Origin of the sequence: Bradyrhizobium sp. HKCCYLRH2015 (assembly GCF_051168215.1) — a bacterium.
GTDB lineage: Bacteria > Pseudomonadota > Alphaproteobacteria > Rhizobiales > Xanthobacteraceae > Bradyrhizobium.
The window spans coordinates 287,820-344,813 of sequence record NZ_JBNPUO010000001.1; the positions used below are offsets into that span (position 1 = coordinate 287,820).

General features: G+C 66.0%; 50 protein-coding genes (2 of these 50 running past the window's edge). 29 read left to right on the forward strand and 21 right to left on the reverse strand.

Annotated features, from left to right (window positions below; genetic code table 11):
• Window positions 1-467 carry the 3' portion of an ABC transporter ATP-binding protein gene (locus ACQR1H_RS01235; RefSeq protein WP_316239519.1) on the forward strand. 238 nt of this gene lie to the left of the window's left edge, so only the last 467 of its 705 coding nucleotides appear in the window; the start codon falls outside the window, past its left edge; it ends in the stop codon at window positions 465-467.
• 429 nt (window positions 468-896) lie between these two features.
• Here the strand turns inward: ACQR1H_RS01235 and ACQR1H_RS01240 are convergent, their stop codons facing one another.
• From ACQR1H_RS01240 to otnC, 6 genes are all read right to left on the reverse strand, one after another.
• On the reverse strand, window positions 897-1,799 hold the full coding sequence (locus tag ACQR1H_RS01240) for an ABC transporter permease (protein WP_316183452.1): 903 nt from the start codon (window positions 1,797-1,799) through the stop codon (window positions 897-899).
• A gap of 1 nt (window position 1,800) precedes the next feature.
• Window positions 1,801-2,736 carry an ABC transporter permease gene (locus ACQR1H_RS01245; protein WP_434907002.1) on the reverse strand — a complete coding sequence of 312 codons (936 nt, stop codon included), beginning with the start codon at window positions 2,734-2,736 and terminating at the stop codon, window positions 1,801-1,803.
• An 88-nt stretch (window positions 2,737-2,824) separates the two neighbouring features.
• On the reverse strand, window positions 2,825-4,114 hold the full coding sequence (locus tag ACQR1H_RS01250; protein ID WP_315801328.1) for an ABC transporter substrate-binding protein: 1,290 nt from the start codon (window positions 4,112-4,114) through the stop codon (window positions 2,825-2,827).
• A gap of 33 nt (window positions 4,115-4,147) precedes the next feature.
• Window positions 4,148-5,185 (reverse strand): ABC transporter ATP-binding protein, encoded by a 1,038-nt coding sequence (locus ACQR1H_RS01255; RefSeq protein ID WP_315801387.1) that lies wholly within the window; start codon window positions 5,183-5,185, stop codon window positions 4,148-4,150.
• Between the two features lie 510 nt (window positions 5,186-5,695).
• On the reverse strand, window positions 5,696-5,908 hold the full coding sequence (locus ACQR1H_RS01260) for a hypothetical protein (RefSeq protein WP_316239520.1): 213 nt from the start codon (window positions 5,906-5,908) through the stop codon (window positions 5,696-5,698).
• Between the two features lie 20 nt (window positions 5,909-5,928).
• Window positions 5,929-6,588 carry a 3-oxo-tetronate 4-phosphate decarboxylase gene (gene otnC, locus ACQR1H_RS01265; protein ID WP_434847515.1) on the reverse strand — a complete coding sequence of 220 codons (660 nt, stop codon included), beginning with the start codon at window positions 6,586-6,588 and terminating at the stop codon, window positions 5,929-5,931.
• Between the two features lie 129 nt (window positions 6,589-6,717).
• On the opposite strand from otnC, the gene ltnD reads away from it, so the two are divergent.
• From ltnD to ACQR1H_RS01320, 11 genes are all read left to right on the forward strand, one after another.
• Window positions 6,718-7,632 carry an L-threonate dehydrogenase gene (gene ltnD / locus ACQR1H_RS01270; RefSeq protein WP_434907003.1) on the forward strand — a complete coding sequence of 305 codons (915 nt, stop codon included), beginning with the start codon at window positions 6,718-6,720 and terminating at the stop codon, window positions 7,630-7,632.
• A gap of 22 nt (window positions 7,633-7,654) precedes the next feature.
• The gene (otnI, locus tag ACQR1H_RS01275) at window positions 7,655-8,437 is read left to right on the forward strand and encodes a 2-oxo-tetronate isomerase (RefSeq protein ID WP_315801324.1); all 783 of its coding nucleotides are present in this window, start codon (window positions 7,655-7,657) and stop codon (window positions 8,435-8,437) included.
• Complete coding sequence (gene otnK, locus ACQR1H_RS01280) at window positions 8,434-9,711, forward strand: 3-oxo-tetronate kinase (protein WP_434848882.1); 1,278 nt, start codon at window positions 8,434-8,436, stop codon at window positions 9,709-9,711. Before otnI ends, otnK begins: the two co-directional genes overlap by 4 nt.
• A gap of 267 nt (window positions 9,712-9,978) precedes the next feature.
• Window positions 9,979-12,006 (forward strand): methyl-accepting chemotaxis protein, encoded by a 2,028-nt coding sequence (locus ACQR1H_RS01285; protein WP_434907004.1) that lies wholly within the window; start codon window positions 9,979-9,981, stop codon window positions 12,004-12,006.
• Window positions 12,007-12,547: 541 nt separating this feature from the next.
• Window positions 12,548-14,251 carry a methyl-accepting chemotaxis protein gene (locus ACQR1H_RS01290; protein WP_434907005.1) on the forward strand — a complete coding sequence of 568 codons (1,704 nt, stop codon included), beginning with the start codon at window positions 12,548-12,550 and terminating at the stop codon, window positions 14,249-14,251.
• Between the two features lie 159 nt (window positions 14,252-14,410).
• On the forward strand, window positions 14,411-15,919 hold the full coding sequence (locus tag ACQR1H_RS01295) for an ABC transporter substrate-binding protein (RefSeq protein ID WP_434907178.1): 1,509 nt from the start codon (window positions 14,411-14,413) through the stop codon (window positions 15,917-15,919).
• Between the two features lie 317 nt (window positions 15,920-16,236).
• Window positions 16,237-17,943 carry a methyl-accepting chemotaxis protein gene (locus ACQR1H_RS01300; protein ID WP_434907006.1) on the forward strand — a complete coding sequence of 569 codons (1,707 nt, stop codon included), beginning with the start codon at window positions 16,237-16,239 and terminating at the stop codon, window positions 17,941-17,943.
• A gap of 493 nt (window positions 17,944-18,436) precedes the next feature.
• On the forward strand, window positions 18,437-20,128 hold the full coding sequence (locus tag ACQR1H_RS01305; protein WP_434907007.1) for a methyl-accepting chemotaxis protein: 1,692 nt from the start codon (window positions 18,437-18,439) through the stop codon (window positions 20,126-20,128).
• A 350-nt stretch (window positions 20,129-20,478) separates the two neighbouring features.
• Window positions 20,479-21,444: an MBL fold metallo-hydrolase gene (locus ACQR1H_RS01310; protein WP_315801317.1), complete on the forward strand. Its 966-nt coding sequence runs from the start codon at window positions 20,479-20,481 to the stop codon at window positions 21,442-21,444.
• Window positions 21,445-21,483: 39 nt separating this feature from the next.
• Window positions 21,484-22,572, forward strand: coding sequence for a tetratricopeptide repeat protein (locus ACQR1H_RS01315; RefSeq protein WP_434907008.1), 1,089 nt, complete (start codon window positions 21,484-21,486; stop codon window positions 22,570-22,572).
• 112 nt (window positions 22,573-22,684) lie between these two features.
• A complete protein-coding gene (locus ACQR1H_RS01320; RefSeq protein ID WP_315801315.1) occupies window positions 22,685-23,023 on the forward strand; it encodes an antibiotic biosynthesis monooxygenase family protein in 339 nt (112 codons plus the stop codon).
• A 15-nt stretch (window positions 23,024-23,038) separates the two neighbouring features.
• Here ACQR1H_RS01320 and ACQR1H_RS01325 read toward each other — a convergent pair whose 3' ends face one another.
• Window positions 23,039-24,550, reverse strand: coding sequence for an acetyl-CoA acetyltransferase (locus ACQR1H_RS01325; RefSeq protein ID WP_434907009.1), 1,512 nt, complete (start codon window positions 24,548-24,550; stop codon window positions 23,039-23,041).
• A gap of 179 nt (window positions 24,551-24,729) precedes the next feature.
• Here ACQR1H_RS01325 and yghU point away from each other — a divergent pair, with 179 nt between their 5' ends.
• The 3 genes from yghU to ACQR1H_RS01340 all read left to right on the forward strand — a co-directional run bounded on the left by yghU (window position 24,730) and on the right by ACQR1H_RS01340 (window position 27,668).
• Window positions 24,730-25,605, forward strand: coding sequence for a glutathione-dependent disulfide-bond oxidoreductase (yghU, locus tag ACQR1H_RS01330; RefSeq protein ID WP_315801313.1), 876 nt, complete (start codon window positions 24,730-24,732; stop codon window positions 25,603-25,605).
• 528 nt (window positions 25,606-26,133) lie between these two features.
• On the forward strand, window positions 26,134-27,333 hold the full coding sequence (locus ACQR1H_RS01335; protein ID WP_434907010.1) for a molybdopterin-dependent oxidoreductase: 1,200 nt from the start codon (window positions 26,134-26,136) through the stop codon (window positions 27,331-27,333).
• 5 nt (window positions 27,334-27,338) lie between these two features.
• Entirely contained in the window at window positions 27,339-27,668 is a 330-nt protein-coding gene (locus tag ACQR1H_RS01340) for a cytochrome c (protein WP_434882602.1), read from the forward strand.
• 20 nt (window positions 27,669-27,688) lie between these two features.
• Here the strand turns inward: ACQR1H_RS01340 and ACQR1H_RS01345 are convergent, their stop codons facing one another.
• Entirely contained in the window at window positions 27,689-28,300 is a 612-nt protein-coding gene (locus ACQR1H_RS01345; protein ID WP_315801310.1) for a flavin reductase family protein, read from the reverse strand.
• Between the two features lie 181 nt (window positions 28,301-28,481).
• Between ACQR1H_RS01345 and ACQR1H_RS01350 the strand changes: the two genes are divergently transcribed.
• Window positions 28,482-28,772, forward strand: a complete 291-nt coding sequence (locus ACQR1H_RS01350) for a hypothetical protein (protein WP_315801309.1) — start codon at window positions 28,482-28,484, stop codon at window positions 28,770-28,772.
• Window positions 28,773-28,841: 69 nt separating this feature from the next.
• On the opposite strand, the gene ACQR1H_RS01355 is transcribed toward ACQR1H_RS01350, so the two are convergent.
• Window positions 28,842-29,675: an alpha/beta hydrolase gene (locus ACQR1H_RS01355; RefSeq protein ID WP_315801308.1), complete on the reverse strand. Its 834-nt coding sequence runs from the start codon at window positions 29,673-29,675 to the stop codon at window positions 28,842-28,844.
• Window positions 29,676-29,843: 168 nt separating this feature from the next.
• Window positions 29,844-30,623: an SDR family NAD(P)-dependent oxidoreductase gene (locus tag ACQR1H_RS01360; protein ID WP_315801307.1), complete on the reverse strand. Its 780-nt coding sequence runs from the start codon at window positions 30,621-30,623 to the stop codon at window positions 29,844-29,846.
• Window positions 30,624-30,801: 178 nt separating this feature from the next.
• On the opposite strand from ACQR1H_RS01360, the gene ACQR1H_RS01365 reads away from it, so the two are divergent.
• Genes ACQR1H_RS01365 through ACQR1H_RS01375 form a run of 3 tightly spaced genes read left to right on the forward strand, consistent with a single transcriptional unit; the run spans window position 30,802 to window position 32,959 of the window.
• Window positions 30,802-31,596: an enoyl-CoA hydratase/isomerase gene (locus ACQR1H_RS01365; protein WP_315801306.1), complete on the forward strand. Its 795-nt coding sequence runs from the start codon at window positions 30,802-30,804 to the stop codon at window positions 31,594-31,596.
• Window positions 31,593-32,582, forward strand: coding sequence for a phosphotransferase family protein (locus tag ACQR1H_RS01370; RefSeq protein ID WP_315801305.1), 990 nt, complete (start codon window positions 31,593-31,595; stop codon window positions 32,580-32,582). Before ACQR1H_RS01365 ends, ACQR1H_RS01370 begins: the two co-directional genes overlap by 4 nt.
• Window positions 32,582-32,959 carry a DUF6285 domain-containing protein gene (locus tag ACQR1H_RS01375; RefSeq protein ID WP_315801304.1) on the forward strand — a complete coding sequence of 126 codons (378 nt, stop codon included), beginning with the start codon at window positions 32,582-32,584 and terminating at the stop codon, window positions 32,957-32,959. Before ACQR1H_RS01370 ends, ACQR1H_RS01375 begins: the two co-directional genes overlap by 1 nt.
• Before the next feature lie 233 nt (window positions 32,960-33,192).
• Here the strand turns inward: ACQR1H_RS01375 and ACQR1H_RS01380 are convergent, their stop codons facing one another.
• The gene (locus tag ACQR1H_RS01380) at window positions 33,193-33,972 is read right to left on the reverse strand and encodes an enoyl-CoA hydratase-related protein (protein ID WP_315801303.1); all 780 of its coding nucleotides are present in this window, start codon (window positions 33,970-33,972) and stop codon (window positions 33,193-33,195) included.
• Between the two features lie 166 nt (window positions 33,973-34,138).
• On the opposite strand from ACQR1H_RS01380, the gene ACQR1H_RS01385 reads away from it, so the two are divergent.
• On the forward strand, window positions 34,139-35,413 hold the full coding sequence (locus tag ACQR1H_RS01385; RefSeq protein ID WP_315801302.1) for an acyl-CoA dehydrogenase family protein: 1,275 nt from the start codon (window positions 34,139-34,141) through the stop codon (window positions 35,411-35,413).
• A gap of 189 nt (window positions 35,414-35,602) precedes the next feature.
• Here ACQR1H_RS01385 and ACQR1H_RS01390 read toward each other — a convergent pair whose 3' ends face one another.
• Both ACQR1H_RS01390 and ACQR1H_RS01395 read right to left on the reverse strand, forming a co-directional pair.
• On the reverse strand, window positions 35,603-37,183 hold the full coding sequence (locus ACQR1H_RS01390; protein WP_434907011.1) for a fatty acid--CoA ligase: 1,581 nt from the start codon (window positions 37,181-37,183) through the stop codon (window positions 35,603-35,605).
• Between the two features lie 125 nt (window positions 37,184-37,308).
• Window positions 37,309-38,184 (reverse strand): SDR family oxidoreductase, encoded by an 876-nt coding sequence (locus ACQR1H_RS01395; RefSeq protein ID WP_315801300.1) that lies wholly within the window; start codon window positions 38,182-38,184, stop codon window positions 37,309-37,311.
• A gap of 104 nt (window positions 38,185-38,288) precedes the next feature.
• Between ACQR1H_RS01395 and ACQR1H_RS01400 the strand changes: the two genes are divergently transcribed.
• From ACQR1H_RS01400 to ppc, 3 genes are all read left to right on the forward strand, one after another.
• Window positions 38,289-39,098 (forward strand): crotonase/enoyl-CoA hydratase family protein, encoded by an 810-nt coding sequence (locus tag ACQR1H_RS01400; RefSeq protein WP_315801299.1) that lies wholly within the window; start codon window positions 38,289-38,291, stop codon window positions 39,096-39,098.
• Window positions 39,099-39,227: 129 nt separating this feature from the next.
• The gene (locus ACQR1H_RS01405) at window positions 39,228-40,772 is read left to right on the forward strand and encodes an acyl-CoA synthetase (protein ID WP_316218531.1); all 1,545 of its coding nucleotides are present in this window, start codon (window positions 39,228-39,230) and stop codon (window positions 40,770-40,772) included.
• A gap of 117 nt (window positions 40,773-40,889) precedes the next feature.
• A complete protein-coding gene (ppc, locus tag ACQR1H_RS01410; RefSeq protein WP_434864259.1) occupies window positions 40,890-43,673 on the forward strand; it encodes a phosphoenolpyruvate carboxylase in 2,784 nt (927 codons plus the stop codon).
• 67 nt (window positions 43,674-43,740) lie between these two features.
• Here the strand turns inward: ppc and ACQR1H_RS01415 are convergent, their stop codons facing one another.
• From ACQR1H_RS01415 to ACQR1H_RS01430, 4 genes are all read right to left on the reverse strand, one after another.
• Window positions 43,741-44,619, reverse strand: coding sequence for an SMP-30/gluconolactonase/LRE family protein (locus ACQR1H_RS01415; protein WP_315801386.1), 879 nt, complete (start codon window positions 44,617-44,619; stop codon window positions 43,741-43,743).
• Window positions 44,620-45,035: 416 nt separating this feature from the next.
• On the reverse strand, window positions 45,036-45,950 hold the full coding sequence (locus ACQR1H_RS01420) for an SDR family oxidoreductase (RefSeq protein WP_434864260.1): 915 nt from the start codon (window positions 45,948-45,950) through the stop codon (window positions 45,036-45,038).
• Window positions 45,951-46,060: 110 nt separating this feature from the next.
• Window positions 46,061-47,200 carry a thiolase C-terminal domain-containing protein gene (locus tag ACQR1H_RS01425; RefSeq protein WP_434840183.1) on the reverse strand — a complete coding sequence of 380 codons (1,140 nt, stop codon included), beginning with the start codon at window positions 47,198-47,200 and terminating at the stop codon, window positions 46,061-46,063.
• Between the two features lie 4 nt (window positions 47,201-47,204).
• Window positions 47,205-47,618, reverse strand: a complete 414-nt coding sequence (locus tag ACQR1H_RS01430; RefSeq protein WP_315801294.1) for a Zn-ribbon domain-containing OB-fold protein — start codon at window positions 47,616-47,618, stop codon at window positions 47,205-47,207.
• Window positions 47,619-47,810: 192 nt separating this feature from the next.
• On the opposite strand from ACQR1H_RS01430, the gene ACQR1H_RS01435 reads away from it, so the two are divergent.
• Genes ACQR1H_RS01435 through ACQR1H_RS01445 form a run of 3 tightly spaced genes read left to right on the forward strand, consistent with a single transcriptional unit; the run spans window position 47,811 to window position 49,755 of the window.
• Window positions 47,811-48,134: an AtuA-related protein gene (locus ACQR1H_RS01435; protein WP_434873736.1), complete on the forward strand. Its 324-nt coding sequence runs from the start codon at window positions 47,811-47,813 to the stop codon at window positions 48,132-48,134.
• 6 nt (window positions 48,135-48,140) lie between these two features.
• Complete coding sequence (locus ACQR1H_RS01440) at window positions 48,141-49,493, forward strand: amidase (RefSeq protein WP_434907012.1); 1,353 nt, start codon at window positions 48,141-48,143, stop codon at window positions 49,491-49,493.
• Between the two features lie 10 nt (window positions 49,494-49,503).
• A complete protein-coding gene (locus tag ACQR1H_RS01445) occupies window positions 49,504-49,755 on the forward strand; it encodes a hypothetical protein (protein ID WP_434907013.1) in 252 nt (83 codons plus the stop codon).
• Here ACQR1H_RS01445 and ACQR1H_RS01450 read toward each other — a convergent pair whose 3' ends face one another.
• The gene (locus ACQR1H_RS01450; protein ID WP_315801291.1) at window positions 49,756-50,523 is read right to left on the reverse strand and encodes a transglycosylase domain-containing protein; all 768 of its coding nucleotides are present in this window, start codon (window positions 50,521-50,523) and stop codon (window positions 49,756-49,758) included.
• A gap of 230 nt (window positions 50,524-50,753) precedes the next feature.
• On the opposite strand from ACQR1H_RS01450, the gene ACQR1H_RS01455 reads away from it, so the two are divergent.
• From ACQR1H_RS01455 to ACQR1H_RS01465, 3 genes are all read left to right on the forward strand, one after another.
• Entirely contained in the window at window positions 50,754-51,497 is a 744-nt protein-coding gene (locus ACQR1H_RS01455) for a 2OG-Fe(II) oxygenase (protein ID WP_434907014.1), read from the forward strand.
• A 5-nt stretch (window positions 51,498-51,502) separates the two neighbouring features.
• Window positions 51,503-52,156: a DNA oxidative demethylase AlkB gene (gene alkB / locus ACQR1H_RS01460; RefSeq protein ID WP_434907015.1), complete on the forward strand. Its 654-nt coding sequence runs from the start codon at window positions 51,503-51,505 to the stop codon at window positions 52,154-52,156.
• Window positions 52,157-52,230: 74 nt separating this feature from the next.
• The gene (locus ACQR1H_RS01465; RefSeq protein ID WP_434907016.1) at window positions 52,231-53,454 is read left to right on the forward strand and encodes an MFS transporter; all 1,224 of its coding nucleotides are present in this window, start codon (window positions 52,231-52,233) and stop codon (window positions 53,452-53,454) included.
• Window positions 53,455-53,488: 34 nt separating this feature from the next.
• On the opposite strand, the gene ACQR1H_RS01470 is transcribed toward ACQR1H_RS01465, so the two are convergent.
• The 3 genes in view from ACQR1H_RS01470 to hpaE are tightly spaced (at most 21 nt apart) and all read right to left on the reverse strand, a layout consistent with a single transcriptional unit that may run on beyond the window.
• Entirely contained in the window at window positions 53,489-55,114 is a 1,626-nt protein-coding gene (locus ACQR1H_RS01470) for a thiamine pyrophosphate-dependent enzyme (RefSeq protein WP_434907017.1), read from the reverse strand.
• 21 nt (window positions 55,115-55,135) lie between these two features.
• Entirely contained in the window at window positions 55,136-56,008 is an 873-nt protein-coding gene (locus ACQR1H_RS01475) for a fumarylacetoacetate hydrolase family protein (RefSeq protein ID WP_434907018.1), read from the reverse strand.
• A 12-nt stretch (window positions 56,009-56,020) separates the two neighbouring features.
• A protein-coding gene (hpaE, locus tag ACQR1H_RS01480) for a 5-carboxymethyl-2-hydroxymuconate semialdehyde dehydrogenase (protein WP_434907019.1) crosses the window boundary here: on the reverse strand, window positions 56,021-56,994 show its 3' portion. The gene runs 565 nt beyond the window's last position; 974 of the gene's 1,539 nt are visible here — the last part of the coding sequence; the start codon falls outside the window, past its right edge; its stop codon occupies window positions 56,021-56,023.

A 56,994-nucleotide genomic window follows, 5' to 3' on the forward strand; every position in this document is an offset into this window, starting at 1 on the left:
ATGTGCCGGAGAACCGCCGGCTGTTCCCGCGGCTCTCGGTGCGCGACAATCTTCGGCTGGGCAGCTATCTCTATCGCAGCGAAGCCAACCGCGAGGAGCCGCTCGACTTCGTGTTCACACTGTTTCCGCGGCTCTCCGAGCGGCTCGAGCAGCGCGCCGAGACCCTGTCCGGCGGCGAGCAGCAGATGCTGGCGATCGGCCGCGCGCTGATGACCCGGCCGCGGCTCCTGATGCTCGACGAGCCGTCGCAGGGCATCATGCCGAAGCTGGTCGACGAGATCTTCCAGGCCGTCAAGCGCATCCGCGACGCCGGCATGACGGTGCTCATCGTCGAGCAGCGCATGGCGGAATGCCTGGAGATCGCAGATCGGGCCTACATCCTGCAGACGGGTCGCGTGCTGATGCAGGGGACATCAGCGGAGATCAGCGGCAACAAGGATGTGCGGAAGGCGTATCTGGGGTTGTGAGGCAATGACCTCGTAGGGTGGGCAAAGCGCCGCCGTCAGGCGGCGCGTGCCCACCAGCGGTGCCGATGAGGAAAGACGGTGGGCACGGCGCGGGAGATGGCGTCGTAAATCATCGGAGACTTTGGCGCGCCTTTGCCCACCCTACGCACCGAGCAAAGTCGCGAGACGACGGCGCTGCGAGATACAGCGCCCTCGCCCCTTGTGGGAGAGGGCATGTACGGCCCATCCACGTACGCGGTTGGGTGAGGGGTATCTCTCCGCGAGTGTCGCTCATAGAGAAAAACCCCTCACCCAACCGAGCTTGCTGCGCTGTCCTATATGCCCTCTCCTACAAGGGGCGAGGGCGCATTCACAGGCACCGCGCTCGCTGCTTGTTGTCAAGCTTTGCCACGATGAGTTCGATCGTGACTGCTTTTCGGCGCTGAACTCCTACACCATCCCCTTGCCGGCATCCGAGCCCTGCCGGCGCTGCCGCGCCTGCAGCACCAGAATCACCGACAATGCCGCGAAGATCACGACGAACGACACCGCCGACGTCAGCGTGCCCAGCGCGTAGATGTCGGGCTTGGTGACGGTCGTCGTCAGGCCCTGCAGCTCCAGCGGCAGCGTGTTCACCGAGCCGATCGCCTGGCTCGACCGTGCCAGTTCGTCCCAGGACAGCGTGAAGCCGAACAGGCCGATGCCGACGACGCTCGGCAGGATGATCGGCAGCACGACGTGGCGGAAGGTCTGCCAGGGCGTGGCGCCGAGGTCGCGGGCGGCTTCCTCCAGACGGCCGTCGAAGCGGTTGAAGATCGCGAACATGATCAGCAGGCCGAACGGCAGGGTCCAGGTGAGATGCGCACCTAAGCCCGAGGTGAACAGGCCCATGGCGGTGGTGTAGCCATCGGCGAGCCAGCCCAGGCCAAAGTCGGCGCCGTGCTTGTTGACGAAGTCGTCGATCAGCCGGAACTCCAGCGCGATGCCGAGCGAGGTGATGATCGACGGCATGATCAGGCTGGCGATCGCGGTGTAAAACAGCACCGATGCGCCGCGGAACGGCTTGCGGAACGCCATGCCGGCGGCGACCGACAGCACCACGGTGATGACCATCACGACGAGGCCGAGCGCCAGCGAGCGCTTGAACGCGGCGCCGATGTCGACGATGCCGCCGCCGGAAAACACCTTGCCGAACCAGGTCAGCGACACGCCGTTCATCGGAAACGTCAGGCCGCCGTCCGGTCCCTGGAACGACAGGATGTAGATCGCGATCATCGGCCCGTACAGGAACAGCACGTAGGCCGAAAAAAACGCGGCGAGGATGTAGAAGGAGCGGGGGCGCTTGTCTCCCATCTCAGAGTTCCTTGCGCACGTCGACGATCCGCGTCAGTGCGGAGATGATGATGATGGTGATGCCGAGCAGGATCACGGCATTGGCCGCGGCGGCCGGGAATTGCAGCGCCGACAGCCGGGACTCGATGATCTTGCCGGCCGAGGCGATCTGCTGCCCGCCCATGACGCCGATGGTGACGAAGTCGCCCATCACGATGGTGATGACGAAGATCGAGCCGATCACGATTCCGGGCTTCGACAGGGGAATGACGATGTTGACCAGCGTCTGCCAGCCGGAGGCGCCGGCATCATAGGCGGCCTCGATCAGGCGCTTGTCGATGCGGATCATCGAATTGAAGATCGGCACCACCATGAAGAAGGTGAACAGGTGGACCAGCGCCAGCACCACCGAGAATTCCGAGAACAGCAGCCATTCGACCGGCTTGTTGACCACGCCGGCGCCGATCAGCCCCTGGTTGACGAGGCCGTTGCGGCCAAGCAGGGGAATCCAGGCGATCATCCGGATCACGTTGGAAGTCCAGAACGGGATCGTGCACAACAGCGACAGCACGATCTGCCAGGTCTTGCTGCGGACGTGGAAGGCAAGGAAATAGGCGACCCAGAAGCCGATCATCAAGGTCAGGCCCCAGGTCAGCAGGCACAGCTTCAGCGTCTTCAGATATGTCTTCAGGATCGTGCACAGCTCGGGCAGGTTTGCGACGCAGCCCTCGAAGGTGTCGGTGTAGCCGCGGAAGCTGAACGCCGGGATCATCTCATATTCGTTGTAGTCCCACGCACTGACGACGACGACGAGCACGAGCGGCAGCAGGAAGAACAGCGCGAACACCAGCATCATCGGACCGGCCTGCAGCCAGGCGATCGAGCGCATGGTGATCTTGCGGAAGGTGCTCTCCGCGGGCGCTACGGTGTCGGGCGAGTTGTCGATCGTCACGGCCACGGGGATACCTGTCGTCCGGTCGCGAATGAGCGCTTAGAAAGCCTGCCGCGCCCGCGATATCATGGGCGCGGCAGTATTCGACGTCACATCAGGCGGCGATGAACTCGTTCCACTTGCGGACCATGTAGTCGTTCTCATCCATGACGGCGTTCCAGCAGACGACGGCGCCCATGCGATCGTCGTAGGAGCCGCCGTCGCGCACCGCGCCGGCCTTCTCCATCAAGGTGCCATCCGGCGCCTTGATGTCGGCCTTGGCCGGCTTGCCTTCCATCCAGTAGCCCCACTCGTCCTCGGTCATGTTGGCCTTGGCGGTGGAGAGCACGGCCGAGTAGTAGCCCTGGCGGTTGAGATAGGCGCCGGCCCAGCCGGACAGGTACCAGTTGACGAACTCATAGGCCCAGTCGAGCTTCGGTCCGCCGGCCACCGCCTTCGAGACGCAGAAGCCCGAGGCCCAGGAGCGATAGCCTTCCTTCAGCGGCTGGAAGGTGCAGGCGATGCCCATCGAGCGCACCTTGGTGACGGCGGGCGACCACATCGACTGGATCACGGTCTCACCCGAGGCCATCAGGTTGACGGACTCGTTGAAGTCCTTCCAGAACGCGCGGAACTGGCCGGCCTTCTTGGCCTCGGTCAGCACCTTCATGGTCAGGTCGATCTCGGCCTTGGTCATGTTGCCCTTGTCGGCATATTTGTACTGGCCGGTCGCCTCGACGACGAGGGCGGCGTCCATGATGCCGATCGAGGGAATGTTGAGGATCGAGGCCTTGCCCTTGAATTCGGGGTTGAGCAGCTCGGCCCAGGAGTTGATCGGGCGCTTGATCAGGTCGGGGCGGATGCCGAGCGTGTCGGCGTTGTACACGGTCGGGATCAGCGTGACCCATTCGGTCGGGGTGGCCGAGAAGGTCTTGGAGTTCGGCCCGTCGAGATAGAGCACCTTCCACGGCGCGGTGCCCTGACCGCCGATCTTCTTGCCGTTGGGCAGCTCGCCCTTGGTGAACACCGGCGTGATGTTGTCGAATTCCTTGATCTTGCGTGCATCGAGCGGGAAGATGTTGCCCGATGGCACCAGCTTCTTGAGCGAGAAATATTCGGTGTCGAGCACGTCGAACGAGTTCGGCTGGGTGATGACGCGCTTGGTGACGTCGTCCGTGGTCGCCGTGATGTATTCGATCTTGATGCCGGTGTCGGCGAGGCACTTCTTGGAGATCTCGTCGCCCTCGTTCACCGCGGTGCCGAGATAGCGTAGCACCTTGGCATCGGCGGCGTGGACGTAGGGCGCGCTGAGCAGCGTGCCCGAGCCGGCGAGACCGGCGACGCCCGCCGCGCCCTTGAGCAGCGAACGGCGGCTGATGGATGTTGTCTTCGATCGATCGGTCATGATCATCTCCTTGGGAAAAGCAGGCAAACGAAATCAGGCGACCAGCTCGGCAGCCGGCGTGGCTGTTGCGGCGGGGCGGGAAGTCAGGGCATCGGCGAGCGCCGGATTCCAGGTCACGACGACGCGCTCGCCGATCACGTGGGTCTGTGCATCGAACTGATCGTCGCTGAGCTGCGCCGAGATCTCGGGGCCACCGTCGGTGGCGACCGCGACCAGCACATAGGTGCCCTGATATTCGATCTTGCTGATCGTGCCCGACACGGCCGGACCGTCGACCGCGGCATTCGGCGCCTTGAGCTGGATGCGGTCGACACGCACGGCGAAGGTCTCGCCGTTCAGCGGAATCACGTTGTGGCCGCCGATGAAGCGGGCGGCGAACTCGGTGCGCGGGTGATTGAAGATCTCGCGCGGGCTGCCCTGCTGCTCGATGCGGCCGCCATTCATCAGCACCACGAGATCGGACAGCGCCATCGCCTCGTCCTGGCCGTGGGTGACGTGGACGAAGGTGAGGCCGAGCTCGCGTTGCAGCCGCTTCAGCTCGGCGCGCATGCGCAGGCGCAGGAAGGGGTCGAGCGCCGACAGCGGCTCGTCGAGCAGGAGAATTTGCGGCGAGGTGATCAGCGCGCGGGCCAGCGCCACGCGCTGCTGCTGGCCGCCGGAGAGCTGCGCCGGCAGGCGGCCGGCATAGCCCTGCATGTCGACGAGCTCGAGCAGCTCGCGTGCCTTGGCGTGGCGCTCGGGCTTGGAGACGCCTTTCATCTTCAGCGCAAACGCGACGTTGTCGATCACCGACAGATGCGGAAACAGCGCGTAGGACTGGAACATCATCGCCGTGCCGCGCCCGGCGGGCGGCAGCTCGGTGACGTTCCTGGCGCCGACGATGATGTCGCCCGATGTCGCCGATTCATGGCCGGCGATCATGCGCAGGGTGGAGGTTTTGCCGCAGCCGGACGGGCCGAGCAGGCAGCAATAGGAGCCGGCGGGAATCCGCAGGTCGATTGCGTCCACGGCGGTGACGTGACCGTACATCTTCGTCACCTTCACCAGTTCCAAGCTCGCGCCCGCCGCCATCCGCCCTCCGTCGCCCTGTCCCTTATCGGTCATGATCGCAGCTCGCTCCGTCGCGCGGCCGCGATCCGACCCGTCTGACGTCTGCAACGGATATGCCAAGGGCCGCCGCGGGGGCGGCGCAGCCCGGGACGATTGCGCGTTGGGGGAGATGTGTATGCAACGCTCGAAAGGGTAATCCGCGGTCCCGGCGTCAGCCCGCTCAGATCCGCCGCCGATCCGGTCAAACAGCCGCGCCCACGCCGATGTGGAAGCATTTTGCCCTGTCCTTTCGTGGCTCGGGGCGTGCCATACGACGGGGCTGCAATCGATGGTGGACGAGCGGGGCGCATCCTCGCGCCACGGCAGTGATGGGCTGCCGGTGCCGTCCTTGTTCGACCGATCCATCCCTGATGGCTGCCGCAGCCGCACTTTGCCCGAATATTAGGCATCGTTGTCCTCCTGAGGCAAGGCAGCTTGATGAGCGACAAGGCGGCGCAGGCTCCGCCGTATGCAAGCCGGGTTGACGGGACGCTAGACCCGCCGTGCCCGCGATCTGGCCTGCGCGGCGGCCACCAGCATGCGCTCGGCGATGCCGCGCAGCTCGCTGGCCGCGATCGGATCAGAGGCGGCGAACGCGTCATAGGAGTCGGCTGCGATCGGAAACCAGCGATAGAAGCGGGCCTCCTCGTAGAGCACCCGGACGGCGGCATCGATCTCGGCCGGCGTTGTTGCGAAATAGTGCATGCCCATCATCCGCCGGTGGGTCAGTGATGATCGCTGTGAGGCAGGGTGAGGCCGAACACTTTGACCAGATCGTCGACCTGCTGCGGCGACAAATGACGCGGGTTGAGCCCGCGCAGCAACAGATAGAGCTTTGCGGTCTCCTCGAGCTCCTCCATCGCGAACACGGCGGCTTCCAGCGTGTCACCGGACACGACGGGCCCGTGATTGGCGAGCAGCACGGAGGCGTATTTGCCGGCGAGACCCTTGATGGCATCGGCGACCGCGGGATCGCCGGGACGATGATAGGGCACCAGCGCGGTCTGGCCGCAGCGCATCAAGTAATAAGGTGTCAGCGGCGGCAGCGCGGCGCGCGGATCGATCTCCGGCAGCATCGAGATCGCGACCGAATGCGTCGAGTGCAGGTGCACGACGGCGCGCGCCGCGTCGCGCGTCTGGTACAGCGCCGTGTGCAGCGGCACCTCCTTGGTCGGCGCATCGCCCGAGACCAGATCGCCGCGCGCATCGAGCCGCGACAGGCGGGCCGGATCGAGGAAGCCGAGCGAGGCATTGGTCGGCGTCACCAGCCAGCCGCCGTCATCGAGCCGCACGCTGATGTTGCCGGACGATCCCGGCGTCAGCCCGCGCTCGAACAGCGAGCGACCGAACCGGCAGATGGCCTCGCGAATCGCAGTTTCCGCCACTGGTCTTTCCTCGCATGTCGCTGTTTTGCCGCTTTGTCTCACGCTTTGGCAACGCGGCCAAGCCGTGATACCCAGAGTGCAGTCCGGGGCAACCGGACGTCTCCGGGAAACGCTTCAGGGATCTGCCACATGCCGTCGCCATCGCAATTGAAAGTCGCCGTGATCGGGCTCGGCTCGATGGGGTATGGCATGGCGACCTCGCTCAAGCGCGCAGGCTTCGAGGTGACCGGATGCGATGTCTCGGCCGATAGCGTGGCGCGCTTCGTTGCCGAGGGCGGCAAGGGTGCGAAAACTCCCGTCGAGGCGGCGCGAGGTGCCGACATCGTGGTCAGCGTCGTCGTCAACGCGGCGCAGACCGAGGCCATTCTTTTTGGTCCTGGCGGCGCGGCCGAAACCATGCCGAAGGAGGCCGTGTTCGTCTCCTCCGCGACCATGGATCCCGACGTCGCGCGGCGGCTGGCGAAGCAGCTGGAAGCCACAGGTCGGCACTACCTCGATGCGCCGATCTCCGGCGGCGCGCAGCGCGCCGCGCAAGGCGAGCTGACGATCCTGGCCTCGGGCAGTGCGGCTGCGTTTGCGAAGGCGCGGCCGGCGCTCGATGCGATGGCGGCCAAGCTCTACGAGCTCGGCGATGCCCCGGGGCAGGGCGCCGCGTTCAAGATGATCAACCAGCTGCTCGCCGGCGTGCACATCGCCGCTGCCAGCGAGGCCATCGCCTTCGCCGCCAAGCAGGGGCTCGACATCCGCAAGGTCTATGAGGTCATCACCGCCTCGGCCGGCAATTCCTGGATGTTCGAGAACCGCATGCCGCATGTGCTCGACGGCGACTACACGCCGCGCAGCGCGGTCGAGATCTTCGTCAAGGATCTCGGCATCATCCAGGACATGGCGCGCAACCACCGCTTCCCGGTCCCGGTCTCGGCGGCTGCGCTGCAGATGTTCCTGATGACGGCGGCCGCCGGCATGGGCCGCGACGACGACGCCTCTGTGGCGCGGATGTATGCGCAGGTTACCGGCACGAAATTGCCGGGCTCCTCCAAGTAACAGCACGACGAGTTCTCGCACCATGCCCCGCTTCGCCGCCAATCTCTCGATGATGTTCACCGAGCATCCGTTCCTCGATCGCTTTGCGGCGGCCGCCAAGGCCGGCTTCACCGCGGTGGAATTCCTGTTTCCCTATGATCATCCGGCCGAGGAGGTCGGCAAGCGGCTTGATGACAACGGCCTGACTCAGGCGCTGTTCAACCTGCCGCCCGGCAATTGGGATGCCGGCGAGAAGGGCTTTGCCGCACTGCCGCACCGTTTCGATGATCTCAAGGCGAGCCTCGAGACGGCGCTGCCTTACGCCAAGGCCACCGGCGTGAAGCGGCTGCATCTGATGGCCGGCATCGCCGATCGTCATGATGCGAAAGCCGTGGAGGCGTACACCAAGTCGGTCGCCTGGGCGGCGGAGTTCTTCGCGCCCCACGGGCTCGATGTCGTGATCGAGCCGATCAATTCGCGCAACGTGCCCGGCTACTTCCTCAACGATTTCGGCTTCGCCCGCGATCTCATCCGCGAGCTGAAGATTCCCAATCTCAAGCTGCAGTTCGACATCTATCACTGCCAGATCATCCACGGCGACGTCACGATGCGGCTGCGCGAGATGATGGACATCATCGGCCACATCCAGATCGCCAGCATTCCCTCGCGCAACGAGCCTGACAGCGAGGAGCTCAACTATCCGTTCCTGTTCGCCGAGCTCGACCGGCTCGGCTATGCCGGCTTCGTCGGCTGCGAGTACAATCCGCGCGGTCGCACCGAGGACGGGCTCGGCTGGTTCGCGCCCTACAAGGGAGTGAAGCCGTGACCTTGAAGCTCGGCTGCATCGCCGACGACTACACCGGCGCCTCCGACCTCGCCAATACCCTGACCCGCGCCGGCCTGCGCACGGTGCAGACCATCGGCGTGCCGGCTGATGACCTCACGCTGCCGGAGGTCGATGCCGTCGTCGTCTCGCTGAAGAGCCGCTCGATCGAGGCGTCGCTCGCCGTGGCCCGCTCACGCGAGGCCGATACATGGCTGCGCGCTCGGGGCGCTGACCACGTGCTGTTCAAGATCTGCTCGACGTTCGACTCCACCGACGCCGGCAACATCGGCCCTGTCATGGATGCGCTCGCCGGCGATGCCGGTGACGCGATCGTGCTGGTGACGCCGGCTTTCCCGGAGACGAAGCGGACCGTCTATCAGGGCAACCTGTTCGTCGGCTCCGTGCCGCTCAACGAGAGCCCGCTCAAGGACCATCCGCTCAACCCGATGCATGACGCCAACCTGGTACGCGTGCTGGCGCGCCAGAGCCGGCGGAAAATCGGCCTGGTCGATCTCGCCGCCGTCGTGCACGGGCCCGAGGCGATCGGCCGCCGGCTGCAGGAGCTGGCCGGGCAGGGCATGGGCGCGGCGATCGTCGACGCCGTCTTCGATGCCGACCTGACCGCGATCGGTGCGGCCGCCTTGAAGAGCCGGGTCTCCGTCGGCGCGTCCGGCATCGGGCTCGGGCTGGCACGCGCGCTGGTCGAGACCGGGCAGGTTCATTCCCACGGCTTGGCGCATCACGCCGATGCCCCCGTCGGCGGCCTGGCCGCCTGCCTCGCCGGCAGTTGCTCGCAGGCGACCTTGCAGCAGATCGCGCAGGCCGAGACCATCATGCCGGTGCTGCATCTCGATGCGGCGGGCCTGGTCGCAGGCCCGGACGAGGCGCGGCGAGCGCTCGCCTGGGCGCGTGAGCGCGTCGCCAAGGGACCCGTGCTGATCGCCTCCAGTGCGACGCCGGATCAGGTCAGCGCGCTGCAATCCAGGCACGGCCGCGAGGCGGCGGGGCACGCGATCGAGCAGGCAATGGCCGATCTGGCCGCGGGGCTGATCCAGGCCGGCGTGCGGCGGTTGATCGTCGCCGGTGGCGAGACCTCCGGCGCCGTCGTCGACAGGCTCAGGATTCCCGGCTTCCTGGTCGGTCCGGAGATCGCGGCCGGCGTGCCGGTGCTTCGCGCGATCGGCGCCGAGGCGGGCGACATGCTGCTGGCGCTGAAGTCCGGCAATTTCGGCGGTCCGCAGTTTTTCGCCGATGCGCTCGGGCTGATGCGCTAGCTGCGCATCGGCTGCGTGAGCGTGTGCCGGATTCTGGAACGACGCGCAGGGCCTCGGTGCCGATTACATCATCTGCTTAGTTTGTGAGCCGTCGCTCGGCGCGGCAGCGCCGTCGTGCCGCCGTAAGCATCGGGGCGCACACAGAAAAAGCAGATGTTTTTTGCGTGTAATGCCCGATAACTCCCGTAAATTAACGGTCTCTAGGGACCTCACCGCTATACCTCCAGTACGGACCGTCGCGTGACGCGTCCATCTGTGGGTAGGGCAATGAAACTGAATCGGATCGGCTACAAACTCGGGCTTGCTGGCGCCATCGGCGCGTCTCTCGCGGTCGGCATGATCGCTAACCAGTTGATGGCGGAAAGAGCGGTCAACCATGCCAATCAGCAGGCCGAGCGCGCGCGGCGCGTGGTCGAGAGCGTGCTGTCGGCCAGCATCAACATGCAGCAGACCCAGCTCGGCGGCCGTTCGGCGCGGCTGGCGCGTGCGCCGGCCGAGGCAGAGAAGGCAGCCGCCGACATTCAGCAGTTCTCGACCGCGATGGTGACCGACATCGACGCCGCGCTCGGCAACGTATCGACCGCCGACAATCGCGCCCGGTTGACCCGGATCAAGGAGCTGATGACGAGCTATGCCGCGGGAGCGGTCGATCTCGCCGAGGCGCAGAAGAAGTTGTTGACGCAGATCGAGAAGCGCAGTGCGGTCTCCAACGAGTGGAACACCAGCCTGAAGGCGCTGCTCGCCTCGCCGTCGCTGCCGAACCTCGCCTTCCGCGAGCGGGTCGAGCGCCAGCTTCACGCCGCCGATGCCAAGTTGAACTACATGCGGTCGCAGGCGTGGCGGTTCGGCATGACTGGCGACGCCGCAACCATCCTGACCGTGAAGCAGACGGTGCCGGGGCTGAAGAGCTCGCTGACCGACGCTCGCATGCTCGCCGACAACCGCGAGATCCAGGCCACGATCACCAAGCTCAATGGCCTCGCCTCCGACTTCGTCGCCGCGAACGACGAGGTGGTGAAGACCGAGGGAATCAAGGAGGCCGTGCTGCGCGACCGCACGCTCATCTATCTCGGCGAGGCCGGCGAGCTGATGTCCTCTGCGATCCAGGACGCGCGCGCGCGCAACGCGAGCGCCCGGTTCGAGGCAGACCAGGTCGCCGCGCAGGCGAGCTATATCACGCTGTTTGTCGGATTGGCGGTTCTGTTGTCGGTGATCGGTTCGGTCGTGTTCTCGTTCCTCGGGATCGCGCGGCCGCTGACGCGGCTCAACGCGGCGCTTGGCGAGATGGCGCGCGGCCGCCTCGACATCGCCATTCCCGGTGCATCGCGGGGTGACGAGATCGGCGATCTCGCCAAGACCGTCACGGTGATCCGTGGCAATGCCGAGGAAAAGGCGCGCGCCGAGGCCGAGGAAAAGAGCGCGCAGGACGCGATCGCGGCGCGCCAGCGCAAGGCCGACATGCAGCGGCTGGCCGAGCAGTTCGAAGCCGCGGTCGGCGAGATCGTGAACACCGTCTCGTCGGCCTCGAGCCAGCTCGAGCAGTCCGCCACCACGCTGACCCAGGCCGCGACGCGCTCGCAAGGCTTGACGACGGCGGTTGCGTCTGCCTCGGAGGAAGCCACGACCAACGTCCAGTCGGTGGCGTCTGCGACCGAGCAGATGGCCTCGTCGGTCACCGAGATCAGCCGCCAGGTGCAGGAATCGGCGCGCATCGCCAACGACGCCGTCGGCCAGGCTCGCACCACGACCGGGCGCGTCAGCGAGCTGTCCAAGGCCGCCACCCGCATCGGCGACGTCGTCGAGCTGATCAACACCATTGCCGGCCAGACCAACCTGCTGGCGCTCAACGCCACCATCGAGGCGGCGCGCGCGGGCGATGCCGGCCGCGGCTTTGCGGTCGTCGCCTCCGAGGTCAAGGCGCTGGCGGAACAGACCGCGAAGGCCACCGGCGAGATCGGCCAGCAGATCTCCAGCATCCAGGTCGCGACGCAGGAGTCGGTCAGCGCCATCAAGGAGATCTCCTCTACGATCGAGAAGCTGTCGGAAATCTCCTCGACCATCGCAGCCGCCGTCGAAGAACAGGGCGCGGCGACGCAGGAGATTTCGCGCAACGTCCAGCAGGCGGCGCATGGCACGCAGCAGGTCTCGTCCAACATCGCCGATGTCGAGCGCGGCGCGGCCGAGACCGGGTCGGCCTCGGCCCAGGTGCTCTCAGCGGCACAGGCGCTGTCCGGCGACAGCAATCGTCTCAAGCAGGAGGTCGCGAGCTTCCTCGGCTCGGTGCGGGCGGCATAACGCTGGGCCGCGGAAGCGGCCAACTCCTGGTCGCGCAGGGGATTGGAAGGCCGGAGCATCGAACGCTCCGGCCTTTTGCGTTTTCTGACCCAACGTTTTCTGACCCAACAGAGACACTCCGCGGCCCCGTTGCCTGAGGCTTTTCTGTTCGCGTTGCATTGACGTCGGCAAAACTAACCTGCGTAGTCAATCTGCGTTTTTAACTTGTGTTAAGAGTCGGCATGTAGGGTCTGGTCATTCGCGGCCAACGCGCAGTCGGGCTCCACGGGCAAACGGCGCTCCCTCGTTCGGTCGCACCACATGAGACGACGCGTCGCACCCCCAAGCGGGAGCGCGTTACCGATCTGGATGGGCAACGATCGCTTTTCGATCGTTGCTCCGTAGTCGTACGGACATCGTCTTAACCAGACTTAATTTCTGGTTCCGTAGCCTCCACGCTTGGGCTGCGGGCCCGTTTGCGTGCATGCGAGGGCGAGCCCACGCCCATCGACGTGATCTGTCCCCGAGCGCCCCAGCATGAGTCGCGCCCGTGGAGACTGACATGTCCTTTGCAATGCCTCATCGCCTCAAGCTCACCATCGGTGTCAAGATCTACGCCCTGATCGGTCTGAGCTTCCTCGGTCTGATCGGCCTGACTGCCTTCAATTCCCGTGAGCTCGCCGCAGGCCTCAAGCAGCAGAAGCAGCTCGAGCTGCAGCATCTGACCGAGCTCGCGCTCGGCATCTTCGCCGAGGAGCATGCGGCCGCGCAAAAGGGGACGATCTCGGTCGCCGACGCGCAGAAGCGCGCGCTCGAGCGCACCTCCCAGCTGCGCTATGGCGGCAACGAGTATTTCTTCGTCACCGACCTGACCGCGAAGATGCTGATGCATCCGATCTCGACCAAGCTGGTCGGGCAGGACGTGGCGGACATGAAGGATCCGAACGGCAAGAAGCTGTTCATCGAGATGATCGACGTGGTCCGCCAGCATGGCCGCGGCTTCGTCGACTATGATTGGCCGAAGCCCGGCTCCGAGACGCCGCAGCCCAAGCTCACCCATGTCGCAGGCTTCGCCCCCTGGAATTGGCTGGTCGGGACCGGCGTCTATATCGATGACCTCTCGGCGCAGGCCTGGGCCTCGACGCGGCAGTCGCTGATGGCGGCCGGGATCGTGCTGCTCGTCCTGCTCGTCGTGTCGACGATCGTCGGGCGCGGCATCACCAGCCCGCTGCATCGCATGACCAGCGCGATGAAGAGCCTCGCCGGCGGGCGTCTCGACGTCGAGGTGCCCGGCGTGGGACGCGGCGACGAGATCGGCGAGATGGCCGGCGCCGTCGAGGTGTTCAAGAGCAATGCGGTCGCACGTCACGCGCTGGAAGCGGAGCAGAAGGAAGCCGAGCAGCGGGCGCTGGCCCGCCGCAAGGCCGACATGCACAAGATGGCCGACGATTTCGAAAGCGCCGTTGGCGAGATCGTCGAGACGGTCTCGTCGGCTTCGTCCAGACTGGAGGTCTCGGCGGATACCTTGAGCAAGACGGCGGTCCGCGCCGGCGAGCTCGCAACCACGGTGGCGGCTGCGTCGGAGGAAGCCTCGACCAACGTGCAATCCGTCGCCTCGGCCACGGAGGAGATGACCTCCTCGGTCACCGAGATCGGCCGCCAGGTGCATGAATCGGCGCGCATGGCCAACGAAGCGGTCGAGCAGGCGAAGAAGACCAATGAGCGGGTGAGCGAGCTGTCGCGGGCGGCGAGCCGCATCGGCGACGTGGTCGAGCTGATCAACAGCATTGCCGGGCAGACAAATCTGCTGGCGTTGAACGCCACCATCGAGGCGGCGCGGGCCGGCGAGGCTGGGCGGGGCTTTGCCGTCGTCGCCGCCGAGGTCAAGGCGCTGGCGGAGCAGACCGCCAAGGCGACCGACGAGATCGGCCAGCAGGTGGCCGGCATCCAGACGGCGACGCAGGAATCGGTCGCGGCGATCAGGCTGATCTCCGGCAGCATCGAACGGCTGTCGGAGGTGTCCTCGACGATCGCAGCCGCCGTCGAAGAGCAGAACGCCGCGACCAAGGAAATCTCGCGCAACGTGCAGCAGGCGGCTCACGGCACGCAGCAGGTCTCCGTCAACATCACCGACGTGCAGCGCGGCGCCACCGAGACCGGCTCGGCCTCGACCCAGGTGCTGGAGGCGGCCCAGGGGCTGTCGACAGACAGCAACCGCCTCAAGCGCGAGGTCAGCCGCTTCCTGGAGACGGTCCGCGCGGCCTGACAGGCCCGCGGCGATCTCATCAGCTCACAACGATCCGACCAACGTGTCTCAACGAGTTCGAATCCTGACATGATGACGTTCCTTGACCTTCGGGCCCGCCACGAGATGGTGAGCCGGACGCGATCGTTCGCGACTTCCTCGGCGATCATCTTCACCCTCATGCTCACGACCTCTGTCGGGGCCGCGCCTGGCGACAACCTTGCCGTCGTGCGCGACCTCGGCGGCAGGATCGGTCCCACCATCGGGGCGGCCCTTGCCTGCAGCGATATCCCTCGGCCGCGGATCCAGGCCATCATCGGCAAGTTCCAGGCCGTCATCCGCGAGGCGTCCAACAACGACGGCGATCGCAACGAGCTGACGCGCCAGTTCGACCGCTCCATCGCCGACGGTCGCGCGGCCATGGCGAGCGGCCGCCAGGACTGCCGGCGGGCCGAGCTTCAGCTCGCTGACATCGAGCGATCGATCGGCGCACCGGCGGCCGGCGCGTTGCGGGACCCGGCGCTCTCCGTCGCTGCGACGGGGCCAACGAGTGCCGCGGCTGTTTCGGCGGTTCGCGGCATCACGGAGCGCGACATCACGTTCGGCAGCGTCTTGCCACTGTCGGGCGCGAACAAGGAGTCGGGCCGCCTGCTCAAGGTGGGCATCGAAGCCGCGTTCAACCGCGCCAACGAAGCCGGCGGGGTCAATGGCCGAATGCTCAGGCTGGCCGTGGTCGATGACGGCTATGACCCGAACCGCACGCTCGATGCCATGAAGCAGCTCTACGAGAAGGAGCGCGTATTCGGCTTCGTCGGCAGTTTCGGGACCGCGACGGCGGCCGTCGCAATTCCATATTCGCTGGAGCGTAGGATGCTGTTCTTCAGCCCCTACACCGGCGCGAACGTCTCGCGTCATGATCCGCCGGACCGCTACGTCTTCAACTATCGTCCGAGCTATTCGGAAGAGGCCGATGCGCTGGTGCATTACCTGGTCAAGCTGCGCCGCGTGCCCCCACGACAGATTGCGCTGTTCGCGCAGGACGATTCGTTCGGCGATGCAGGCTTTGCCGGCGTTGCAAAGGCGTTTCGCGTCCTCGGCCTCAACGACGCGGCGATCCTGCGCGTCAACTACACCCGCAACACCGTGGATGTGGAGCCCGCGATCAATCAGCTCAAGACCCAGAAGGTGCCGGTCCGTGCGGTCATCATGGTCGCGACCTCGCGCGCGGCCGCCAAGTTCATCGAGAAGGCGCGCGACGCGCTGCCCGGCGTCCTCTTCGTCAACGTGTCGGCGGTCGGTGCATCGGCGCTTGCCAACGAGCTCATGCTGCTCGGCCCACGCTACGCAGCCGGGGTCGTCGTGACCCAGACCGTTCCCGCCGTCTCCGGCTATTCGAGCGTGGTGCTCGACTACAAGGCCGCGCTGGCGAAGCATTTCCCCGGCGAGCCGCCGGACTACACCTCGCTCGAGGGCTACATCGAGGCAAGCATCCTGGTTCAAGCCCTGAAGCAGGCCGGTCCGCAGCTCGATACCGAGCGGCTGATCGATACGCTGGAGTCGATGCGCAACATCGATCTGGGTCTTGGCGCCTCGCTCAACTTCGGCCCCGCCGAACATCAGGCCTCGCACAAGATCTGGGGCACCGCGCTCGACGAGACCGGTGCCTATCAGCCGATCGAGCTGGAATGATCCGCGGCGCGGCGGAGCGTGAGATGAAGCAGCTTGCCGGCGCCTCCGAGGCGTCGGCGGCCGAGCGCTCACAGCGGCTCCCCATTACCGCGGTCTCCGCGACAGGGAGAGCGGTGCGGTCGCAAATACCATTTGGGGCGGCCGCGCGTATCATTTGATCCGAAATTGTACGGTCGAGAAAATTAAGAATTATTTCGATTCAAGCGCGTGAAGCTCGGTTCACCCAACATCACCGGTGATGCAGGAGCGTCTTCGATTGCGTCCTCGACGTAGTCTCGGCTTCGTTTGACATCATCGGCCTTCATTAGAGGTTGTAGATGTCATTGCTTTCGCGCTTTCGTGTCCTGACCAAGATCCTCGCCATCGTCATGCTGCTGGCCGCCGTGGCTGCCACGATCAGCTGGTTTGCCATCGGCGCGCTGCATGTGGTGGCCGAGGATGCAAGCAAGATGGCGGTAGCGGCCAATCGGGCGCTCAACGCTGCCCGGGCCAACCAGAACGTGATCGCATTGAACCGCGCCGAATTTCGTGCCGCGCTCGACCCGCATGCGGAGAACCGCGAGGCGACATTGAAGGTGGTCGAGGAGCAGCGCAAGCTGTTCGCAGAACATTTCGCGGAAGCGTCCAAGACCAATGACGACCAGGCGCGTGCGATGCTCCCCGACGTTCGTACCGCCTATTCGGAGTATGAGAAGGACCTCGAGGACACGTTCCGGGTCATTGGTGCCGGCAAGGATGTCCAGCTCACCGAACAGACCGAGCGCATGCGTGATGCCGCCATGAAGAGCCGCGCGGCGGCCGAGAAGCTCCAGGTCAAGATGAGGCAGGTCGCCGACCGGCTCAACGCGCGCGTCGAAAGTCTCGCGCTTGATGCGGAGCAGCAGTATGAGCAGACCTCGCGCATGCTGATCACGGTCGCGGTCGTCGGCATCTTGCTCGGCTTGGCGCTGGGCTTCGTCATCGGCCAGTACGGCATTGCCAAGCCGATGCGCGCGCTGGTCGCCGTGCTGCAGCGCATGGCAAAGGGAGAGGAGGTAGCCATCTCCGGCGAGGGCCGCGGCGACGAGATCGGCGATACGGCGCAGGCCGTCAACCAGATCAAGGTGATGCTGGCCGAGAAGGCGCAGCAGGAGGCCGAGGCCAAGATCGCGATGGACAAGCTGATGGCCGAGAAGCGCCGCGCCGAGATGCACCAGATGGCCGACGGCTTCGAGCAGGCCGTCGGGCAGATCGTCGGCACCGTGTCGCATGCCTCGACCGAACTGGAGGCGTCGGCCACGTCGCTGAGCTCGACCGCGGCGCGCTCGCAGACATTGGCGACCACGGTCGCCGCCGCCTCCGAGGAAGCCTCGACCAACGTCCAGTCGGTCGCTTCCGCCACCGAGGAGATGGCCTCCTCGGTCACCGAGATCAGCCGGCAGGTGCAGGAGTCCGCGCGCATGGCCAGCGATGCCGTCGACCAGGCGCGGCGGACCAATGATCGCGTCGGCGAATTGTCGAAGGCCGCGACCCGCATCGGCGACGTCGTCGAGCTGATCAACACCATCGCCGGCCAGACCAATCTGCTGGCGCTCAATGCGACCATCGAGGCCGCCAGGGCAGGTGAAGCCGGCCGTGGTTTTGCCGTGGTCGCCTCCGAGGTGAAGGCGCTGGCCGAGCAGACTGCCAAGGCCACCGGCGAGATCGGCCAGCAGATCGGCAGCATCCAGACAGCGACGCAGGAATCCGTTGGTGCCATCCGCGAGATCTCCGGCACCATCGAGAAGCTGTCGGAGATTTCCTCGGCCATCGCCGCCGCGGTGGAGGAGCAGGGCGCGGCGACGCAGGAGATCTCGCGCAACATCCAGCAGGCATCGATCGGCACGCAGCAGGTGTCGTCCAATATCGCCGAGGTGCAGCGCGGTGCCAGCGAGACCGGCTCGGCGTCGTCCCAGGTGCTCTCGGCGGCGCAGATGCTGTCCGGCGACAGCAACCGCCTCAAGCTCGAGGTCGGACGTTTCCTGGACACTGTGCGCGCCGCCTGATCCCGGCGGACAGATCCCAACGAGACCAGGGCGTAGCCGGGAGGCTGCGCCCTTTTTTGTGGGCCGGTCGGCGCGGATGGCGGGCGAGTCAGTCGGCCAGGCGCGCTCGACCACCGATCGCCTCGGCAAGCTGTCGAGGGTCGCGACCCACATCGGCGAAGTCGTTCGAGCTGATCAACACCACCGCCGGCCAGACCAACATGCTGGCGCTCTCGCGCTTCCTGCAAACGGTTCGCGCCGCTCGATCCAGATCCCCTCCATCAACGGCGGAAACATGGTTGCGCCGTTCTGTCTGGCTCGGGTCGAGGCGACACGTCGGCTACAGGCCTTGTGGGATTGCAACCGCCACTAATAAGCGCAAGCGCCCGTATTTCACCGGTTGCGGCATTTTATCTTAGGTTAATCGGCGACTGCGACAATCGACGCATCGTTTTCAGCAAAATTAGTCATGCCGATGCCGGCATGGCTCACATCGTCGATTGAAAGACTCGCCATGCGTAAGAATTTGCCCGTCACCAACGTCGAGTATCCGATCACGGATGACACGCTGATCGTGTCCAAGACCGACACGAAGGGCAAGTTGACCTTCTTCAACCAGGATTTTGTCGACGCGGCCGGCTTCACCGAAGCCGAGCTGATGGGGCAGCCGCACAACATCGTGCGCCATCCCGACATGCCGCCTGAAGCCTTCGACAATCTCTGGACCACGCTCAAGGCCGGCCGTCCCTGGGTCGGCGCGGTCAAGAACCGCCGCAAGAATGGCGACTATTACTGGGTGCTGGCGACGGCGTCGCCGATCTGCAAAGACGGCCAGGTCGTCGGCTACACCTCGGTGCGCACCAAGCTGCCCGCCGACCAGCGCGCAGAGGCCGAGCAGGTCTATGCGGCGATCCGCGAAAAGCGGCCACATGGTTACAAGATCGACGATGGCATCGTCCGCCGCCGCTCGGTGTTCGACCATCTCTCGATGTTCGCCGGCACGATCGCGGCAAGGCTGCGAACGCTGGTTGGATTGCAGACGCTGTTCCTGCTCGTGCTTGGCGTCATCTCGTTCGGGGAGGGCGGGGTCGCCGGAATGACCGCCGTGGCGATTGCTGCCGCTGGTGTCGTGCTGTGCGGCCTGGTCGGGCTGCGCACGATGAACGTGATCGTGGCGCCGCTCGATCATCTGAACGAGACGATGGAAAGCATCACTCAGGGCAAGCTCGACACCCGCATGCGCATCGAGCGCGATGACGAGATCGGCCGCGCGCTGCGTAACCTGCAGACCGTGCAGACGATGGTGCGGTTCAACGCCAGGGAGCTCGGTGAGCAGGAGCGGCGCGCAGCCGCCTCGCGCAAGCGGGAGATGTCGGAGCTCGCCAACAGTTTCGAAGGCGCCATCGGCAACATCGTCAATACGGTGTCCTCGGCCTCCAGCGAGCTCGAAAGCTCGGCCAACTCGCTGTCGAGCACCGCCGTGCGGGGGCAGGAGCTGTCCACCACCGTCGCCGCGGCCTCCGAAGAGGCGTCGGCCAATGTCCAGGCGGTCGCGTCGGCCACCGAGGAGCTCACCTCGTCGGTCCGTGAGATCAGCCGCCAGGTGCAGGAGTCGGCGCGCATCGCCTCCGATGCGGTCGAGCAGGCCCGCCGCACCAATGATCGCGTCGGCGAGTTGTCGAAGGCGGCGACCCGCATTGGCGACGTCGTCGAGCTGATCAACACGATCGCCGGGCAGACCAATCTGCTGGCGCTCAATGCCACCATCGAGGCCGCACGGGCGGGCGAAGCCGGCCGCGGCTTTGCCGTCGTCGCCTCCGAGGTCAAGGCGCTGGCCGAGCAGACTGCAAAGGCGACCGGCGAGATCGGCCAACAGATTTCCGGCATCCAGGGGGCCACGCAGGAGTCGGTCGGCGCCATCAGGGAGATCTCGACGACGATCGAGCGGCTGTCGGAGATCGCCGCGACGGTGGCGGCCGCGGTCGAGGAGCAGGGCGCCGCAACCGCCGAGATCTCGCGCAACATCCAGCACGCCGCCGCGGGTACACAGCAGGTGTCCGCCAACATCTCCAACGTCCAGCGCGGCGCGAGCGAGACCGGCGATACCTCTGGGCAGGTGCTCAGCGCCGCGCGCCAGCTCTCCGGTGATAGCCAGCGTCTCAAGCAGGAGGTCAGCCGCTTCCTGCAATCGGTTCGCGCCGCCTGATCCGCGGCATGACGAAGCGGGCGACAGCGGCCGAGATGGGCCGCTGTCCCATTCGATCATCGAACGACACAGCCTGCCGATAGCCGTACGCAGAACCGATGGCGCCCCCGGCGAGCCGCGCCGGCGCGGAGCGCACATGCCTGCGCCGTTCGTCAGGCGGCGCCCCGCTCGACGGGATCATCTCCGACCGTTGCAGACTCCCCACACCTGACGCCCCGGCCAGAAAGGCCGTTGTCGCGCCATAATCCCGCTAAGGTGCAGAGGTTAACTTGTGTTAGATATTTATTCAACCAGCGGTACATTTAGTGGCAGGCAATGTGATTGCGAGCGGCCCTTCGCGCAGGACCTTGGTGCTATCGGCTGCGACGGCCGCGGCCGCCCTCGGTCTCGATGCGGGGCTTGCCGTCGTTGCCGCCAAGCCGCGCCGCCGCACTGAGGATCCCGCGCCCGGCTATCGCCGGATCACGATCGGCGAGGCCGAGGTGATCGCCCTTTATGACGGGATCTGGGAAAAGCCGCAGGAGGCCGGCTTCATCGGCAACGCCAGCATCGGCGACGTCAAGCAGGCACTGCGAGCCGCCGGCCTGAGCTCCGCCTTCGTTCCGATCCCGATCTCCACCTTCGTGGTGCGGCTGAAGGGCAAGACCGTGCTATGCGATGCCGGGGGCGGCGGCCAGGTGCAGGGCTACAATTCCGACTCGATCTTCATTTCAGGTCGCATGCTGGACAATCTGAAAGCAGCCGGCATTCGCCCGGAGGACATCGACACCATCCTGATCTCGCACTTCCATCCCGATCACATCTTCGGACTGCTTGGCGAGGACACCAACGCGCCGGTGTTTCCCACCGCCGAGATCATCGTGGCCGCGGCCGAATACAAGTTCTGGACCGACGCATCTCTGACCAGCCGGCTGCCGCCGTGGCGGCAGTCGCTGGCGCGCCGCATCCAGAGCGTGATCCCGGGGTGGAAGAACGTGCTGCCGGTCGAGGGCGAGGACGAGGTGGTGCCGGGCATCCGCTTCGTCAGCGTCCCCGGACATACGCCGGGGCACACCGCCTTTCATCTCAGCTCCGGAGCGGAGCAACTGATGATCTCGGGCGACACCGCCTATGTGCCGGCGTTGTGCCTGCGCCATCCCGAATGGCACGGCGCGTATGACCAGGACGGCCCGGCTGCCGAGGTCAGCCGGCGCAGATTGCTCGATCGTATCGTTGCAGAAAAGATGTTGGTTTGTGGATCTCATTTTCCGTGGGCCGCGTTTGGTAGGCTCACCCGCGATGGCGCCCATTATGCGCTCGACCTGCTCCCCGCGTGATCCCGAACCGGCCTCGGTAGAGAGGCACGGGATCGCACCATGAAGACGCATTACGAGGTGCTCGGCGTATCGCCGCGGGCCGATCTCGACACGATCAAGCGGGCGTTCCGCCTGGCCGCCAAGGCGCACCATCCCGACCTCCGGGGCGGCGCCGATGCGGCGTCGGAGCATCAGCTCAAGATGATCATCGTCGCCTACAACGTGCTGCGCGACCCTGGCCTGCGCGCCGAATACGACGCCGATCTTGCCGCCGAGCGCGATCGCGTCCGCCGCGAGCGCTGGGACGCCATCCTGCAGTTCACCGCGGCGACCGCCGTGCTCAGCGCGATCCTGATCGGCCTCGAGATTCTGCTGTTGCCCTCCGCCGGTGACTGGATGAGCAGGCAGGCGACGCGCTCGATCGTGACACCGTCGCCGCAGGCCCGATCCGCGCCGCAGCGCAAGGTCGCAGGTGAGACCATCCCGGCGCCTGCCGTCCAGGATGCGACCGGAGCCGTGCTGCCGGTGCAGCCCCCGGCGATGGAGGCGCCTGCGCCGCAAGCCGCAGAGCCGGTCGTCCCGGCCGAACCGATGACCGCCGCATCCCTGGTGAAGCGCGCGATGGACCGCAGCCGCCAGGGCGATGTCGAAGGGGCCGTCGCCGATCTCGACGAGGCGATCCGGCTCGCGCCCCGCAATGCCGATCTCTATCGCTACCGCGCCAGGGATCTGGTCCGCATGGGCCGCTTCGACCGGGCGCTTGGCGATTATGAGCGGGCGATCCGGCTCGATCCGAACAACCCGATGCTGTTTCACGATCGTGGACTGGCGTTCCAGCGCAAGGGAGATCTGGACGAGGCCCTCGTCGATCTCGACCACGCCGTGCGCATGGGCTTCAACGATGCCGCGACGTACAGCGACCGCGGCGCGGTGTGGCTGGAAAAGGGAAGCTACGACCGCGCGCTCGCCGACTTCAACCAGGCGCTCAAGCTGGATCCGGAATCGGCGGTTGCGGCCGCGCGGCGGGATGAGGCCGTCGCGCTCAAGCGCGACCGGCAATTGGCGGGCGACAACAGCTCGCCCCCGGCGGCTGCGGAGACCACCGGCACGGTGCCTGCCGACGTGAAGCCCAGGCGAAGTGGGCGCTGACCGCCGGACCGTGATCTGCGCGCCGACATCCAGGACGCGGTGAGCAGCGTTGTGCTCACACCCGCCGGCGCGACCGTTCCCCCCGCGACGGGGTGCGATCCAGGAGCGCGCCATGAGCGTCTACGTGTCCGTCACCGGCTTCCGCCCGCATCGCGGCCTCACTCGGCTGGCGCGATTCTGGTGGCACACGCTGCGCGCCGTCCGCCAGGCGCGCGCCGCTCCCGGAAATCTGCGCGTCGAGCTTCGTCCGGTGAATGGCATCTATCACACGCTGACGGTCTGGACCGACGAAGCCAGCATGCGCGTCTATGTCAGAAGCGGCGCGCACCGGCGCGCCATGATCGGCTTCCGCGACCTCGGCGGCGGCCGAACGCTCGGCTTCGTGGCGGAGCGCGATCCTGATTGGGATACGGCCTATGCACGCTGGCAGCACGAGGCGCGGGAGGTGTGAGGTGACGGAAGCGGACTAATTCGCCCGCCACTCCGGCACGCCATCCGCGGCCATCGTGATCGTGCCGAGCAAGCCGACCGGCGACCTGTCCTGATCCATCAGCCGCGCCAGCGTGGCTGCGTCCTGCGCCGGCACGCGCGCCAGCGTGCGCGCGTCCTGCTCGGTGCGCAGCATCACCACGCCATGCTCAACCTCGCCGTTGCGATCGAACAGCGCGGTGAAGCTCTCGACCCTGCCGCCGCCGCTGGCCTCGCTGACGAACTCCGGCGCGACGGCGCGGTGCCGGTCCGCCTCGGCCTGCACGCTCACCTCCTGTGACAGGGACGACGGCGGCTCGCGCGAGATCACCAGCGCATGATGCTTGGTGACGAAGCCGCCCTGGCCGTACAGCAGGCCGCGCTTGGCGCCGCCGCGCAGCCGCCGCACCATCGCGCAGGCGGCATGCGTCATGTAGGTGTTGAGCGGCGCGCCGAAGAAGGTCAGCCCGCCGGTGACGGTGGGCTCGACGTCGGCGCCGAGGCCGAGGGTTCGCCGTGCCATCTTCGGCACGCAGGGAAAGCAGCTGTAGAGCTCGATGGCGTCGAACGCGGCGCCGCTGCCACCGGCGATGTTCATCGCAGCCCGCAATACAGCGTTCTGCGGATGGCTCTCGGCGAACTGGTCGCGCGTGAGATAGTCGCGCGGATCCTCCGCTGATGCGCCGCCGAGCGGATAGATCATGCGGCTGTCGGCGATGCCGGCGGCGCGCGCCTTGGCGAGGCTGGTCAGGATCAGCGCCGCGCCCATGTTGACCATGGGATTGGCGACCATCAGCTTGGTGTAGGGCCAGGCGATCGGGCGATTGTCGGCCGACGGCGTCGTGATCTCGTCGGGCGCGAAGTGCCGCTTCAGCCAGGCGTTGGGATTGTAGGCGGCGACCGCCGAAAAGCGCGACCACAGCTCGCCGGATTTGGCGAGCGCCTGCCGCGGCGTCTGGCCCCATTTTGCCGCGCTCGCGACCTCGTAGAACGGATAGACCGAGACCGGACGGAACACGCCGAGCTTCACCGCCAGCGGCTTCTGGAATGCGGCGCCGCGCTTCGGCTCCTCGACATCATGGGCGAACGGCGTCCACGGCAGAGTGATGCCGGCACGCTCGGTCTTGGTCGCGGTCGATTGCGCCTCGGCGCCGCAGACCACGGCGACCTCGCATTCGCCGCGCGCGATGCGCAAGGCGGCCTCGTGCAGAAAGCGGATCGGGCTCTCGCCGCCGACCGGACCATAATGGCAGTGCGCCGGCGCGACGCCCAACCGCTGCGCGAGAAGCTGCTCGGGGGCGCGGTAGCGCCAGCTCAGGAAGTTGACGACGTCGAGCGAGCCGGTGTCATGGACGAGCTTGGCGCCCGCGTCATTTTCCGCGCGGCGGATCGCCTGTTCGAGCAGCGCCAGCGGCTCCAGACCGTCGCGAATGTCCTTCGGGCGATCGACGATCTCGCCCACGCCGACGATCACGGGAATGCGGTCGGGGGGCAGGGTAGTTGCAGTCATCGGCGTTTCCAGGAGCGGGCCCATGACGGACCGTCATTGTTGTCTTGTCTCCGTTCTGTCATCGCAGGTTCGACCGCGCAATGCAGAAAATGCTGATGGCGCCCGCGCGCGGTGTGGCTTCCGCTCGACGGCATATGCGCCTAAAACGCTCGCTCCTGACGCTCATGCCGGAGTCTGCCGTGTCCGAACAGAACAGCTATGTGCCGCCCAAGGTCTGGACCTGGAACAAGGCCAGCGGCGGCCGCTTCGCCAACATCAACCGGCCGATCGCAGGTCCGACCCACGAGAAGGAATTGCCTGTCGGCCGTCATCCCTTGCAGCTCTATTCTCTGGGAACGCCGAACGGCGTGAAGGTCACCGTGATGCTCGAGGAGCTGCTGGCGCTCGGCCACAGCGGCGCCGAATACGATGCCTGGCTGATCCGGATCGGCGAGGGCGATCAGTTCGGTTCGGGCTTCGTCGCCATCAATCCCAATTCCAAGATCCCGGCGCTGATGGATCGCAGCGGGCCCGAGCCGATCCGCGTGTTCGAGTCCGGCGCGATCCTGGTCTATCTGGCCGAGAAGTTCGGCGCCTTCCTGCCGACCGAGCCGGCCAAGCGCGCCGAATGCCTGTCCTGGCTGTTCTGGCAGATGGGCGCCGCGCCGTATCTCGGCGGCGGCTTCGGCCACTTCTATGCCTATGCGCCGACCAAGATCGAATATGCCATCGACCGCTTCGCGATGGAGGTCAAGCGCCAGCTCGACGTGCTCGACCGCCGCCTGGCCGAAAGCGAGTATCTCGCCGGCCCCGACTACACCATCGCCGACATCGCTGTGTGGCCGTGGTACGGCGCGCTCGCCAAGGGTTTGCTCTACGAAGGCGGCGAATTCCTCTCGGTGCAGGACTACAGACACGTCCAGCGCTGGACCGACCAGATCGCGCAGCGCACCCCTGTGAAGCGCGGCCGCATGGTCAACCGCGTCTCCGGCGATCCCAAGAGCCAGCTCCACGAGCGCCACGACGCCGGCGATTTCGATACCAAGACGCAGGACAAGATCGGGCAGGGCGGGTAGTTCGGTCGTCGTGTCGTAGGGTGGGCAAAGGCGCGCCTTCCATCATTGTTGGCGTTCACATCTGTGCGACGCGCCGTGCCCACCGCGCTCCCTCACATCAACCGCCGGTGGGCACGCGCCGCCTGATGGCGCCGCTTTGCCCACCCTACGGATGTCAGCCGCTCATCCGGGCTACAAATCCGCCACGATCCAGGCACCCGGGCTAACACCCGTCATTGCGAGGAGCGCAGCGACGAAGCAATCCAGAGTCGACGCGGGACTCTGGATTGCTTCGCTCGCAAGGACGACACGACCCGCGAACCGCCCTTTCGCCGGCACGACTCGCGTGCGCACTCCGTCACCCACGCGCGGTCTTCATTTTTGCCGCAGTGCGATGAATCGCGATGGTTTGATCTCTGACATCACGTCTTTTCTTGTCACAAGAGAATCGTGCAACAATCATCTGGCGCCGCAATGCATGCCGTGTGCTGACCAACTCGTCCCGAGGTGATGACCCCTGGCGAGAACCACCACTCCGGAGGGAGACCCATGATCGACAGACGTGATCTGCTCAAGGGAGCGGGGATGGCTGCTTTGCTGGGCAGCTTCGGCACGACCCGTGCGCTGGCCGGGGAGACGGTGACGTTGCCCTTCGCCAACGGCGAGCGGCCGCTGGTGAAGTATCCGCAGAAGCGGCCGATGATCGGCCTGACCAGCCGGCCGCCGCAACTCGAAACGCCATTCGGGGTGTTCAATGACGGCGTGATCACGCCGAACAATGCCTTCTTCGTCCGCTATCATTTGGCGGGCCTGCCTTACGATCTCGATCCGGACAAGTTCACACTCGCGATCAAGGGGAAGGTCGACAAGCCGCTCAAGCTGTCGCTCAAGGACATCCGCAAGATGAAGGCGACCGAGATCGTCGCCGTCAACCAATGCTCCGGCAACAGCCGCGGCTTCTTCGAGCCTCGCGTCGCAGGCGGCCAGCTTGGCAACGGCGCCATGGGCAATGCGCGCTGGCGGGGCGTGCCGCTGAAGACCGTGCTCGACATGGCGGGTGTCCAGGCCGGCGCCAGACAGGTCACGTTCGGCGGCATGGACGGCCCGGTGATCGACAAGACGCCGGATTTCGTCAAGGCGCTCGACCTCGATCACGCCATGAATGGCGAGGTGATGCTGGCCTACGGCATGAACGGCGAGGATCTGCCGTTCCTCAACGGCTTCCCGCTCCGACTGATCGTGCCCGGCTATTACGGGACGTATTGGGTCAAGCACCTCAACGAGATCACCGTCGTCGACGGCGTGTTCGACGGCTTCTGGATGAAATCGGCCTATCGCATCCCGGACACGCCGAACAATGCCGTCGAGCCCGGCACGACGCCGAAAGCCACCATCCCGATCAACCGCTTCACGGTCCGCTCGTTCATCACCAGCCTGGCCGATGGCGCGAAGCTGAAGGCCGGCAGGGCGGTGCTGCGCGGCATCGCATTCGACGGCGGAACGGGGATCAAGCAGGTCGAGGTCTCGACCGATGGCGGCAAGAGCTGGACCGACGCCAAGCTCGGCAGGGATCTCGGGAAATATTCCTTCCGCGAGTGGAAGCTGCCGGTGAAGCTTGCCGTGGGAGCCCACGAGCTCAAGGTGCGGGCCACGAGCAATTCCGGCGAAACCCAGCCGGAGACACCGCGCTGGAATCCGGCCGGCTATCTGCGCAATGTCGTCGAAACCGTCCGCGTCACGGCGGCCTGAGGAGGATGACCATGCAACGGATGTCGTTCCTCATCGCCTCGCTGGCCGCTGGACTTGGTTGCTTGGCGGGCAACCCCATCGCCCTGACCGCAGCGCCCGTCAACTACCAGGTTCCACAGGAGACTGCCGCCTTCAAGCCGGGGCCCGACCTCGCCGTGGTCCAGGGCAACTGCACGGCCTGCCACTCCTCCGACTACATCAAGACGCAGCCGCCGATGCAGAACAAGAAGGAGTTCTGGCAGGCCGAGGTCACCAAGATGATCAAGGTCTATGGTGCCCCGATCGACGCGGCCGATGTCGACAAGATCGTCGGCTATCTGGCCGCGACCTACTGACGGCGTCCGGCCGGGAGCGCTCAGCCGGCGCCCTTCGCCGGCGGGAAATCCATGCGGTCGTCGGTGCGGCAATAGCGGTCGGCGAACATGCGCCCCACGGGGTGGAACAGCTCCATCTCGACCCGCATCTTCTCGGTGTCCCACAACTCGTCGCGGATGTGGAAGGCGAGGCCCTCGCCGAGCACCAGCACGCGGTCGCCGTTGACATCGATGAGCTGCCAGGTCCTGCACTCCATCGCGAACGGTGCGTCCGCCAGCCGCGGCACGCCGATCATGCGCGAGGGTGCGAGCTTGAGTCCGAGATGATCGGGCTCGCCGATCTCGGGCGGAAAGTCGCCGCCGGTCTCGTGCATCGCCTGCGCTAGGGGCTCGTCGGTGATGTGGACCACGAACTCGCCTGAGCGGCGGATGTTGACCAGGGTGTCCTTGGTCCGGCCGTCCGGCCGCAGGTTGATCGCGAACACGCAGAGCGGCGGGTCCTCGCCCATCACGTTGAAGAATGAGAACGGCGCGGCGTTGACCACCCCGGTCTCGCCCCTGGTCGTGACCCAGGCGATCGGCCGTGGCAGCACGAAGGAGGTCAAGATCTTGTAGCGCTCGCGCGGGCTGAGATCGGTGGAGAGGTATTCCATGTAGGGGCCTCTGGTGCGTCGGTTCCCCGACCGTAGTGGGCCGTGACGCGATCCGGAAGCCAATAAAGCGGGCAGAGGGTGCGCACATCGGCGTCCTCGCGCGGGAAACTCCATGTTTCCGGGAACGGCTCCGCCAGCGCCACGTTCGGACAGCACAGCAACTACAAATGGAGGTCGCGCCATGAAACCAATGATCAGTCTGATTGCTTGCGCGTTCGCCGTCTCGGCTACGTCCGCGCTGGCGCAGGGCAGCCCGCAGACCACGCCGCCGCCGAGTGTGCAGAATTCCGGAGCAGGCATCCAGGGCGCGCCCGGCAACAAGAACGGACCGGGCACTGAGACGACAGGCGGCACGGTCGGCTCGTCCACGATCAACCGCCATAATCCGGACGTCAGCGCTCAGGATCCGTCGAATATCAAGGGAATGCCGGGGAATAAGAACGGCCCGCCGGCCAAGAAACCGCAGAACTGACGGCTGCGATGGCGGCTGCGCGATTGCGCCGCTGCCATGCGCATGCCGCCCCGCCGACGTATCGTCAGATCAGGGCAGGGCCGCTGCGCCGTTGGTGACGATCAGATTGTCGGTGTCTGCCGGTGCGAGCTCGCTGGTGGTGTCGCCGCCGAGATATTTGTCGAGCGTCGCCTGGATCCGCTCCCGCGCCGTATAGGGACCGCGATCGCTCATCCAGGTGTGCTGAAATTCGGTCTTGATGATGTCGATACCGCTCTTCTTGCCGACCTGCGATGGCAACACGCCGGGATCGGTCTTGAACTGCGGATCGTCGGAGCGGAACGACAGGATCTTCAGCTTGTCCCGGATCACGAAAGGCACCCGCAGATTGTCGAGCGTCACCACCTGCGAAACGATGTTCGGATGCTCCTTGGCGAAATACATCGCGGTGTCGCCACCATTGGAATGGCCGACCAGGGTCAGATGCTCATAGTCGGCATTCGGATGGCGCTTCTTCATCTCCTTGAGCACGCACAGGATGTTGGCCTCACCCTTCTTGTAGACGTCGAGCCGGCCGACATAGGGCATGCCGACCTTGGTGACGAGCGGCGGATCGGTCGGCAGGTCCTGCTGAACGCTGGCGACGAGATAGCCGCGCGCGGCGAACACGTTCGCGAGGAAGGAATACTCGGTGTTCTTGACGGTGTTGCCGTTGCTGATGATCGCCACCGGGAGCCGCCACAGCCCGGCATTGGCCTTCATCTCGTAATCCGTGCGCACGGCCACGTCGACCGTGATCGGCCGCTGCCGCTCGGCATCGAAAAACTCACGGCTCTCGTGCTGGATGCCCCACTTCGCAATAGCGAAATAGCCGGCCACAGTCAGGGCAGACACACAGGCCAAAACCGTCACGCCTCGCTTCATGGCTTCCTTCCCCTCGGCTTCTCCTCGTTATGTGATGAGGGACAACGCCGAGGTCACGAGGGCGTGGCAGCCTGGACAGCATTAAATTTCGGAAATCTTGGAATACGGATGTGGAACAAATCCGGGTTCGGCGGACCGGCGCACCGGCCCACCGGTCGCTGCTGCCGGTCAGAAGGCGGTATAGCCGCCGTCGATCACGAAGCAGTCTGCGGTGTGATAGGACGACGCCTTGCTCATGAGGTAGACGGCGATGCCGCCGAAATCCGACGGCTCGCCGAAGCGGCGCACCGGGATGCGCGGCATGACGTTGGCGACGAACTTCTCATTGCCCATGATGCCCGCGGTCATGTCGCTCCTGATCCAGCCGGGCAGGATCGCATTCGCGGTGACGCCGTGGCGTGCGAGCTCGACCGCGAGCGCGCGGCACAGCGCGTTGATCGCGGCCTTGGTCGCGGCATAGTGCTCGTTGCGCGCGGTGCCGAACAGCGAGGCGAGGCTCGAGGTGGCGACCAGGCGGCCGAACGCATCACCGGCCTCCGCCCGGGCCGTCATGTGCCGCGCGGCAGCCTGGAAGGCGTGGAAGACGCCGTCGAGATTGGTCGCGAACATCGTGCGCCATTCCTCCTCGCTGCGCTCGATGAAAGGCTTGCGGCCGCCGCCGCCGATGCCCGCATTGGCGAAGCAGCCGTCGACGCGGCCGAAGGCGTCGAGCGTCGCTTGCATCGCGTCGTTGACGGAAGCAGGGCTCGTCACGTCGCAGACCCGGGTGTCGACCTTGCCGGGACCAGCCGCCATCGAGGCCGCGGCTGCCTTGTTCTTCTCGGCGTTGCGGCCCCAGATCGAGACGTTGCAGCCACTGGACGCAAGTGCCTGGGCGATTCCGAGGCCTATGCCTCCATTGCCGCCGGTGACGACGGCCACGCGGCCGGTGAGGTCGAACATGTTCATGGGGTTCTCTCGGACGTTTCCGTGATGATGTGAGTGCGCTGCGCGCCGCTTCAGTTATTGGGATGATCCAACCATGGACAAGCGCAGCGCAAAAATCAAATATGCTGCACGAACCGGGCGATGCAGCGAATTTCCGCCGTAAAGAATGCAGCGCTCGAAAAGCTCTTGAGAGGAAACCATGCAGTTCAAGCACGTCACGCTCGATTTCGACGGGCCCGTCGCCGTCCTCACGCTCGATCATCAGGAGGTGATGAACGCGGTCTCGATCGACATGCTGGGCGGGCTCGCCGAGGCACTCGACGAGATCGAGGAGAAGAAGGCGGAGGTGCGTTGTCTCGTCGTCACCGGCGCGGGACGCGCGTTCTGCACCGGTGCCAATCTGCAGGGCCGCAACACGCAGGCCAAGCCCGGCCGCAGCAATGCCGGCGCCGCGCTCGAGACCGCCTTCCATCCGTTCCTGCGCCGCCTGCGCAACCTGCATTGCCCGATCGTGACGTCGGTCAACGGCCCGGCCGCGGGCGCCGGCATGAGCTTCGCGCTGATGGGCGACATGATCCTGTGCGCCAAGTCCGCCTACTTCCTGCAAGCCTTCCGCCGCATCGGCCTCGTTCCCGATTGCGGCTCGACCTGGCTGCTGCCGCGCCTCGTCGGCAAGGCGCGCGCGATCGAGCTGTCGCTGCTCGGCGAGAAGCTGCCGGCCGAGACGGCACTGCAATGGGGGCTCGTCAATCGCGTCTATGACGATGCGGCGCTGAAGGAGGAGACGATGAAGCTCGCGCATGAGCTCGCCAATGGCCCGACGGTCGCATTGTCTCAGATCCGCAAGCTGTATTGGGACAGTCCCGAGAACTCGTTCGAAGACCAGCTCAACGCTGAATTCCAGGCGCAGCGCGTCGCCGGCAGCACGTCGGATTTCAAGGAAGGCGTCACCGCGTTCCTCGAGAAGCGGCCGGCCAAGTTCAAGGGCCAATGATCGAGGCCGAGCTGTCCCGCTGCGTCGCCTCGTTCATGCCGGGGGCGACCGGCGTGCACGGCGCCGCAAAGCTCTCCGGCGGCGCCAGCCAGGAGACGTGGCGCTTCGACATCGTCCATCCCGCGGGCGATGTCGGTGCGATCTTGCGCCGCTCGCCGAAGGGCTATGGCGCCGCGCCTGGCCGCGCCGCCGGGCTCGACAACGAGGCGGCGCTGATGCGGCTGGCGCGTGCCGCCGGGGTGCCGTCGCCCGAGGTGCTGCACCTGCTGACGCCGGAGGACGATCTCGGCGCCGGCTTCATCATGCGCCGCGTCGAGGGCGAGACCATCGCGCGCAAGATCCTGCGCGATGCCGAGTTTGCCGAGGCGCGCCCCCGTCTCGCGCGCCAACTCGGCGGCATCGCCGCCGGCATCCACGGCATTCGGCGCGAGGCATTGCCGGCGTTGCGTGAGATGAACGCGGTCAGGGAGATCGCGGAGCTTGCGCGCGAATATCAAAGCTTCGACTGGCCGCGCCCGGTGTTCGATCTCGCGTTGCGCTGGCTGTCGCACAATGATCCCGGCCCCTCGGCGGAGGTCACGCTGGTGCACGGCGATTTCCGCAACGGCAATCTCATCATCGGCCCCGACGGGGTGCGCGCCGTGCTCGACTGGGAGCTCGCCCATCTCGGCGATCCCATGGAGGATCTCGGCTGGATCTGCGTCAACTCCTGGCGCTTCGGCGAGATCGACAAGCCCGTCGGTGGCTTCGGCTCGCGCGAGGAGCTGTACGCGGGCTACGAGGCCGCTGGCCGCAAGGTCGATGCCGGCAGGGTGAAGTTCTGGGAGGTCATGGGCACATTGCGCTGGGGCGTGATGTGCTGCGGCATGATGCAGCGGTTTCGCTTGGGTCCCGACCACTCGATGGAACGCGCCATGATCGGCCGCCGCGCGTCGGAGACTGAGATCGATCTGCTGCGGCTGCTGGCGCCGCGGGGAGAGGGCTGATGCAGGACGAACCGACTCCGACCGAGCTGGTACAGGCGGTGGCCGATTTTCTTCGCAACGATGTAGCCCCGCTGATCTCGGGACATCAGGCGTTCAAGCTGCGCGTCGGCATCAACGCGCTCGATCTGGTCGTGCGGCAATTGACACAGGCGGCGCCCGCGGAGGCTGCAGAGCATGCGCGTTTGAAGGATTTGCTGGGACAGGACGGTGCCTTGCTCGACCTCAATCGCGCGCTGGCGGAGCAGATTGCGAGCGGTGCTGTCGATCTCGCGACGCCGGGTCTGAAGGAGCATCTCTGGCAGACCACGCTCGACAAGCTCGCCGTCGATCAGCCGAACTACGCATCCTACAAGCGCGAGGCGGGGAGGCACGAATGACGTGTAACTCTCCGTCGTCATGCCCGGGCTTGACCCGGGCATCCATCCTCTCACGAATCTGCCGCGAGACGTGGATGGCCGGGTCAAGCCCGGCCATGACGGAGTGGAGGCAGACCCGCGCTGTCATTCCGGCGCGCGACGCAGTCGCGAGCCCAGAATCCATAGGCATGATCGCGGCTATGGATTCCGGGCTCGCGCTGCGCGCGCGCCGGAATGACGAGCTCGGTGAGGCTCTACCGCCCCAGCCACTTGGGCGGCCGCTTCTCCGAAAACGCCTTCGGTCCCTCGATGTAGTCCTGCGAATGAATCATCGCCTGGACCGCCGGGTAGTCGCGCTGCTCGGTGATCGCCTGCTCCAGCGACACCGCCAGGCCCTTCTCGATCGCCTGCTTGGAGGCGCGGATCGACATCGGCGAGTTCCTGGCAATGGTCTCGGCCCAGCGCTCGGCGGCCGCCAGCGCCTCGCCCCGCGGCACCACCTCGTTGACGAAGCCGAGCTCGTGGCCTTCGCTGGCGGCGACATGGCGGCCTGTGAGGATCATGCCCATCGCGCGCTTCATGCCGATCTGGCGCGGCAGCCGCTGCAGGCCGCCGGCGAGCGCGGCGAGGCCGACGCGCGGCTCGGGCAGCGCGAAGGTCGCATTCTCGGAGGCGATGATCAGGTCGCAGGCCAGCGCGATCTCGAAGCCGCCGCCCATCGCGACGCCGTTCACGGCGGCGATCAGCGGCTTGTCGCAATCGAAGCGCGACGTCAGTCCGCCGAAGCCGCTTCGGCCCCAGCCGCGCTTGCCGCCGGCCGCCTGCCATTTCAGGTCGTTGCCGGCGCAGAACGCCTTGTCACCCTCGCCGGTGACAATCGCAACCCATTGCTCGGGATCGGCGGCGAACCCGTCGAACACCGCCTCCAGCTCGTAATGTGCGTCGGTATGCAGCGCGTTGTAGACCTCGGGACGGGCAAGGGTGACGATTGTGATCGGCCCCTTGCGCGTGACCTTCGAGAATTTCAGCTCCATCGACCGTTCCTCCTGGTTTCTGATTGGCTGCCGTGCGCGAGCTTAGCGCCTGCGCCGCGCGCGCGGTCATCCAAATACGCAACCGCGCCGCGCGCCACAAGCACGCGGCGGCGGGCTGGCCTGACCAAGAGCAAGAACAACAACGACACGCACAGGGAGACACGCCATGGATTTTTCCTTGCCGAAGGAACTGATCGCCTATCTCGACGAGCTCGACCGCTTCATCGACGCCGAGATCAAGCCGCTGGAGCAGGCGGACGACAACATCCGCTTCTTCGATCATCGCCGCGAATGGGCGCGCACCGATTTCGAGAATGGCGGCCTGCCGCGGCATGACTGGGAGCGGCTGCTGCGCAAGGCCAAGGACCGCGCCGACGCGGCCGGCCATCTGCGCTTCGCGATCCCGAAACGCTATGGCGGCAAGGACGGCTCGAACCTCTGGATGGCGGTAATCCGCGAGCATTTCGCGTCGAAGGGCCTCGGCCTGCACAACGACCTGCAGAACGAGCATTCGATCGTCGGCAATCTGCCGATCGTGACCATGCTCGACCGCTACGGCCGTGACGACCAGAAGGCGATGATCGACGGCTCGATCACCGGCAAGTACCGCATCACGTTTGGTCTGACCGAGCCGCATCACGGCTCGGATGCGACTCATATGGAGACCAAGGCCGTCCCGGCGACCCGCGACAACGTCAAGGGCTGGCTGATCAACGGCGAGAAGATGTGGACCACGGGCATGCACGTCGCCACGCATTGCGCATTGTTTGCGCGCACCTCGGGCAATGACGGCGATGCGCGCGGCATCACCTGCTTCCTAGTGCCGGCCAAGACCGAGGGTGTGAAGGTCGAGGAATATCTCTGGACCTTCAACATGCCGACCGACCATCCGCGCGTCAGCTTCACCGACGTGTTCGTGCCGGAGGACGCGCTGTTCGGCGAGGTCGGGCGCGGGCTGTCGCTGGCCCAATGCTTCGTGCACGAGAACCGCATCCGCCAGGCGGCGAGCTCGCTCGGTGCGGCCGTCTACTGTATCAACGAGAGCGTGAATTACGCGCGTGAGCGCAAGCCGTTCGGCAAGGCGCTGGCCGAGAACCAGGCAATCCAGTGGCCGCTGGTGGAGCTGGCGACCCAGGCCGAGATGCTGCGGCTGTTGATCCGCAAGACCGCGTGGGAGATGGACCAGCTCACCCAGGCGCAGGTCGAGCACACGCTCTCCGACAAGGTGTCGATGTGCAACTACTGGGCTAACCGTCTGTGCTGCGAGGCCGCCGACCGCGCCATCCAGGTGCATGGCGGCATGGGCTATTCGCGCCACAAGCCGTTCGAGCACATCTACCGCCACCACCGCCGCTATCGCATCACCGAGGGCAGTGAGGAGATCCAGATGCGCAAGGTGGCGGGGTTCCTGTTTGGCTATATGGGGGCGAACAAGCGGTGAGCGCGGCCTGATCGCGTGGCGGCATCGCGAACGTCAGCACGGCAATCCAGACCTGTCACTTGGCCCCTGGATTGCTTCGGCGCAAGGGCGCCTCGCAATGACGGTGTGGAGAGAGTGCGCGCTCTCTCCACGTCATCGCGAGCGCCAGCGACGCGATCCAGGCTGTCGCAACGAGAAGACCGCCGGTTGTCAATTCACCTGCCGGTCCTTGCCCGCCCAATATGGGTCGCGCAGATTCCGCCGCAGGATCTTGCCGGAGGGATTGCGCGGCAGGGCGTCGAGGAAGTCGACGGTCTTCGGCGTCTTGAAGCCGGCGATGCGGGTGCGGGTGAAGTTGATGATGTCGGTCGCGGTCGCCTGCTTGCCCGGCTTCATCACGACGATCGCCTTGACAGCCTCGCCCCATTTCTCGTCGGGAATGCCGATCACGGCGGCTTCGGCGACGTCAGGATGATCGCAGATCGCACTCTCCACCTCGGCCGGATAGATGTTCTCGCCGCCGGAGATGATCATGTCCTTGATGCGGTCGTGGATGTAGACGTAGCCGTCCTCGTCCATGTAGCCGGCATCACCGGTGCGCAGCCAGCCGTCCCTGCCAAGCGTGCGTGCGGTCGCCTCCGGCAGGTTCCAGTAGCCGGTCATGTTGGAGCCGGAGCGGGTGGCGATTTCGCCGACCTGCCGCGGCGGCAGCGGATTGCCCAAGGGATCGATGATCGCGACTTCGACGCCCGGCAGCGGCTTGCCGGCCGAGCGCATCCGCTCCAGCCCTTCGACGTGATCCTCGGGCGGCAGCGCGATGATGGTGCCCGTGGTCTCGGTCATGCCATACATCTGCACGAAGCCGCATTTGAACACCTCGATGCATTCCTTCAGCAGCGCCGCGGGGATCGGCGAGGCGCCGTAGAGCATGTATTTGAGCCGCGAGAAATCGACCTGCCGCGCGCGCGGCTGCCGCACCACGAACTGCATCGCGGCGGGCACCATGAACAGCTTGGTGATGCCGGACTGCTCGAAGAAGTCGAGGATCTTCGTGGGATCGAACTCGCGCGCGATGACGCCACGGGCGCCGTGGTAGAGGCTCATCAGGCCCCAGCCGGAGCCGCCGATGTGGAAGATCGGCATCGCGATCAGCGAGACGTCGTCGGTCGACCATTTGTTCCAGTCCGGTTTCTCCTCGGGATTGCCGGTATTCACCAGGTTGAGGAAGTTCGCGTGCGACAGCATCGCGCCTTTCGGCTTGCCGGTGGTGCCGGACGTGTAGAGCTGCAGCGCGATGTCCCGCGGCGTGATCGCCACGCCAGGATCGTCGGCACTCTGCGCGTCGCGCCAGGCCGTGTAGTCCTGCCATTCCGGCGCGCCGCCTCCGGTCGTGATGATGTGCCGCACGCTCGGAATCTGGCCGCGGATGTTGCGGATCATCGTGATGAACTCGGGACCGACGAACAGGGCAGGCGTCTTGCAGTCCTCGACGATGAAGGCGACCTCGGGACCGGCGAGGCGCCAGTTCACCGGCGCCATCACGACATTGGCCTTCATGGCGCCGACCAGCAGCTCGAAATAGATGTCGCTGTTCTTGCCGAAATAGGCGATTCGGTCGTGCGGTTTGATGCCGAGCGCCTTCAGCGCGTTGGCGACCTGGCTGGTCTTGCGGTCGAATTCGGCGAAGCTGGTGGTGCGGCCTTCGAACTCATAGGCGGTGGCGGAGCCGAGTGCCTGCGCTTGGCTGCGCACGACGTCGACGAGCGTCGACGCTGCCGTCGTGACGGACATGTTTCCCCTCCGATTGTGCCGTGTTCTTCGTTGTATATTTTGTCGTCCTCGCCCCGGATCGCGCCGCAGCGAGCGTTGTTCAGTCAGTCTACAGGGCGTGCGCCACCGATCAACGCGTGTCTTGCTCAGCTCGTGCGCGTCGCGCGGTCCTTTTCGTTCTGCGCCTTGATCGACTCCTTGGCCTTGGTCCAGTCGTCGTCGCTCCAGTCGCGCAGCTGATAGAAGTTGCCGCCCATCGCCAGCGCCTGGGCGCCGTCCATCGCGATGGTCTCGCCGTTGATCCAGTTGCAGCCGCCGGAGATCAGGAACACCGCGAGGTTCTGCAACTCCTCCATGGTGCCGACGCGACCCATCGGGTTCATCGCCTTGGTGCGCGCGCCGGCCTCGTCGCCGGGCTTGATGCGCTTGCTCATGCCTTCGGTCGGGATCTCGCCGGGTGCGATGGTGTTGAGGCGGATGCCGTAGCGGCCCCATTCGGTGGCGAGCGACATCGTCATCGCGTGGATCGCCGACTTGCTCATTGCCGAGGGCACCACATAGGGCGAGCCGTTGCGCACCCAGGTGACCGTGATCGACACGACGTTGCCCGGCTGCATCGCTGCGATCCAGCGCTTGCCGACGGCATGCGTCACATAGAACGTGCCGTGCATCACGATGTTGGCAACCGCGTCGAAACCGCGCGGGCTCAATTCCTCAGTGCGGGAAATGAAATTGCCGGCGGCGTTGTTGATGAGATCGGTGAGGCCGCCTTCCTGGAAGATCGCCTCGATCATTTCCTCGACCGCCATCGCATTGCGGATGTCGACGCCGTGGCTGGTGACGCGCCCGCCATAGAGGTCCATCAGTTCGGTCGCGGTCTCGTCGCAGACGATTTTCCGCCGGCCGCAAATATGCACTTCGGCGCCAAGCTGCAGGAAGCGTGCGGCCATCGCTTTGCCAAGGCCGGTGCCGCCGCCGGTCACCAGAATGCGCCGACCTTCGAGGAGATTGTCCTTGAACATGGGAGAGTTTCCGCCTGACATGTTGTGAGTTAATTGGTCGATTGACTAAATCGCTCCGACAGCCTTCTGTAAAGTCACAAAGACATTCGTGAGGAGACCGCTCGATGGACAACCGCATCGCGATCGAGATCAAGGACGGCGTCGCCGACGTTCGCCTGGTCCGCGCCGACAAGATGAATGCGCTGGACATGGAGATGTTCGAGGCGCTGGTGGCGGCCACCGAGCGGCTGGCGAAGGAAAAGGGGCTGCGCGCCGTGGTGCTGTCCGGCGAGGGCCGCGCCTTCTGCGCCGGGCTCGACATGGGCCGCTTCGCGGCGATGAAGGACTCCGGCGGCAACGGCATACCCGGCGGCGAGAAGCGCGACCTCACCGTTCGCACCCACGGCAAGGCGAACTTCGCCCAGCAGGCGGTGTGGGGCTGGCGGAAGTTGCCGGTGCCGGTGATTGCTGCAGTGCATGGCGTGGCCTATGGCGGCGGCTTCCAGCTCGCGCTCGGCGCCGACATGCGCTACGTCGCACCGGACACCAAGATGTCGATCATGGAGATCAAATGGGGTCTGGTGCCGGACATGGCGGGCACGCCGATCCTGGCGACCCTGATGCGCGACGACATCCTGCGCGAGCTGACCTATACCGGCCGCGTGTTTTCGGCGGAAGAGGGGCAGGCTTACGGCCTCGTTACGCGCATCTGCGCCGATCCGCGCGCCGCCGCGCTGGAGACGGCGCGTGAGATCGCAGGCAAAAATCCGGATGCGATCCGCGCCGCCAAGCGCATGCTGAACAACCTCTCGGTCGATCCGGGCCCGGCGCTGCTCGCGGAATCGGTCGAGCAGCAGAAGCTGATCGGCAGCCCGAACCAGCTGGAGTCGGTGCGGGCGAACATCGAAAAGCGTGCGCCCAAGTTTGTAGATTAGCCTCCTCCTTGCGGGCAGCCCCGAAGGAGCTGAGCCAAACAATTTCCAGATTCCGGGTTCGATGCTGCGCATCGCCCCGGAATGACGGCGGAAACTCGAACCGACGCCAGATCGGACAAGGCAATAACAATGGAAACGTCCTCCCTGTTTTGCGGCATCATCTCCGGCGAACGCCGGCGCAGCCACGCTGACATCGCCGACCGCGCCGCGCGGATCGCGAGCGGTCTCGCGCAGCTCGGCGTGCGCCAGGGCGACTGCGTCTGCATGCTCATGCGCAACGACATCGCCTTCATCGAGGCCGCCTACGGCGCGATGCGACTGGGCGCCTATGGTGTGCCGGTGAACTGGCACTTCAAGCCGGAGGAGATCGATTACATCCTCAAGGACTCCGCGACGCGGGTGCTGATCGGTCACGCCGATCTGCTGCATCAGCTTCGCGGCATGATTCCCTCCGGCATCACCGTGCTCAGCGTCCCGACGCCGCCGGAGATCCTGTCCAACTACAAGATCGGCGCGGATCTGCTCGCAACACCGGAGTTCGCGACCGACCTGGAAAGCTGGCTCATGCAACAGGGTCCTTACGAAGGACCGCAGGTGCCGCAGCCGCAGAACATGATCTACACCTCCGGCACGACTGGTCATCCCAAGGGCGTCCGGCGCAATGCGCCGACGGTGGAGCAGGCGGCCTCGGCCGAACGGATGCGGGCGCTGATCTATGGACTCAAGCCGGGCTCGCGCGCGCTGCTGCCCGGACCGCTGTATCATTCCGCGCCGAACGCCTTCGGCCTGCGTGCCGGACGGCTCGGTGGCGCGCTGGTGCTGATGCCGCGGTTCGAGCCGGAGGAGTTTCTCCGTATCATCCAGGTGGAGCGGATCGACACCATCTTCATGGTGCCGACCATGTTCATCCGCCTGATGAAGCTGCCCGAGGAGGTACGCAGCCGCTACGGCATGTCGTCGCTGCGTCACATCATCCACGCCGCGGCGCCGTGCCCGGCCGACGTCAAGCGCGCGATGATCGAATGGTGGGGGCCGGTCATCTACGAATTCTACGGCTCGACCGAATCGGGCGCAGTCACCTTCGCGAGCTCCGAGGACGCGCTGAAGAAGCCCGGCACCGTCGGCAAGGTCTCGCCGGGCGCCGAGTTGCGCTTCCTCGGTGAGGACGGGCGCATCCTGCCGCAGGGCGAGATCGGCGAGATCTATTCGCGCATCGCGGGCAATCCGGATTTCACCTATCACAACAAGCCGGAGAAGCGTGCCGAGATCGACCGCGACGGCTTCATCACCTCGGGTGATGTCGGCTACATGGACCTCGATGGCTATGTGTTCCTGTGCGACCGCAAGCGCGACATGGTGATCTCCGGCGGGGTCAACATCTATCCGGCCGAGATCGAGGCGGTGCTGCATGCCGTGCCGGGCGTGCACGATTGCGCTGTGTTCGGCATCCCCGACACGGAGTTCGGCGAGGCGCTGATGGCCGTTGTCGAACCGCAGCCCGGCGTCGTGCTGGATGTCGGCGCTATCAAGGCGCGGCTGAAGGCCTCGCTGGCCGACTATAAGGTGCCCAGGCACATCGAAATCCAGGATAAATTGCCGCGCGAGGATTCCGGCAAGATCTTCAAGCGGCGGCTGCGCGATCCGTATTGGGAGCGAGCCGGAAGGCAAATCTGACCGAGCGGAGGAACGATAGCTTGGAATAGGGCAGGCGACGCCTCTTTCTTGATCTTGCGCTGCAATACGGATACGGCAGACTGACCCGTAAATGGGCAGCTGCTGGAGAGCGCATCCATGTCGCCGCAAGCCATACCAGAGGAAATCCGTCCCAACCGCGCCGCCGAGGCGCAGGCCATGGAGGAGGATGCGCGGCTTCGGGACGACATCCGGCTGCTCGGCCGCATCCTCGGCGACACCGTTCGCGACCAGGAGGGCGCCGACGTCTTCGACCTCGTCGAGCTGATACGCCAGACCTCGGTGCGCTTCCATCGCGACGAGGACCGCCAGGCGCGGCGCGAGCTGGAGCAGATCCTCGACGGCATGTCGACCGCGGAGACCGTCCGCATCGTCCGCGCCTTCAGCTATTTCTCCCATCTCGCCAACATCGCCGAGGACCAGAACAACATTCGCCGCATGCGCGCCAAGAGCGACGCCAACGGCGGCAATGGCATGCTGGCGGCGACGCTCGCCCACGCCAAGTCGGCCGGCTTCGAGGCGGCGGAGCTGCGCAAGTTCTTCTCCACCGCGTTGGTCAGCCCGGTCCTGACCGCGCACCCCACCGAGGTGCGGCGCAAGAGCACGATGGATCGCGAGATGGAGATCGCGATGCTGCTCGACCGCCGCGAGCGGATGCAATTGACGCCGGATGAGCGCGCGGCAAATGACGAGGCGCTGCGCCGCGCCGTGCTGACCTTGTGGCAGACCAACCTGCTGCGCCGGACGAAGCTGACGGTGCTCGACGAGGTCACCAACGGTCTGTCGTTCTACGACTACACCTTCCTGCGCGAGGTGCCGCGGCTGCTGTGCACGCTGGAAGATCGGCTCAACGACGGCGCGGAGGTGGCGGGCGATCTCGCCTCGTTCCTGCGGATGGGGAGCTGGATCGGCGGCGACCGCGACGGCAATCCGTTCGTGACCGCCGAGGTCATGCGTGGAACGCTCAAGCTGCAATCCAGCCTGGCGCTGCATTACTATCTGGAGGAGCTGCATCTGCTCGGCAGCGAGCTGTCCATTGCGGCGCATCTCGCCGATGTCTCCGAGGAGCTGCGCGCGCTGGCCGAGCGCTCGCCGGACACGTCGCCGCATCGTCGTGGCGAGCCGTATCGTCTCGCGGTGTCCGGCATCTATGCGCGGCTGGCGGCCACCGCGAAGAAGCTCGGCATCCAGATCAGCCGCCTGCCGGTGGCGGCGGTCGCGCCTTACGACAGCGTCAAAGAGTTGCAGGACGATCTCGACGTGCTGCATCGCTCGCTGATCGCCAACAATGCCGAGGTCATCGCGCGCGGGCGGCTGCGGATGCTCCGGCGCGCGGTCGACTGTTTCGGCTTCCATCTGGCGCGGCTCGACATCCGCCAGAATTCGGCGGTGCATGAGCGCACCGTGGCCGAGCTGATCGACACCGCGATGCCCGGCATGTCCTACATGGCGCTCAGCGAGGATGCCCGCGTCGGCCTGCTGGTCAGCGAGCTGCGCAATGCCAGGCCACTGGTCTCGCAGTTCGTGAAGTACAGCGACGAAACCGTCGGCGAGCTCGCGCTGTTCCGCGCCGCCGCCGAGGCGCACGCGACGTTCGGCGCCGATGTGATTCCCCAGTGCATCATCTCGATGTGCAAGGGCATGTCGGACATGCTCGAGGTGGCGTTGCTGCTCAAGGAGGTCGGCCTGATCGATCCATCGGGCCGCTGCGCCGTCAATATCGTGCCGCTGTTCGAGACCATCGAGGATTTGCAGGCCTCCAGCGGCATCATGGACCGGATGCTGGCGCTGCACGATTACCGCCGCCTGGTCGACAGCCGCGGCGCCGTGCAGGAGGTCATGCTCGGCTATTCCGACAGCAACAAGGATGGCGGCTTCGTCACCTCGGGCTGGGAGCTCTACAAGGCCGAGATCGGCCTGGTCGACATCTTCGAACGCCATGGCATCCGGCTCAGGCTGTTCCATGGCCGCGGCGGCTCGGTCGGCCGCGGCGGCGGCCCGAGCTACGATGCCATCATCGCGCAGCCCGGGGGCGCCGTGAACGGCCAGATCCGGATCACCGAGCAGGGCGAGATCATCTCCAGCAAATATTCCAATGCCGAGGTCGGCCGCAACAATCTGGAGATCCTCGCCGCGGCGACGCTCGAGGCCAGCCTGCTGCATCCGCGCCAGCCGGCGCCAAAGCGCGAATATCTCACCGCGATGGACCGGCTCTCGGAGCTCGCGTTCAAGGCCTATCGCAGCTTGGTCTACGAGACCGACGGCTTCGTCGACTATTTCTGGGCCTCGACCGTCATCAACGAGATCGCGACCTTGAACATCGGCAGCCGCCCAGCCTCGCGCAAGAAGACCCGCGCGATCGAGGATCTGCGCGCCATCCCCTGGGTGTTCTCCTGGGCGCAGTGCCGGTTGATGCTGCCGGGCTGGTACGGCTTCGGCAGCGCGGTCGAGACCTGGATCGCGGAGAATCCGGAGCAGGGCATGCCGTTCCTGCGCGAGCTCTACCGGGAATGGCCGTTCTTCCGCATGCTGTTGTCGAACATGGACATGGTGCTCGCCAAGAGCTCGATCGCGATCGCCTCGCGCTATGCGGAGCTGGTCCCCGACGAGGCCCTGCGGGAAAAGATCTTCGGCCGCATCCGCCGTGAATGGAATCTGGTGATCGAGACCTTGCTCGACATCACCGGGCAGGAGCGTCTATTGCAGGGCAACCCGCTGCTCGAGCGCTCGGTGCGCAACCGCTTTCCCTATCTCGATCCGCTCAACCACGTGCAGGTCGAGTTGTTGAAGGAGCACCGCGCGCAGAACCCGGACGAGCAGGTGCTGCGCGGGATTCAACTGACGATCAACGGCATCTCGGCGGGGTTGAGGAATACGGGCTGACGCGACGAACGCGGACTGGCGAGGACAATGAGCTCCTCGCCAGCCCGACACATCAGCTGTCTGCGGATCAGGGCTTCAGAGCGCCTTGTGCACTCGTATACACCGCATAGAGCGATGTTGAGCCGCAGATGTAGAGTCGATTGCGCTGCTGGCCGCCGAAGCAAAGGTTGGCGACCGTTTCAGGTATATGAATCTTGCCCAGCAACGTTCCGTCCGGGGCATAGCAGCGCACGCCGTCCTCGTTCGGATCACCCCAACCCACGGAGCACCAGACCCGTCCGTCGCGGTCGCATCGGACACCGTCGGAGATGCTTGGCTTCGGCATTTCGGCGAACACCTTGCTGTTGGCCAGCTTGCCGGCCGCGTGATCGACGTCGAATACGCGGATGTGTGCGGGATTGTCCGGCCCGTCGGTGAAGCCGGTGTCGATGATGTAGAGTTTCTTCTCGTCAGGCGAGAAGGCCAGCCCGTTGGGTTCGACGAAGTCGTCGACCACAACCTTCACCTCTCCCGATTTCGGATCGACCCGATAGACATTGTGCTTGTCCTGCTCGGGCTGCGCCTTGAGGCCCTCATAGAAACCACCGATGCCGTAGACCGGATCGGTGAACCATATTGCGCCGTCGGCCGCGACCACCGCATCGTTGGGCGAGTTCAAGCGCTTGCCATTGTAGCTGTCGGCGATGATCGTGATCGAGCCGTCAAGCTCGGTGCGGGTGACCCGTCGGCCGCTGTGCTCGCAGGTGATCAGCCGTCCTTCCCGATCGATGGTGTTGCCGTTCGAATTCATCGACGGTTGTCGATAGACGCTGAGATGACCATCGTCCTCGGAGAAGCGCATGATGCGATTGTTCGGGATGTCGCTGAACAGCACATAGCGGCCAGCAGCAAAATAGACCGGGCCTTCGGCCCAGCGCATTCCGGTGGCGACGCGCTCGACGGCCATAGTGCCTGCGAAGGCCGGAAATTCCGCCGGCCCGAATGACAGCTTGGGCTTCTTCGCCGACTCCAGATGAGAGTCCGGATAGCGGCTGCCCGGCAAGGGACCGAGCGGCAGCGGGTCCGTCGAGATTGTCGGCGCCCCCGTCTGGCCCGGCGGCGTGACGGTTGCGGCCGACGCAGTCGTGACTGTTGAAGCAGCGGCGAAAGCCGCGGCTCCTTTCAGCAGTCTGCGCCGGTTGAAGCCGTGAGCTGCGACCGACAAGTCCGGTGCGCCGTCGTGTCGTGAATTCGTCATCTGTGTCCTCCCGACTTTTTGTTGGGAGGTGACCATACGACGAAATCATGGCGGCGCGCGGGTCGTTTGGATAAAAAACAACTTGAGATGGTGTGCGCCGCAAGCGGAATTTCGGCGCTGCAATCTCAGATCGGGTCCCAGCCGAACACGTCGGCGGAACGATCGAGCTTGTAGAACGACGGCTTCAGCGCCGGCATGCCATGCTCCGCAATGGTCTGCGGCGTCCAGCCCTCGCCGCGGTGCACCGAGCGCAGCGGGCGCGACTGGCTCATCAGGAAGATCTCGTTCATGCGAACGGCGAAGATCTGGCCGGTGACGTCCTTCGAGGCATCGCTGAGCAGATAGGCGACGACGGGCGCGATCTTCTCGGGCCCCATCCGCTTCATGCGTTCGACGCGCTCCTTCTCGGCCTCGGTCTCCGCCGGGATGGTGCCGATCATGCGGCTCCAGGCGAACGGCGAGACGCAATTGGAGCGCACGTTGAAGCGGCCCATGTCGAGCGCGATCGACTTCGACAGGCCGACGATGCCGAGCTTCGCCGCGGCGTAGTTGGCCTGGCCATAATTGCCGATCAGCCCCGAGGTCGAGGTGAAGTGGACGAAGGAGCCGCTCTCCTGCTCGCGGAACAGCCGCGCGGCGGAGTGCGCGACGTAGAACGAGCCCATCAGGTGGACCTTGATGACGGCTTCGAACGCCTCGATGCTCATCTTGTGGAAGATCATGTCGCGCAGGATGCCGGCATTGTTGACCACGCCGTCGAGCTTGCCGAAGTGGTCGGTCGCGGCCTTCACGATCTTGCTGGCCGGGATCGCTTCGGACACGCTCTCGAAATTCGCCACCGCCGTGCCGCCGCGCTTCCTGATCTCCTCGACCACTTCCTCCGCCGGCGCGGCGCTGGTGCCCGAGCCGTCGGAGGCGACGCCGGGATCGTTGACGACGACCTTGGCGCCTTCGGCGGCGCACAGCAGCGCGATCTCGCGGCCGATGCCGCGGCCGGCGCCGGTGACGATGACGACTTTGTCCTGGAGCGATTTGGTCATGAGTCTTCTCCTGTTTTGCTCCGTCATTCCGGGATGGTGCGAAGCACCAGACCCGGAATCTCGAGATTCCGGGTTCGCACGTGCCGCGCGCCCCGGAATGACGGAGGCTGCTATCTCTCGTTCGTGAAGATGATCGTGCCCGATGCGGCGAACATGCCGCCGACGCCGTGACACACCGAGATCTTGGCTCCCGGCACCTGCGCCGGCGCGATGCCCCGCATCTGGCGCACGCTCTCCTGCAGCGCATACATGCCGTACATGCCCGAATGCATGTAGGACAGGCCGCCGCCATTGGTGTTGAGCGGCAGCTTGCCGCCTGGCCGCGTGTGTCCGGCGGCGATGAACGGCCCGGTCTCCTCATGCGGCATGAAGCCGAGATCGCCGAGACCGAACAGCGGCAGATGCGCGAACGCGTCGTAGATCATGAGATGATCGACGTCGGCATGGCCGATGCCGGCCTCCTTGAAGGCGAGGGGGCCCGCGACCTTGAAGGCACGCGACGAATTGAACGTCTCCATCTGGCTGACCATCGGCGTCTCCACGCTTTCGCCGGTGCCGAGAATATAGACTGGCTTCTGCGGAAAATCCTTGGCTCGATCGGCCGAGGTCAGGATCAGCGCGCCGCCGCCATCGGTGACGAGGCAGCACTGCAGCAGGCGGAACGGGTAGGCGATCATGCGCGAGTTCAGGACGTCGTCGACGGTGATCGGGTCCTTCATCATCGCGCGCGGATTCTTTGCCGCCCATTCGCGCTGTACGACCGCAACCATCGCCAACTGCTCATGGGTGATGCCGTAGGTCTTCATGTAGCGCAGCACGGGGATCGGGAACATGCTGGGCGGCCCGTAGACGCCGAACGGCGCCTCGAACTGGCCCTGCAGGCTGTCCGGCGGGATCGAGCGCGGCAGCTTGCCGATCATCGATTTGCCGCTCTCGGCATGGGTGATCAGCACGGTCTTGCACAGGCCGGCTTCGATCGCAGCCGCGGCGTGGCGGACATGCAGCATGAAGGAGCAGCCGCCGACCGAGGTGCCATCGACCCAGGTCGGTGTGATGCCGAGGTAATGGCAGATCTGCTGCGGCGTCTCGACGGCGGTGGCGAAGCCATCGATGTCCGACAGCTTCAGCCCGGCATCGGCGATCGCATTCAGTGCCGCGTCCGCATGCAGCTGGATCTGCGACATCGTCGGGATAACACCGAGCTCGGTGGTCTCGGCCGCGCCGACCACGGCAACCTGGTTTCGACGCATGGCGTTATCCTTTCGCCGGCCGGAACAGGGGCAGGGTGATCTGCTCGTCCAATGTCTCGAATGTGACTTCGAGGGCCATGTCGAGCTCCAACGCCTCCGGCGTCTGCGGGCAGCCCGTGATGTTGCTCATCATGCGCGGGCCCTCTTCGAGCGCCACGACGGCAATGGCGTAAGGCGGCGTGAAGCCAGGTGCAGGGGGACGATGGTTGATGACGTAGCTGTAGAGCGTGCCTTTGCCAGTGGCCTTGAAGACGCTGACCTTGCGGCTGGCGCAGGCCGGACAGAACGGGCGCGGCGGGAAGTAGACGTGGGCGCAGGCGTCGCAGCGCTGCAGCCGCAACTCACCGGCCCGGGTGCCGTCCCAGAAATGCTGCGTCTCCGGCGTCGGTTTGGGACGTGCACGCATCGGCTCGGCCATCCGGGTTGATCCTCCCTGCGGCGGGCTCCGTCGCCCGCTCCTTTGCATCCGTGATGCGCCATTTGACCGAGAGGCGTCAACGGTCCATCACGCCGCGCATGCGGCCCTCCGGGAGGCGCAGAGGTGTTTGGGAGGGCAATTGCCGCCTGATGAAAATTGGTCTTTGATGCGGAGAGTAGGATCGGAGACGAGATGAAGCTGCGTGACATCGCCCATTCCAGGACCGGCGACAAGGGTGACACCTCGAACATCTCGGTCATCGCCTACGACCCCAGGGACTACCCGCTGCTGCTCGCACAAGTCACGGCGGAGCGGGTGAAGGCGCACTTCGCCGGCATTGTCCAGGGCGAGGTGGTCCGCTATGAGCTGCCCAACATTGCGGCGCTGAACTTCGTGATGAGCCGGGCGCTCGGCGGCGGGGTCACCCGTTCGCTCGCGCTGGACGCGCATGGCAAGTCGCTGAGTTCCGCGCTGCTCGATCTGGACATCGCGGCCGATGCCGCAGACACGCGATAGGATGCCATGACCGTTTCAATTCCGACCCTGGCCGCGCTGGCCGACGATCTCGCCGCCGGCCGCACCACCGCGCGCAAGCTGGTGGAGGGGTGCCTCGCCCGCATTGCCGATCCTGCGGGTGAGGGGGAGCGCGCCTTCATCCATGTCGACAAGGAGGCGGCGCTCGCTGCCGCTGATGGCATGGACGCGCTGCGCAAGGCCAATGCCGCGCCGTCGCCCTTCGCCGGCATTCCGGTGTCGATCAAGGATCTGTTCGACATCAAGGGCCAGGTCACCCGCGCCGGCTCGCGGGCGCTGGAGGATTCGGCGCCGGCCGAAGCCGACGCGCCCGTGGTGGCGCGGCTGCGCCGGGCCGGCTTCGTCGTGATCGGCCGCACCAACATGACCGAGTTCGCCTATTCCGGCATCGGCATCAACCCGCATTACGGCACGCCGAAGAGCGCCTGGAAGCGCGAAATCGGCTACGTGCCCGGCGGCTCGTCGTCGGGCGCCGCCGTCTCCGTCATCGATCGCATGGCCTATGGTGCGCTCGGCACCGACACCGGCGGCTCCTGCCGCATTCCGGCGGCGTTCAACGGCATCGTCGGCTACAAGCCGACGCAGGCCCGCGTGCCGCTCGACGGCGGCGTGCCGCTGTCGACCACGCTCGACAGCTTCGGCCCGCTCGCCAACACCGTGGCGTGCTGCGCTGTGCTCGATTCCGTGCTGGCCGACGAGCCGATCCGGCCGCTGGCATCACGCCCGGTGAAGGGCCTGCGGCTCGCGGTGCCCACCACTATCGTGCTGGACGAGCTCGATGCCGAGGTGGCCGCTACGTTCGAACGCGCGCTGGAAAGCCTGGCGAAGCAGGGCGCGCTGATCGCGCGCATCGAATTCCCGGAGTTCCTCGACGTCGGCATCATCGGCGCGAAGGGCGGCTTCGCCGCCGCCGAGAGCTATGCCTGGCACCGCTTCCTGCTGGCGGCCAAGGGCGACGTCTACGATCCGCGCGTCTCGGTGCGCATCATGCGCGGCGAGGCGATCACCGTGCCCGACTACATCGAGATGCTCAACGCCCGCCGCTCGCTGGTGACGCGCGCCGCCGCGCGGATCGCGCCCTACGACGCGCTGGTGATGCCGACCACCGCCAACGCGCCGCCGAAAATCGCCGATCTCGCCGACGACCAGGCCTTCGCCCGCGAGAACGTCCGTGCGCTGCGCAACTGCACCTTCATCAACATGATCGACGGCTGCGCCATCTCGCTCCCGGCGCACCGCCATGGCGAAGTGCCCGTCGGCCTGATGCTGGCACAGTCCGGCGGCCACGACCGCAAGCTGCTCGAGATCGCGGCTGGCGTCGAGGGCGTGGTGCGGGGCTGAGGAGGGCGCGGTGTCGGATGACATCCGGGTCGGGGACCGCGTGAGGCTGCTCGGCCTGCCCGACTGGCTGCTGCATGATCTGCCCGCGAGCGAGCAGGCGGAGATGCGCGGCTTCTTCGGCCAATCATGCGCGGTGAGTGAGATCGACGCGCATGGCTATTACTGGCTCGGCTTCGGTATGACTGTCGACGACGCCGATGGCTCGCGCTGCACCGGCCACAGCTTCTGCGTTCCGCGCGACTGCATCGAACGCGAGCCGTGATCAGGGATTGCGTGGCGGGCCGCCGCTGGTGGGAGGCTGGACGGCTTTCGCCGCTGCCGCCTGCGCCTGGTCGATCAGGCCGGCCGCCAGCATCGTGTCGATGACGCGATCGCGGCGCTCCTGGTCGTATCGCGTAGGCCTCGGAATTCGCAGCCGGGTGATGAGCCAGGCGATCTCGCCGATGTCGAGGCTGGCGATGGATCTGCCGAAATACGCCGTGGCGGCGTCTGCAGCACCAAAGGCGCCGCGGCCGAAATAGGCATTGTTGAGATAGGCCTCGAGGATGCGGTCGCGCGTGAACGTGCGCTCGATACGGCCCATGAAGACCTGTGTGCCGAGCTGCCATTCCAGGCTCGGTCCCTTGCAGCAGTCCGGAACCAGCGTCCAGAGACAATCGCGGCTGACCGCGTGGATGATGCTCGAATTGCCCGGCTGACGACCGGCCACGATCTCGGATGCGAGCCGTGCCAGCGGGCCGATCGACCGTCGTTCGTAGAAGTCGCGATCCTGGGAGGCGACGACGGCGTTCCGGACCAGGTGCGGAATCTCTGAGAGCGGCACATAGGAGCTTCCCGGTTTCGTCGTACAGAGCGGGCCTGTGGTAGGGAGAGCCGCAAGCTGGCTCTCGGTGGGCAGGCCGAGGCCATATTCGAAGTACCAGATCACATAGCCTTCGGCGTAGAGCAGCAGCATGACGGCGAGCGAGAGCACGGCCAGGATCGTTTTGCCGAACAGGATGAAGACGCATTGGGTGCGGGAACGTGGCATCGTCGGAAGATTGGTTCCTTGGGATGCGTCCTGGTTCATCAGGTCTTTCCTGCGTGATATCGCCAAAATGTCCAGGAAACGGGTGGGCGCTGCGCCCCTTCTGTCGCATCCTCGTCATTCCGGGATCCGCGCCCTTGCGCGCAGGCCCGGAATCCATAACCACGATCGTGAGTATGGATTCCGGGCGCGTCGCTGCGCGCCGCCCCGGAATGACAACTGGGATGAATTGCATGGCCAGACTCACGTACGCAGTGCCCGACCTCGCTTCTCCCGCCGCGACCGGGATCGATGCGATCGATTGGCCAGTGGTCGAACGTGATCTCGATGCCAGCGGCTGCGCTGTGTTGCCGCAGCTCGTGTCGCCCGATGAATGCCGCGCGCTGGCGGCGCTTTATCCGGATGACGCGCATTTCCGCAGCCGCGTGGTGATGGCGCGGCACGGGTTCGGGCGCGGCGAGTACAAATATTTCAGCTATCCGCTGCCGGAGCCGGTCGCGAAGCTGCGGCCGCAGCTCTATGCCCGCCTGGTTCCGGTCGCCAATCGCTGGAATGCGACCATGGGCATCGACGTGCAATATTCCGACGATCACACCGCGTTTCTCGCCCGCTGCCATGCTGCCGGTCAGACGAGGCCGACGCCGCTGCTGTTGCAATATGTCGAAGGCGACTACAACTGCCTGCACCAGGATCTCTATGGCGAGCACGTGTTTCCGCTGCAGGTCGCGATCCTGCTGTCCGAGCCGGGGCGCGACTTCGCGGGCGGCGAGTTCGTGCTGACCGAGCAGCGGCTGCGGATGCAGTCGCGCGCCGAGGTGGTGCCGTTGCGCCAGGGCGATGCCGTGGTGTTCGCTGTCCACCAGCGTCCGGTGCAGGGCACGCGCGGCAGCTACCGGGTCACCATGCGCCATGGCGTTAGTCGGCTGCGCTCAGGCCGGCGGCATACGCTCGGCGTGATCTTTCACGATGCGAAGTGAGGCGGATGACGGCTGATCTGTTCGATGGCCTGGAGGCGGCTGGACCGGCGCGCGAGCCGCTCGCGCCCGGGGCAATGCTGCTGCGCGGCTTCGCGCGGCCACAGGAGACCGAGCTGATCTCTGCCATCGAGGCGATCACGGCGCAGGCGCCGTTCCGCCGCATGGTGACGCCGGGTGGCCATCAGATGTCGGTGGCGATGACCAATTGCGGCCCGGTCGGCTGGGTGACGGACCGCAGCGGCTACCGCTACGATGCCCGCGATCCGGACAGTGGCCAGCCCTGGCCGGCGATGCCGCCGCTGTTGCGGCAGCTTGCCGAGCAGGCCGCAACCGACGCCGGCTTTGCCGCCTTCGCGCCCGATGCCTGCCTGATCAACCGCTACGAGCCGGGCGCGAGGATGTCGCTGCACCAGGATCGCGACGAGCAGGATCTGGGGGCGCCGATCGTCTCGGTATCATTCGGGCTGCCGGCGACGTTCCTGTTCGGGGGTCTGAAACGCACCGACAAGACGCAGCGCCATCGGCTGGTCCATGGCGACGTCGTCGTGTGGGGCGGCCCGGCGCGGCTCGCCTTTCACGGGGTCGGGCCGCTCGCCGATGGCGAGCATGCACAACTCGGCCGCCAGCGCGTCAACCTGACGTTTCGCCGCGCGCGCTAGTCCTGGCCGCTGTGTGACCTTCCTCATTTTGCAATGGGCATCCCTGGCTCTATGCTGCGCCACGGAGAGGGGCCATGAGCACTGTCGAACTTGCGGACGAGCGCGCGTCGGGGGCGACGCGGCTCGGACTTCATCTGGCGCTGCTGCAACTGGTCTTCAGCCTGCTGTGGACCACCTATGTGATCTATCTGCCCAAGCTCGCGGCGCAGGCCGGCATCGCCCCTTCGGCCGTCGTTCTGATCCTGATGCTGGACCAGGCGATCTTCACGCTCTCGGATACGGCCATGGGAATCGCCGCGGACCGGTTCGGGAGGATCGCCGCGCGATTCGGCCTCTTCATCGGCCTGGTGACGGCGGTCTCCTGCGCCGCGTTCGTCGCGCTGCCATTCGTCGCGGCGTCGGCCGGTCCGACCGCCTTCGTCGGACTGATCGTGGTGTGGGCGCTGACCTCCTCCGTGCTGCGGGCGCCACCCTTGACCCTGCTCGGGCGCCATGCGGCGCGGCCGACCATCCCATTCCTGATGGCGCTGGTCATGCTCGGCTATGGCGTGGCCGGCGCGGTGTCGCCGTATCTCGGCGTGGTCCTGCGCGACTATGATCCGCGGCTGCCCTTCATCGTCTCCTCGGCCGTGCTGCTGCTGACGGCGCTCGGCCTGTCGCGAATCGCGCAGGATGGCGGATCGGCGGCCAAACAGGTCACACTGAAGGTCGAGCCCAAGCCGTTGCGGGGATTGCCGCTGCTGTTCATCGGCGCCATGGTGATCCTCGCGCTCGGCTACCAGCTGCATTTCAGCATCAACAGCTCGGCCTTCTTCCTGCGCTTCGCCAGGCCGGAGGACCTTTCATGGCTGATGCCGGTGTTCTGGATCGGCTTCAACCTCGTGCTGTTCCCGGCCAGCGTGGTGGTCAAGCATCGCGGCGGGCTCATGGTGATGGGAATCGCCGGTCTGCTTGGTGCGCTTGCGATCGTGCTTGCCGAGCTCGCGGGTGCGCTGACGGTGCTGATCGTGGCGCAGTTCATCGCCGGTGCCGCCTGGGGCTGCATGATGATGAGCGCGATGTCCGCGGCGCTGGCGATCGGGACGACGGGCGCCGAGGGCAAGGTGACCGGGCTCGTGTTCTCGGCGCTGGCGCTGGCGACCTTCGCGCGGATCGCCGCCGTCGCCGGCGGCCTGCAGAAGCTGCCCGACTACGCGCCCCTGGTGCAATGGGCACCGGTCGCCTGCTGGTTCGTGGCCGGCGCCGGCCTGCTGGTGATGGCCGCGGCAGCGTTGCAGGGACGGCAGGCATCTGCCTGACCCTGCAACCGCCCAGTCGTCCACCGCGATCGGCCTATGGTTTTGCCGGATGAATGAAAGCCCAGGGCGAGACCTCGGAATCCCGGGGCACTTCGACGTCGATCAAATAGGGCCCGCCATGCGCGAGCGCCTTCTGCAGCGCTGATTTGAACTGATCCGGCGCCGTGACGCGGCTCGCGGCCACGCCGAAGGACTCCGCGAGCTTGACGAAATCCGGGTTGACGAGGTCGGAGGCCACGACGCGGCCGTCGAAGCGCTCGCGCTGGTCGCGCCGGACATTGCCATACGAGTTGTTGTTGAACACCAGCGTGACCACGCCGATGTTGTACTGCACGGCCGTCGCCAGCTCCTGCACCGCGAACATGAAGCCGCCGTCGCCTGTGATCGCCACCACCGGTCTGTCGGGATGCGCGACCTTGGCGCCGAGCGCGGTCGGGAAGCCCGCGCCGAGCGTGCCCTGATAGCCCGAGGTGATGAAGGTGCGCGGCTCGTACACCGGAAAGCCGTACCAGGAGGCGAAACCGACCTGCGATAATTCGTCGGTGACGATGGCGTCCGGCGGCAGCACCTCGCGCAGCACGTTCAGATAGGCCATCTGCGGCTGCACCTTCTGGATCTCCTGCAAGGTCGCGGCGCTGGCCTCGCGAATGGTCGCGCGGCGGCCGGAGGTCTTGCGGTAGCCCGCCTTGCCGACGGCCGCCGAGAGCGCGGCCGTCCCGGCCTTGGCATCGGCGACGATGCCGGCATCGACGACCAGGCGCCGCATTTCGGCGGGGTCGATGTCGATGCGGATCGACTTCAAACCATCGGGCTTGAACGGCCAGCGGAACGTGGTCGGCAGCTCCATGCGGGTGCCGATTCCGATCATCAGGTCGATGGTCGGCCAGAGCTTGTAGGCGGCGGCCATGGTGAGCCCGAGCTCATGCGCGTTGGAGACGATGCCGCGTCCGGACCGGAACGCCACGACCGGCGCGTCGATCATCTCGGCCAGCTCGAGGATCTCCTCGCGGGCCTCGATCGCGCCGGCGCCGACGAAGATCATCGGCGTTTTCGCAGAGGTAATCAGTCCGGCGGCCTTGGCGATGCGGTCGGCATCGGGCTGCGGCGGCGCGAACTGCGGCAGCGGCTTGGCAGCGGCCGTCTCGGCCTTCTGCGTGAACACGTCCCACGGCATCTCGAGGGCCGTGGGACCGCGTCGCCCCGACAGCATTTCCTGGAACGCGCGCGCGACCAGCGTCGGCGCGCTGTCGGGATATTCGATGCGCTCCGCCCATTTGACGAAGGTGCGCAAGGTGGCGAGCTGGTCGGGCATCTCGTGCAGATGGCCGCGGCCACGGCCGAGATAATCCGTCGGCACCTGGCCCGTGAGACACAGCACCGGCTCGTTGCAGCCGAAGGCGGTGAGCAACGCCGCGCCGGCATTGAGCACGCCGGGTCCGGGAACGACGCTGAATACGCCGGGCCTGCCGCTGGCGCGGGCATAGCCGAACGCCATGTAGCCGCAGGCCTGTTCGTGGCGGGCGCCGACGACCTTGAGCTGCGCCTGGTGGAAGGCGTCGAACAGGCCGTAGACCTGCGCCCCAGGAAGGCCGAACACGGTGTCGACGCCGTGGGCGACGAGCCCGCTGACGATGGCTTCGCCGCCGGTCATGGTGGTCATGCTGACATTCCGTTGCTGATTTTATAGAGCTTCGTCGACGACGCCATTGCGCAAGGTACCGACGCCCTCGGCTTCGATCTCGATGACGTCGCCGGGCTTCAGATAGCGCGGCGGGTCGAACCGTGCACCGGCGCCGGTCGGCGTCCCCGTCACGATCACGTCACCGGGCATGAGCGTGGTGAAGGTCGAGATGTAGTTGATGAGGTAGCGGAAGCCGAACATCAGCCGCGACGTGCGATCGTCCTGGCGCAATTCGCCATTGACGTGCGTCGTCAGCCGGATGTCGGCAATCTGGCTTTCGTCGGTGTAGCGCACGATCCAGGGCCCGAGGCTGCCGGTGGAGTCGAAGTTCTTGCCCTGGGTGACGTTGAACTTGGCATGCCGCACCCAGTCGCGGATGGTGCCCTCGTTGCATAGCGTCAACGCGGCGATGTGATCCAGCGCCTGGGCCTCGGGAATGTGACGGCCCGCCTTGCCGATGATCAGCACGAGCTCGCCTTCGTAGTCCAGTTGCGGCGAGGCGCGCGGGCGCACCAGCGGCGTCTCGTGGCCGACGAAGGAGCGCGGCGTGCGCATGAACATCGACGGGTATTTCGGCGCGTCCTGGCCATCCTTGTATTCGGCATTGCGATCGGGATAGTTGACGCCGATGCAGATGATCTTCTCGGGCGAGGGGATGGGCGGCAGCCAGGTGATGGCATCGAGGCCGTGATCGGGCGAGAGGCCGGCGGCGGTCTCGATCAGCCGCGGCAGGGCGTCCGCCGCGATGACTTCGCGTAAGGTCGGATAGTCCTTGGCGAAGCGCGCCGAGAGATCGACAAGACCTTTGTCAGTGACAAGTCCATAGCGGACGGAGCCGTTGACGGAGTAGGTCGCGAGGCGAGGGGAGGTCATGGGCATCTCTCCTTACACGCCGAGCCGCTGGATCTTGTGGGTGCCGCGCGCGAGCGAGACGTGCTTGGTCTCCATGTAGAAGTCGAACGAGTAGTCGCCGCCGTCGCGGCCGATGCCCGACGCCTTCATGCCGCCGAACGGGGTCGGCAGATGGCGGACGTTCTCCGAGTTCAGCCAGATCATGCCGGCCTCCAGCGCGTCGGCGACGCGCAGCGCGCGGCCCATGTCGCCGGTCCAGACATAGCCGGTGAGGCCATATTGCACGTCGTTGGCGATCGCGATCGCGTCGGCTTCGTCGCGGAACGGGATCACGGTGAGGAACGGCGCGAACACTTCTTCCTGCGCCACGCGCATGGTCTGGCGCGCGCCGGTCACCAGCGTCGGCTCGACGTAATGGCCGCCGCCCGGGCCGTCGAACCGCTTGCCGCCGACGGCGATGATCGCACCGTCCTCGCGCGCAACGTCGACATAGGAGCAGACCTTCGCGAGATGCCGCTCATGGATCAGCGGTCCGATCTCGGTGGCGGGATCGAGCGGATGACCCACTTTCAGCGCACGCACGCGTGCGGCGAGCTTGGCCGTAAACGTCTCGGCGATGCTCTGCTGCACCAGCAGGCGGCTGGACGACGTGCAGCGCTCGCCGTTGAGCGAGTAGATCATGAACACGACGGCGTCGAGCGCGCGGTCGAGATCGGCATCGTCGAACACGACCACCGGGTTCTTGCCGCCGAGCTCGAAATGCACCCGCTTCAAGGTCGGTGCTCCCTGCGCCATGATCGCAGACCCCGTCGAGCTCTCGCCGACGAAGCCGATCGCCTTGATCGCGGGATGCTCGGTCAGCGCCTTGCCGGCCTCTTCGCCAAAGCCATGCACCGTGTTGAGCACGCCGTCGGGAATGCCGGCGTCCTTGGCGAGCTTGGCGAGCCATTGCGCCGTGATCGGCGACCATTCCGCCGGCTTGTGCACGACCGTGCAGCCGGCCGCGA

Bases quoted from the DNA above. Each gene is read 5' to 3' on its own strand.
- ACQR1H_RS01240 (WP_316183452.1), bottom strand. From the start codon at position 1,799: ATGGGAGACAAGCGCCCCCGCTCCTTCTACATCCTCGCCGCGTTTTTT.
- ACQR1H_RS01250 (WP_315801328.1), bottom strand. From the start codon at position 4,114: ATGACCGATCGATCGAAGACAACATCCATCAGCCGCCGTTCGCTGCTC.
- ACQR1H_RS01255 (WP_315801387.1), bottom strand. From the start codon at position 5,185: ATGGCGGCGGGCGCGAGCTTGGAACTGGTGAAGGTGACGAAGATGTAC.
- ACQR1H_RS01260 (WP_316239520.1), bottom strand. From the start codon at position 5,908: ATGCACTATTTCGCAACAACGCCGGCCGAGATCGATGCCGCCGTCCGG.
- ltnD (WP_434907003.1), top strand. From the start codon at position 6,718: ATGCCGTCGCCATCGCAATTGAAAGTCGCCGTGATCGGGCTCGGCTCG.
- otnI (WP_315801324.1), top strand. From the start codon at position 7,655: ATGCCCCGCTTCGCCGCCAATCTCTCGATGATGTTCACCGAGCATCCG.
- ACQR1H_RS01285 (WP_434907004.1), top strand. From the start codon at position 9,979: ATGAAACTGAATCGGATCGGCTACAAACTCGGGCTTGCTGGCGCCATC.
- ACQR1H_RS01290 (WP_434907005.1), top strand. From the start codon at position 12,548: ATGTCCTTTGCAATGCCTCATCGCCTCAAGCTCACCATCGGTGTCAAG.
- ACQR1H_RS01295 (WP_434907178.1), top strand. From the start codon at position 14,411: ATGCTCACGACCTCTGTCGGGGCCGCGCCTGGCGACAACCTTGCCGTC.
- ACQR1H_RS01300 (WP_434907006.1), top strand. From the start codon at position 16,237: ATGTCATTGCTTTCGCGCTTTCGTGTCCTGACCAAGATCCTCGCCATC.
- ACQR1H_RS01305 (WP_434907007.1), top strand. From the start codon at position 18,437: ATGCGTAAGAATTTGCCCGTCACCAACGTCGAGTATCCGATCACGGAT.
- ACQR1H_RS01315 (WP_434907008.1), top strand. From the start codon at position 21,484: ATGAAGACGCATTACGAGGTGCTCGGCGTATCGCCGCGGGCCGATCTC.
- ACQR1H_RS01320 (WP_315801315.1), top strand. From the start codon at position 22,685: ATGAGCGTCTACGTGTCCGTCACCGGCTTCCGCCCGCATCGCGGCCTC.
- ACQR1H_RS01325 (WP_434907009.1), bottom strand. From the start codon at position 24,550: ATGACTGCAACTACCCTGCCCCCCGACCGCATTCCCGTGATCGTCGGC.
- ACQR1H_RS01335 (WP_434907010.1), top strand. From the start codon at position 26,134: ATGATCGACAGACGTGATCTGCTCAAGGGAGCGGGGATGGCTGCTTTG.
- ACQR1H_RS01340 (WP_434882602.1), top strand. From the start codon at position 27,339: ATGACCATGCAACGGATGTCGTTCCTCATCGCCTCGCTGGCCGCTGGA.
- ACQR1H_RS01345 (WP_315801310.1), bottom strand. From the start codon at position 28,300: ATGGAATACCTCTCCACCGATCTCAGCCCGCGCGAGCGCTACAAGATC.
- ACQR1H_RS01350 (WP_315801309.1), top strand. From the start codon at position 28,482: ATGAAACCAATGATCAGTCTGATTGCTTGCGCGTTCGCCGTCTCGGCT.
- ACQR1H_RS01355 (WP_315801308.1), bottom strand. From the start codon at position 29,675: ATGAAGCGAGGCGTGACGGTTTTGGCCTGTGTGTCTGCCCTGACTGTG.
- ACQR1H_RS01360 (WP_315801307.1), bottom strand. From the start codon at position 30,623: ATGAACATGTTCGACCTCACCGGCCGCGTGGCCGTCGTCACCGGCGGC.
- ACQR1H_RS01365 (WP_315801306.1), top strand. From the start codon at position 30,802: ATGCAGTTCAAGCACGTCACGCTCGATTTCGACGGGCCCGTCGCCGTC.
- ACQR1H_RS01370 (WP_315801305.1), top strand. From the start codon at position 31,593: ATGATCGAGGCCGAGCTGTCCCGCTGCGTCGCCTCGTTCATGCCGGGG.
- ACQR1H_RS01375 (WP_315801304.1), top strand. From the start codon at position 32,582: ATGCAGGACGAACCGACTCCGACCGAGCTGGTACAGGCGGTGGCCGAT.
- ACQR1H_RS01380 (WP_315801303.1), bottom strand. From the start codon at position 33,972: ATGGAGCTGAAATTCTCGAAGGTCACGCGCAAGGGGCCGATCACAATC.
- ACQR1H_RS01385 (WP_315801302.1), top strand. From the start codon at position 34,139: ATGGATTTTTCCTTGCCGAAGGAACTGATCGCCTATCTCGACGAGCTC.
- ACQR1H_RS01390 (WP_434907011.1), bottom strand. From the start codon at position 37,183: ATGTCCGTCACGACGGCAGCGTCGACGCTCGTCGACGTCGTGCGCAGC.
- ACQR1H_RS01395 (WP_315801300.1), bottom strand. From the start codon at position 38,184: ATGTTCAAGGACAATCTCCTCGAAGGTCGGCGCATTCTGGTGACCGGC.
- ACQR1H_RS01400 (WP_315801299.1), top strand. From the start codon at position 38,289: ATGGACAACCGCATCGCGATCGAGATCAAGGACGGCGTCGCCGACGTT.
- ACQR1H_RS01405 (WP_316218531.1), top strand. From the start codon at position 39,228: ATGGAAACGTCCTCCCTGTTTTGCGGCATCATCTCCGGCGAACGCCGG.
- ppc (WP_434864259.1), top strand. From the start codon at position 40,890: ATGTCGCCGCAAGCCATACCAGAGGAAATCCGTCCCAACCGCGCCGCC.
- ACQR1H_RS01415 (WP_315801386.1), bottom strand. From the start codon at position 44,619: ATGGCCGTCGAGCGCGTCGCCACCGGAATGCGCTGGGCCGAAGGCCCG.
- ACQR1H_RS01420 (WP_434864260.1), bottom strand. From the start codon at position 45,950: ATGACCAAATCGCTCCAGGACAAAGTCGTCATCGTCACCGGCGCCGGC.
- ACQR1H_RS01425 (WP_434840183.1), bottom strand. From the start codon at position 47,200: ATGCGTCGAAACCAGGTTGCCGTGGTCGGCGCGGCCGAGACCACCGAG.
- ACQR1H_RS01430 (WP_315801294.1), bottom strand. From the start codon at position 47,618: ATGGCCGAGCCGATGCGTGCACGTCCCAAACCGACGCCGGAGACGCAG.
- ACQR1H_RS01435 (WP_434873736.1), top strand. From the start codon at position 47,811: ATGAAGCTGCGTGACATCGCCCATTCCAGGACCGGCGACAAGGGTGAC.
- ACQR1H_RS01440 (WP_434907012.1), top strand. From the start codon at position 48,141: ATGACCGTTTCAATTCCGACCCTGGCCGCGCTGGCCGACGATCTCGCC.
- ACQR1H_RS01450 (WP_315801291.1), bottom strand. From the start codon at position 50,523: ATGCCACGTTCCCGCACCCAATGCGTCTTCATCCTGTTCGGCAAAACG.
- ACQR1H_RS01455 (WP_434907014.1), top strand. From the start codon at position 50,754: ATGGCCAGACTCACGTACGCAGTGCCCGACCTCGCTTCTCCCGCCGCG.
- alkB (WP_434907015.1), top strand. From the start codon at position 51,503: ATGACGGCTGATCTGTTCGATGGCCTGGAGGCGGCTGGACCGGCGCGC.
- ACQR1H_RS01465 (WP_434907016.1), top strand. From the start codon at position 52,231: ATGAGCACTGTCGAACTTGCGGACGAGCGCGCGTCGGGGGCGACGCGG.
- ACQR1H_RS01470 (WP_434907017.1), bottom strand. From the start codon at position 55,114: ATGACCACCATGACCGGCGGCGAAGCCATCGTCAGCGGGCTCGTCGCC.
- ACQR1H_RS01475 (WP_434907018.1), bottom strand. From the start codon at position 56,008: ATGACCTCCCCTCGCCTCGCGACCTACTCCGTCAACGGCTCCGTCCGC.